The 57,443-nt window shown below is 63.3% G+C and carries 48 protein-coding genes and 1 tRNA gene (1 of these 49 only partly in view); 24 read left to right on the forward strand and 25 right to left on the reverse strand.

The window, feature by feature from the left end; all coding sequences use genetic code 11:
• Window positions 1-234 precede the first annotated feature (234 nt).
• Window positions 235-3,591, reverse strand: coding sequence for an adenylate/guanylate cyclase domain-containing protein (locus tag CQ12_RS26420; RefSeq protein WP_057838216.1), 3,357 nt, complete (start codon window positions 3,589-3,591; stop codon window positions 235-237).
• Between the two features lie 628 nt (window positions 3,592-4,219).
• Between CQ12_RS26420 and CQ12_RS42795 the strand changes: the two genes are divergently transcribed.
• Window positions 4,220-4,459 (forward strand): hypothetical protein, encoded by a 240-nt coding sequence (locus tag CQ12_RS42795; RefSeq protein WP_083519496.1) that lies wholly within the window; start codon window positions 4,220-4,222, stop codon window positions 4,457-4,459.
• A gap of 1,203 nt (window positions 4,460-5,662) precedes the next feature.
• Window positions 5,663-6,391, forward strand: coding sequence for a choice-of-anchor K domain-containing protein (locus CQ12_RS46740; protein ID WP_057838218.1), 729 nt, complete (start codon window positions 5,663-5,665; stop codon window positions 6,389-6,391).
• Window positions 6,392-6,456: 65 nt separating this feature from the next.
• On the opposite strand, the gene CQ12_RS26435 is transcribed toward CQ12_RS46740, so the two are convergent.
• Window positions 6,457-6,942, reverse strand: coding sequence for an anthrone oxygenase family protein (locus CQ12_RS26435; RefSeq protein ID WP_057838219.1), 486 nt, complete (start codon window positions 6,940-6,942; stop codon window positions 6,457-6,459).
• 2 nt (window positions 6,943-6,944) lie between these two features.
• A complete protein-coding gene (locus tag CQ12_RS26440; protein ID WP_057838220.1) occupies window positions 6,945-7,766 on the reverse strand; it encodes an NmrA family NAD(P)-binding protein in 822 nt (273 codons plus the stop codon).
• Between the two features lie 102 nt (window positions 7,767-7,868).
• Here CQ12_RS26440 and CQ12_RS26445 point away from each other — a divergent pair, with 102 nt between their 5' ends.
• On the forward strand, window positions 7,869-8,519 hold the full coding sequence (locus CQ12_RS26445) for a TetR/AcrR family transcriptional regulator (protein WP_057838221.1): 651 nt from the start codon (window positions 7,869-7,871) through the stop codon (window positions 8,517-8,519).
• A 21-nt stretch (window positions 8,520-8,540) separates the two neighbouring features.
• On the opposite strand, the gene CQ12_RS26450 is transcribed toward CQ12_RS26445, so the two are convergent.
• Window positions 8,541-8,798 carry a hypothetical protein gene (locus CQ12_RS26450; RefSeq protein WP_057838222.1) on the reverse strand — a complete coding sequence of 86 codons (258 nt, stop codon included), beginning with the start codon at window positions 8,796-8,798 and terminating at the stop codon, window positions 8,541-8,543.
• A gap of 255 nt (window positions 8,799-9,053) precedes the next feature.
• Here CQ12_RS26450 and CQ12_RS26455 point away from each other — a divergent pair, with 255 nt between their 5' ends.
• A complete protein-coding gene (locus CQ12_RS26455) occupies window positions 9,054-9,233 on the forward strand; it encodes a hypothetical protein (protein WP_057838223.1) in 180 nt (59 codons plus the stop codon).
• An 803-nt stretch (window positions 9,234-10,036) separates the two neighbouring features.
• Here CQ12_RS26455 and CQ12_RS26460 read toward each other — a convergent pair.
• Window positions 10,037-10,240, reverse strand: coding sequence for a cold-shock protein (locus tag CQ12_RS26460; RefSeq protein WP_057838296.1), 204 nt, complete (start codon window positions 10,238-10,240; stop codon window positions 10,037-10,039).
• A 250-nt stretch (window positions 10,241-10,490) separates the two neighbouring features.
• Here CQ12_RS26460 and CQ12_RS26465 point away from each other — a divergent pair, with 250 nt between their 5' ends.
• Window positions 10,491-10,838 (forward strand): hypothetical protein, encoded by a 348-nt coding sequence (locus tag CQ12_RS26465; RefSeq protein ID WP_057838224.1) that lies wholly within the window; start codon window positions 10,491-10,493, stop codon window positions 10,836-10,838.
• Between the two features lie 17 nt (window positions 10,839-10,855).
• Entirely contained in the window at window positions 10,856-11,164 is a 309-nt protein-coding gene (locus CQ12_RS26470; protein WP_157088522.1) for a hypothetical protein, read from the forward strand.
• Between the two features lie 565 nt (window positions 11,165-11,729).
• Here the strand turns inward: CQ12_RS26470 and CQ12_RS26475 are convergent.
• Window positions 11,730-11,803, reverse strand: a tRNA-Cys gene (locus CQ12_RS26475).
• A gap of 347 nt (window positions 11,804-12,150) precedes the next feature.
• On the opposite strand from CQ12_RS26475, the gene CQ12_RS26480 reads away from it, so the two are divergent.
• A complete protein-coding gene (locus CQ12_RS26480; RefSeq protein WP_057838226.1) occupies window positions 12,151-12,402 on the forward strand; it encodes a DUF6894 family protein in 252 nt (83 codons plus the stop codon).
• 115 nt (window positions 12,403-12,517) lie between these two features.
• On the opposite strand, the gene CQ12_RS26485 is transcribed toward CQ12_RS26480, so the two are convergent.
• A complete protein-coding gene (locus tag CQ12_RS26485; protein ID WP_057838227.1) occupies window positions 12,518-13,198 on the reverse strand; it encodes a hypothetical protein in 681 nt (226 codons plus the stop codon).
• 140 nt (window positions 13,199-13,338) lie between these two features.
• Between CQ12_RS26485 and CQ12_RS44255 the strand changes: the two genes are divergently transcribed.
• The 5 genes from CQ12_RS44255 to CQ12_RS26505 all read left to right on the forward strand — a co-directional run bounded on the left by CQ12_RS44255 (window position 13,339) and on the right by CQ12_RS26505 (window position 19,605).
• Window positions 13,339-13,677, forward strand: coding sequence for a hypothetical protein (locus CQ12_RS44255; protein WP_157088523.1), 339 nt, complete (start codon window positions 13,339-13,341; stop codon window positions 13,675-13,677).
• Between the two features lie 93 nt (window positions 13,678-13,770).
• On the forward strand, window positions 13,771-15,039 hold the full coding sequence (ihpA, locus tag CQ12_RS26490; RefSeq protein ID WP_057838228.1) for a divalent metal ion exporter subunit IhpA: 1,269 nt from the start codon (window positions 13,771-13,773) through the stop codon (window positions 15,037-15,039).
• Entirely contained in the window at window positions 15,036-16,013 is a 978-nt protein-coding gene (gene ihpB, locus CQ12_RS26495; protein WP_057838229.1) for a divalent metal ion exporter adaptor subunit IhpB, read from the forward strand. Before ihpA ends, ihpB begins: the two co-directional genes overlap by 4 nt.
• Window positions 16,014-16,022: 9 nt before the next feature.
• A complete protein-coding gene (locus tag CQ12_RS26500) occupies window positions 16,023-19,232 on the forward strand; it encodes an efflux RND transporter permease subunit (protein ID WP_057838230.1) in 3,210 nt (1,069 codons plus the stop codon).
• Window positions 19,225-19,605, forward strand: a complete 381-nt coding sequence (locus CQ12_RS26505; protein ID WP_057838231.1) for a hypothetical protein — start codon at window positions 19,225-19,227, stop codon at window positions 19,603-19,605. The genes CQ12_RS26500 and CQ12_RS26505 overlap by 8 nt, the downstream gene beginning before the upstream one ends.
• 52 nt (window positions 19,606-19,657) lie before the next feature.
• On the opposite strand, the gene CQ12_RS26510 is transcribed toward CQ12_RS26505, so the two are convergent.
• From CQ12_RS26510 to CQ12_RS26540, 7 genes are all read right to left on the reverse strand, one after another.
• Complete coding sequence (locus CQ12_RS26510; RefSeq protein ID WP_057838232.1) at window positions 19,658-20,518, reverse strand: hypothetical protein; 861 nt, start codon at window positions 20,516-20,518, stop codon at window positions 19,658-19,660.
• A gap of 394 nt (window positions 20,519-20,912) precedes the next feature.
• Window positions 20,913-21,290, reverse strand: a complete 378-nt coding sequence (locus CQ12_RS26515) for a hypothetical protein (protein ID WP_057838233.1) — start codon at window positions 21,288-21,290, stop codon at window positions 20,913-20,915.
• Between the two features lie 332 nt (window positions 21,291-21,622).
• Window positions 21,623-22,354, reverse strand: a complete 732-nt coding sequence (locus CQ12_RS26520; RefSeq protein ID WP_057838234.1) for a tRNA-uridine aminocarboxypropyltransferase — start codon at window positions 22,352-22,354, stop codon at window positions 21,623-21,625.
• A 36-nt stretch (window positions 22,355-22,390) separates the two neighbouring features.
• The gene (locus tag CQ12_RS26525; RefSeq protein ID WP_057838235.1) at window positions 22,391-25,495 is read right to left on the reverse strand and encodes an efflux RND transporter permease subunit; all 3,105 of its coding nucleotides are present in this window, start codon (window positions 25,493-25,495) and stop codon (window positions 22,391-22,393) included.
• Entirely contained in the window at window positions 25,496-28,645 is a 3,150-nt protein-coding gene (locus CQ12_RS26530; RefSeq protein ID WP_057838236.1) for an efflux RND transporter permease subunit, read from the reverse strand. It lies immediately after the preceding gene.
• A 39-nt stretch (window positions 28,646-28,684) separates the two neighbouring features.
• Window positions 28,685-30,085, reverse strand: a complete 1,401-nt coding sequence (locus CQ12_RS26535) for an efflux RND transporter periplasmic adaptor subunit (protein ID WP_057838237.1) — start codon at window positions 30,083-30,085, stop codon at window positions 28,685-28,687.
• Window positions 30,075-31,529 carry an efflux transporter outer membrane subunit gene (locus tag CQ12_RS26540; protein WP_245310179.1) on the reverse strand — a complete coding sequence of 485 codons (1,455 nt, stop codon included), beginning with the start codon at window positions 31,527-31,529 and terminating at the stop codon, window positions 30,075-30,077. Before CQ12_RS26540 ends, CQ12_RS26535 begins: the two co-directional genes overlap by 11 nt.
• 372 nt (window positions 31,530-31,901) lie before the next feature.
• Between CQ12_RS26540 and CQ12_RS26545 the strand changes: the two genes are divergently transcribed.
• The 4 genes from CQ12_RS26545 (at window position 31,902) to CQ12_RS26560 (ending at window position 36,479) form a co-directional block, all read left to right on the forward strand.
• Window positions 31,902-33,215 (forward strand): NAD(P)/FAD-dependent oxidoreductase, encoded by a 1,314-nt coding sequence (locus tag CQ12_RS26545; RefSeq protein ID WP_057838238.1) that lies wholly within the window; start codon window positions 31,902-31,904, stop codon window positions 33,213-33,215.
• Between the two features lie 4 nt (window positions 33,216-33,219).
• A complete protein-coding gene (locus tag CQ12_RS26550) occupies window positions 33,220-34,095 on the forward strand; it encodes a DUF1365 domain-containing protein (RefSeq protein WP_083519498.1) in 876 nt (291 codons plus the stop codon).
• 22 nt (window positions 34,096-34,117) lie between these two features.
• Entirely contained in the window at window positions 34,118-35,347 is a 1,230-nt protein-coding gene (locus tag CQ12_RS26555; RefSeq protein WP_057838239.1) for an SAM-dependent methyltransferase, read from the forward strand.
• A 91-nt stretch (window positions 35,348-35,438) separates the two neighbouring features.
• Complete coding sequence (locus tag CQ12_RS26560; protein WP_057838240.1) at window positions 35,439-36,479, forward strand: cysteine synthase A; 1,041 nt, start codon at window positions 35,439-35,441, stop codon at window positions 36,477-36,479.
• 103 nt (window positions 36,480-36,582) lie between these two features.
• Here the strand turns inward: CQ12_RS26560 and CQ12_RS26565 are convergent, their stop codons facing one another.
• Genes CQ12_RS26565 through CQ12_RS26580 form a run of 4 tightly spaced genes read right to left on the reverse strand, consistent with a single transcriptional unit; the run spans window position 36,583 to window position 41,091 of the window.
• Window positions 36,583-37,326: an amino acid ABC transporter ATP-binding protein gene (locus CQ12_RS26565; RefSeq protein WP_057838241.1), complete on the reverse strand. Its 744-nt coding sequence runs from the start codon at window positions 37,324-37,326 to the stop codon at window positions 36,583-36,585.
• Between the two features lie 10 nt (window positions 37,327-37,336).
• Window positions 37,337-38,848 (reverse strand): amino acid ABC transporter permease, encoded by a 1,512-nt coding sequence (locus CQ12_RS26570; protein ID WP_057838298.1) that lies wholly within the window; start codon window positions 38,846-38,848, stop codon window positions 37,337-37,339.
• Entirely contained in the window at window positions 38,845-40,050 is a 1,206-nt protein-coding gene (locus CQ12_RS26575) for an amino acid ABC transporter permease (RefSeq protein ID WP_057838242.1), read from the reverse strand. The genes CQ12_RS26570 and CQ12_RS26575 overlap by 4 nt, the downstream gene beginning before the upstream one ends.
• A gap of 24 nt (window positions 40,051-40,074) precedes the next feature.
• A complete protein-coding gene (locus CQ12_RS26580) occupies window positions 40,075-41,091 on the reverse strand; it encodes an amino acid ABC transporter substrate-binding protein (protein ID WP_057838243.1) in 1,017 nt (338 codons plus the stop codon).
• Between the two features lie 336 nt (window positions 41,092-41,427).
• On the opposite strand from CQ12_RS26580, the gene metC reads away from it, so the two are divergent.
• On the forward strand, window positions 41,428-42,621 hold the full coding sequence (metC, locus tag CQ12_RS26585; RefSeq protein WP_057838244.1) for a cystathionine beta-lyase: 1,194 nt from the start codon (window positions 41,428-41,430) through the stop codon (window positions 42,619-42,621).
• Between the two features lie 10 nt (window positions 42,622-42,631).
• Here the strand turns inward: metC and CQ12_RS26590 are convergent, their stop codons facing one another.
• The 6 genes from CQ12_RS26590 to CQ12_RS26615 are packed head-to-tail and all read right to left on the reverse strand — an operon-like array spanning window position 42,632 to window position 48,799.
• A complete protein-coding gene (locus CQ12_RS26590; protein WP_198164268.1) occupies window positions 42,632-43,663 on the reverse strand; it encodes a 4-hydroxythreonine-4-phosphate dehydrogenase PdxA in 1,032 nt (343 codons plus the stop codon).
• A complete protein-coding gene (locus CQ12_RS26595; protein ID WP_057838246.1) occupies window positions 43,660-45,186 on the reverse strand; it encodes a tripartite tricarboxylate transporter permease in 1,527 nt (508 codons plus the stop codon). Before CQ12_RS26595 ends, CQ12_RS26590 begins: the two co-directional genes overlap by 4 nt.
• 11 nt (window positions 45,187-45,197) lie before the next feature.
• On the reverse strand, window positions 45,198-45,680 hold the full coding sequence (locus CQ12_RS26600; RefSeq protein WP_057838247.1) for a tripartite tricarboxylate transporter TctB family protein: 483 nt from the start codon (window positions 45,678-45,680) through the stop codon (window positions 45,198-45,200).
• 11 nt (window positions 45,681-45,691) lie between these two features.
• Window positions 45,692-46,684 (reverse strand): Bug family tripartite tricarboxylate transporter substrate binding protein, encoded by a 993-nt coding sequence (locus CQ12_RS26605; RefSeq protein ID WP_057838248.1) that lies wholly within the window; start codon window positions 46,682-46,684, stop codon window positions 45,692-45,694.
• 52 nt (window positions 46,685-46,736) lie between these two features.
• The gene (locus tag CQ12_RS26610; RefSeq protein WP_057838249.1) at window positions 46,737-47,990 is read right to left on the reverse strand and encodes a CaiB/BaiF CoA transferase family protein; all 1,254 of its coding nucleotides are present in this window, start codon (window positions 47,988-47,990) and stop codon (window positions 46,737-46,739) included.
• Window positions 47,991-47,998: 8 nt separating this feature from the next.
• Window positions 47,999-48,799, reverse strand: coding sequence for an enoyl-CoA hydratase/isomerase family protein (locus tag CQ12_RS26615; RefSeq protein WP_057838250.1), 801 nt, complete (start codon window positions 48,797-48,799; stop codon window positions 47,999-48,001).
• A gap of 122 nt (window positions 48,800-48,921) precedes the next feature.
• Between CQ12_RS26615 and CQ12_RS26620 the strand changes: the two genes are divergently transcribed.
• From CQ12_RS26620 to CQ12_RS26640, 5 genes are all read left to right on the forward strand, one after another.
• The gene (locus tag CQ12_RS26620; RefSeq protein WP_057838251.1) at window positions 48,922-49,584 is read left to right on the forward strand and encodes a GntR family transcriptional regulator; all 663 of its coding nucleotides are present in this window, start codon (window positions 48,922-48,924) and stop codon (window positions 49,582-49,584) included.
• 281 nt (window positions 49,585-49,865) lie between these two features.
• On the forward strand, window positions 49,866-50,666 hold the full coding sequence (gene cpaB / locus CQ12_RS26625) for a Flp pilus assembly protein CpaB (protein WP_057838252.1): 801 nt from the start codon (window positions 49,866-49,868) through the stop codon (window positions 50,664-50,666).
• A 17-nt stretch (window positions 50,667-50,683) separates the two neighbouring features.
• Window positions 50,684-52,153: a type II and III secretion system protein family protein gene (locus CQ12_RS26630; protein ID WP_057838299.1), complete on the forward strand. Its 1,470-nt coding sequence runs from the start codon at window positions 50,684-50,686 to the stop codon at window positions 52,151-52,153.
• A gap of 40 nt (window positions 52,154-52,193) precedes the next feature.
• Window positions 52,194-52,934, forward strand: a complete 741-nt coding sequence (locus CQ12_RS26635) for a CpaD family pilus assembly protein (protein WP_057838253.1) — start codon at window positions 52,194-52,196, stop codon at window positions 52,932-52,934.
• Entirely contained in the window at window positions 52,931-54,208 is a 1,278-nt protein-coding gene (locus tag CQ12_RS26640; RefSeq protein WP_057838254.1) for a CpaE/TadZ family protein, read from the forward strand. The genes CQ12_RS26635 and CQ12_RS26640 overlap by 4 nt, the downstream gene beginning before the upstream one ends.
• 114 nt (window positions 54,209-54,322) lie before the next feature.
• On the opposite strand, the gene CQ12_RS26645 is transcribed toward CQ12_RS26640, so the two are convergent.
• A complete protein-coding gene (locus CQ12_RS26645) occupies window positions 54,323-55,204 on the reverse strand; it encodes a LysR family transcriptional regulator (protein WP_057838255.1) in 882 nt (293 codons plus the stop codon).
• A gap of 389 nt (window positions 55,205-55,593) precedes the next feature.
• Here CQ12_RS26645 and CQ12_RS26655 point away from each other — a divergent pair, with 389 nt between their 5' ends.
• Window positions 55,594-56,784, forward strand: a complete 1,191-nt coding sequence (locus tag CQ12_RS26655; protein WP_057838257.1) for an L-talarate/galactarate dehydratase — start codon at window positions 55,594-55,596, stop codon at window positions 56,782-56,784.
• A 63-nt stretch (window positions 56,785-56,847) separates the two neighbouring features.
• Window positions 56,848-57,443 carry the 5' portion of a ribonuclease activity regulator RraA gene (locus CQ12_RS26660; protein WP_057838258.1) on the forward strand. The gene runs 181 nt beyond the window's last position, so the window shows 596 of its 777 coding nt (coding positions 1-596); the start codon lies at window positions 56,848-56,850; its stop codon lies beyond the right edge, outside the window.

Raw genomic sequence — 57,443 nt, forward strand, 5'->3', positions numbered from 1 at the left:
CGCGGGCGGCTGCCCTGTCGCCTACCCAGCTGTTCACGCGAGGCCACCGCGTCCGTAGGTTCAGCAGAGCGGAAGATCCAAGGCTGTCAGTCTAGCGCAGTGGCGCGCCTGAGGGCGCGTACTCATAAACGCCTCGCGTCTGCTTTGAAGCGCAAACCGGAAAACGTTCGATCGCTCTGAGCCTTACCGCTTTTGACCCGAAGCAGAAGTCGCAGACCTCGCTATGAATGCTTTCTAGGCCAACTCGGCGAGTAGCGCTGTGGCCTCTTTGAGGTCGGGGGTATCGAATCCCTCCGTGAAGCAGTGGTAGATCGGCGCGAGCAGGTCGTGGGCATCGGTGCGCTTGCCTTGATCGTACCAAAGCCGAGTCAGGCTGGTGGCGACACGCAATTCCCAGAGCCTTGCGCCTTGGTTCTGCGCTGTTCGAAGCGCGCGGCATAGCCAGCGTTCGGCATCGTGTCGATCCGACTTGGTGATCAGCGCCTCGGCCATGAGCCGATACAACTCCGCCTCGTACCACCGCTCGTCGGTTCGCTCGACCACCTTCAGGGCTTCATCTAACAGGCTGATCGCTTCAGCGGATCGGTTCGCTCGCCTGTGCGCTGCCGCCAGAAGACCGAGATAGTAAGGCACCTTGATCTCGGCACCCGTCGCCCGTTTCGCCGCCAGACCCCACTGCATCCTGCTGATGGCCTCCTCGATGGATCCTCCCAGCGCGAGCATGGCCCATCCTCGGAAACAGGTCCCTGTTCCCACGAAGTGAGGAAAACCATGATCGGTGGCGAGGGTTACCAGCTCCTCGGCTCGTTCAGCGAGGATCGCGCCGTCGCCGCGAAGCTGGTGAAAGATACAATTGACGTGCAGAGCAAACGCCAATGTATAAGGCTGCGACAGCTCGCGCGCCCAGGCCAGCGCGTGTCGGCTTTGTGCCAGCGCCTGATCCGCTTGTCCCAGCAGCAGAAGTGTCCAGGCGACGAAGCTCTCGCAGATAACGCGGATGTCGTGCGGCGCCAGCCTCGGAGGTCGGTGCTCCGCCGGATCATAGAGGTTGAGCGCCTGCTTCAGATGGTCGAGCGCACGGCTGAGGTCGGAGCGAAACAGATGGCTGATGCCCAAGTTCCGATGTGCCATCAGCTTGGTGTCGCTGTCATTTCGGTTTTCGGAAAGTACCGCTAACTCGTCCGCTAGCTGACGAGCGGCGCGGAACTCCGCGCGATTGTGCAAGAACGACCAGGCGCCGCCCAGGGCTATCGCGAGCTGGGATCCCTCCGGGGCCTCACGGCACAGCTCACGAGCACGGGCATACGCTTCACCGGCTTGAGACGATGCCCATCCCTTGGCCGCCACGAGGGCCCCAGCAAGGGCGAGCTGAAGAGAAAGTTCGCTCGATTGGCGCTGCGGATTTTTCGGCAGGCTGGCAAGCAACTCGAGCGCCTTGCCAAAGTGCGCAGCGGCCTCGGCCATCGTCGAACGTTGGACGGCCAAGCGCCCAGCCTTGTCCCAATACTCAATTGCCTTTTCAACGAGGCCAGCTCCGGCACAATGCTGAGCCATAAGCTCGGGCTGAGCCGCGGCAATCTCCGGAAACTGGCGTTCCAGCGTGGTGGCAATACGGCCATGCAGTTGCTGCCGTCGGGGGCGCAGCAAGGTGCTGTAGGCCGCGTCCTGCACTAGGGCATGCTTGAAGGTGTAGGTGGCATCAGGCGGCATCCCGCGTCGGAACACCAGCTCGGCGCGCATGAGCTGCTCCAAAGCGCCCTCCAGCCGCGGTTGCGGCATTTCGGCGACGGCACTGATCAGCTCGTGGGAAAACTGACGCCCGAGCGCCGCTGCGATCTGCGCCACTTCCCGAGTGGGCGCCAATCGATCGAGTCGAGCCAGGAGCGAGGCCTGGAGCGTCGTCGGGATTGCCAAAGGAAGCACCGGTCCGGCGACGCAGTAATGGTCTCCGGCATCGGTCATCAATCCGCTCTCGACGACTGACTTGGTCAGCTCCTCGATGAATAGCGGCACGCCATCGGTGCGATCAATGATCTGATCGGCAATCTCCGTGGGTAATGTCTTGCCCCCGGTTACATGCGCGATCATCTCGGCGCGGTGGCGAGGGGGCAAGCGGCTGAGACTGAGCAACGTCACCTGCGGACGGCCGATCCAGGGCGGCGTGAACTCCGGTCGGAACGTGATGATGATCAGGGCCTGCAGCGTCGCGGCTCCGTCTATGAGCAAATCCAGCGATTCCAGCGTGGTGGGGTCGCTCCAATGGACATCTTCCCATAGCATCAGCAGAGGCTGCCGCGCTGCGAGCCCTTCGACCTGCGCCAACTGCACCTGAAGCGTTTTCTCTTTGCGCTTCTGCGGCGTGAAATTGAGCGGCGGGTAGCGATCGCCAGTCGGTATCGACAGCAAGTCGGCCAATAGCGGGACGGCTTCGCTCAGTTCCTGGTTGGCCAGAGCCAGCACCGCAATAAGCTTATCCAAGCGGGTCTCGGCCGTATCCTCGCGCCGAAAGCCGGCCGCCTGCTCAAGCTGGGTGATGCTGGGATAGAACGCACTGTGCTGATGGTGCGGCGAGCAGAAATAACGCAACCGCGTGTGCGGCTCGTTGCCCAACTGCTCCAGCAGGGTTTGTGCGATGCGCGACTTGCCGATGCCCGGCTCACCAACAATCAGGACGACGGAACCGTCGCCGGCCTTGGCCTGCTCCCAGCGCCGCGTCAACAATGCGATCTCTTCCTCGCGACCAATCAACGGCGTGCTGGCCGCGCGTAGGGCCTCGAACCGACTGCCGACCAGGCTCGCGCCCACGACCCGCCAGACATGCACTGGATAATGGATTCCCGCGATCGGCAATGTGCCCAGATCGCAATAATCAAACAGGCCGCCAAGCAGGCGGCGCGTGTTGTCTGCGATGACAACCGAGTTCGGTTCGGCAAGTCCCTGTAGCCGTGCCGCGAGATTAGGGGTTTCACCAATGACGGCCTGTTCCTGGGCGGCGCCCTCACCGAGCAGATCACCGACGACTACGAGGCCCGTGGCGATACCGACACGCACCCGCAACGAGCTTCCCTGGCCTGCATCGAGCTTGGCCACCGCTTCGATCAACGCGAGGCCCGAGCGTACCGCTCGTTCGGCGTCCTCCTCATGAGCCTGCGGGTAACCGAAATAAGCTAGCACGCCGTCACCAAGATACTTGGCAACAAAGCCGCCGGATCCGGTGATTACCTCGGCGCAACGACGATGATAGGAGCCGATGATGTCGCGCAGTTCTTCCGGATCGAGCCGCGCAGACAGTGCCGTGGAACCGATGAGGTCGACGAACATGACCGTTAGCTGGCGGCGTTCGGCTTCGGGAGCCTTGCCGGCGGAGCGATCGGGCTCGACCGAATGTTTGGTCGTGTCGCGAAAAGTTTCGGTTCGCAACGCGGCGATCGCATCGAGGAGAATACGGCGATGGCCGACCGCAGTCACACCGAGGTCTCTGAGGTCCTCGGCAGTGAGCTTGGGCAGGATTGCCTCATCGATCGCGTTTTCCCGGAATGCCTGGTCGTAGCGTTCCAGGCCGAGGCCGCGCAGCCAGGCAGAGATATCCATGCCATTCACCGCACACTTGGCCGCACTCATCCACAGGCCATAGCCGCCGCCACGTCGGCCGCTTCGTTAGCCGTGCGCCGTCGGTCGAGCCGCTCGCGGATCACACCGTCGCACCAGAATGAGAAAGCCAGTTTACCCCACCCCATGGGGCGAGACACGCTTTTTTGGCCCGTGAAGCGCTGGAACCCGCGGATCAACCCCGGAGCGAGCCCGTGAGCACTCGCAGAAAACGACGCTCACCGTCACGACCCCACCGACGCATCTCGCGCTCGCCGACGGGGTGATCGAGTGAGAGGGCTACTTCCGTTGTTGGCCCGTATGCGACGACTCCGACCTGTGACGTAGCGTCTGTTGCTAGGGGTGGACCGGCCATGGTTCAGACGCGGGCCAACCGGCGCAACTGACCCAAAACCGGCTGTTTCGGTGACGTCGCCTTTAGGCAGCGTAGGTGATTGCGCGAGCAGAGAGGATCGGGGGCTCTCGAAGCCGGCCCAAGTTCGCGAAGGCCGACGGCTTCACCCCGAATTTGACGTGACCACCAGCACAGTTGGCTAGGTCAGATCGGCCTACCCTTAAAGGCATAGTCTGAGGACTGGTTCTCATCAGAAGATACCATCTGGAGACGAATATGGGCGAGGTTGTCCGGTTCATCCCGAAATCTGATCGCGGAAGGCAGCATCTGGAGACGAATATCGGCGAGGTTATCCGGTTCATCTCGAAATCTGATCGCGAGCGACTCCGCTTCACTCGAGAAGCTCGCGCGATATACGACAGCGTTTTCCGACCGGCTGATCCCGTCGACGAACAGCGGGACGTCGCGCCGATAAGTCGCGCGAATCCCTATGGCAGCGACGAGGTTCTGTCGTGACCATCGGACCATAGGTTTCGCAAAGTCCAGAAAATCGGGTCATAGAACCGCACATCCATCTGGCGGTAATCGCCCGGCACTACGGCTTCACTTTCGCAGAACTGATCAAGGGTGGGCTGCATGTTCTGCCCCTACTGGGTGAGGACGCAGTGCTGTGTGCCGTCAATCCGCGATCCGGACGCGTCGAGCTTCCAAACTGGAGGCTCGGATCATGCGCTACGAACTCACCGACCGGGATGATCGATTTACGTCTGGCGCTCTTGGCGGCGCTATGCTCGATGATCAGATTTAAAGCTGAAGCTTCGTCGGCACAGGCAGCGATGCTCTTCCCATCGACGCACACCATCCACTGCTGGCCGATCACTTTGACCGTATATTCTGTCATTGCGGGCCCATCCACGATAAGACCCCCAGCCAAGCAACTCTATTAGGCCAGACTCGCCTTAATGGTTTCTTAATAGTTCAGGCTGGACGGATCTCCAATCTGGTTCGCGAAAAAGTGGGGCAATAGCCGGTACCGGTACCTGCTCGATTGCGATCCCGGGAAACCGGGGGTGGGGGTTCGAGCCCCCTACCCCCTCACCGATGCGCCCCAAACAGCATGTTCACCGCCATCGCCATGTGAGCACGCGCCAATGATTTTCAAGTGCCTGCGCCATTTAGCGTCTCCCATACCGCTCGATTGGGCCATGATGTCCGTCGTGGTTCGGAGGTCTGTGATGAGCGAGTATCAACGCCTTCCGCCCCGATCGCAGCGCCCCCGATGAGCGTAGCAAGAGGGAGTATCAGCTGGTTGGCCACTGCAAGCCATTGTTTTTGCAGACCCGTGGCACTTCAGCCCCGGGGAGCCAATATGGTCGCACGTTTCCGTGGCGTCCGTTTCCACCCCCCTCGCCCTGCATGATCTCCAATGTGCGCCTGCAGTAAATGCGTGCGGTGGGCAGATTTATCGCGACCGAAACGCGATCGAGGCCGGCTATTTAATTAAATTCCATATGATCCCGACCCGGAACGGTCGCTGCCTCAATGCCGTCTCCGCGCAAAAGCCGCTGAATCTGGCCCGTGGCGCACCGGTTAACCGGACAACCATAAGGCGCAATGGCTTGGGAATTTAACAGTGGTACTGCATTATTCCTCTTGACCTCCATTATAAATTCTGAAAAAGTTCCATCGAATTTAAATATTTAATATAAGGATGTCACCATGGGGAAGGCATTTAATATTCTGGCCGTGAGCTTGCTCGCCGGTCTAATTCATTCGCCGGCAAACGCAGCCGTCGTGAGTTTCACCGGTGACGGCAATTTTTCCAGTATCTCGAATTGCAGTGGCGGCAGCCCCGGTTGCTCCATCACCAATAACAACAACGTCCTCAAAATGTCGGGATCAGCAGGGTGGCCGTCAAACAACCCGAGCACGCTGACCATCACTGATATCACCGGCAACATCACGTCGAACAAGGACGACTATGTCATCGGCAAGATCACCTGGGTGAATCTTGCGACCTACAACACCGACCAGAATTTCAACGTCAAATACACTTTCTCGCTGAACTTCACCTCGCCGAACAATGCGTTTGATAAGCAGGAGTTCAGCCTGAACATCCAGCAGACGACCAACCCGTCGCCTGACAACGTGTTCAACATCAGCCAGACGCTGCTCAACAACCTTGGTCCGTTCACCCTCAACGGCGTTACAGTGTCCGACATCCACTTCGCTGAATATGGCGATGGATGGTACGACAAAAACACCGGCAAATGGACGAACCCCGAGGGCAAGACGTCGACGCTCAAGATCCTGGCGGACTTCACCTTCGAAACCGCGCCGCCGGTCCCGGAACCGTCGACCTGGGCCATGATGATCCTTGGCTTCGGTGGCGTCGGCTTCATGGCCTATCGCCGCAAGCGCAGCGGCAGCGCACTCACCGCGGCTTGATCGCCCACGCTGAAGGAATTCGAAAGCCGCCCTGCCCGGGCGGCTTTTTCTTTGTTGGCCTCTTCTTACTTGGCCGCGATGGCGGCAATGAACAGCGCGCAGGCCAGCGTGGACGCGACCGTGCGCACGTGGTTCCAGAACGTCCAATCCGTCAGGTAGCGCGCCCACAGCGAGGCGGCCTCCTGGCTTGCGGGATCGGCCGCGGCAAGTGCGTTGTTCAGCGGCACGTTGAAGATCATCGTGACGACGAACATGCCGAGCACATAGAGCACGCCGCCGGCCAGCATCGCCATCGCACCCGGCTCGCCCCAGCGAAACAGCGCCATTACCGCCAGCGCCGCGCTCGTCGCCGTCGTTGCCAGGAAGACCGGCAGGAACAGCGACTGCACGATAACGGCATTGATCGCATTCATCGCGGCGATGCCGGAGGCCTGCCCGATGCGGCCGAACGCCGTCATGATGAAGGTCGAGAACGCGAAATAGAGCCCGGCGAGCAGGCCGCAGCCGATGGCGGAGAACCACAGCAAGCCGGTGATCAACATCTGCAGCATGATCAAGCCCCCCACACACCGGTCGCGGCGGTCCGGCGGGCGTAGTCGGAAAAGTCGCGTGCGGGGCGGCCGAGCGCCTGCTCGACGCCGTGCGCGACATCAGAATTGCGCCCGTCGAGCACGACGGTAAACAGCTCCAGCATCAGCTCGATGACATCGTCAGGCACATGGGGGCGCATGGCGGCCGCAAAATCCTGCGGCGCGACCTGGCGGTACTGAACCGGCCGTCCCGCGGCCTGGGCGATTTCGGCAACCGCTTGCGCAAACGTCAGCGCGCGCGGCCCCGTGACCTCATAGAGCTTGCCGACATGACGCGCCTCCGTCAGCGCCGCGACCACGATTTCGGCGATGTCGTTGACGTCGATGAACGGCTCTCGCACGGCGCCCGCCGGCAGTGCGATCTCGCCGGCCAGCACGCCGTCGAGCAGATAGCCTTCGGAAAAATTCTGGTTGAACCAACTCGCGCGCACGATGGTCCAAGGCACGCCGGACTGCTGCAGCGCCGCCTCCGCCTGCTGCGCCCTCGGCTCGCCGCGGCCAGACAACAGGACGACGCGCTCAAGCCCGTTCTCGCGCGCCAGCCGGCTGACTTCCGCAATCGCCTCGGGGGCGCCCTCGACCGCAAGATCCGGCTGGTAGGTGACGTAGGCCATCGAAACGCCGGCAAGCGCGGCCGGCCACGTCTCGGGCCGGGTCCAGTCGAACGGTACAGGCGTCGAACGCGACACCGGCCGGGTCGGGATGCCGCGCGACGGCAGCAGCGCGTTGACGCGCGCACCGGTCTTGCCCGCGCCGCCGATGATCAGAATCGGGAGTTCCGACATGAAGAAATCCTTTCGGGAGCAATACGAGAACATCTCGTATTTGCCAAATGCGATAAACTCTCGTATTAGTAACGTCAAGTCGTTTTTATGTGAGAGGACCCGATGCCGCGGGCGAAAGCCGGACCGAAAACAACCGAGACTGCGCCCGCACTGGCGCGCCTGGTACCGACCCAGCAGCGCAGCCGCGAGCGGTTCGAAAAGATCCTGGCCTGCGCGGCGGAATTGATGGCGGAGAAAGGCAGCGAAGCCTTCCGCATGAGCGACGTTGTCGAACGCAGCGGCGTGCCGTTCGGCTCGCTCTATCAGTACTTTCCGGACAAGACGGCGATCATCGGCACGCTGGCGGAACGCTACAACGCGGTCGGCCGCGATTGCGTCCGGCGCGACCTCGCGGTGGTCAAGGCTACCCGCGATCTGCATCCGGCCTTGTGCCGCATTACCGACAGCTACTATCGGATGTTCATGGACGTGCCTGTCATGCGCGACATCTGGCAGGCGACGCAGGCCGACCGTGCCCTGCAGAAGCTCGACGAGGAAGACGGCGCCTATCTCGCCGGGCTGCTCGGCGACGCGCTGCGGCGGATCGCGCCCGACGCGCCCGCATCGGCGCTGGCCTCGTTTTCCCAATTGATGATGACGCTGATCGCCGCGACCGTCCGCCACGCCATCACGCAGGACGCGAAGGAAGCCGCCCGCATCCTCACTTTATTCAAGCGGATGCTGCCGAAGAATCTCGCGGCGCTGGAGGCGTGAGGATGTCGCGCGTCGCCGTGGTCACCGCTCGAACACCGCAGCGCAAGCCGAACTCAGGCTTCCCTTTTGCCGGCGCAGGCAGGCGGTGATCGCCCGCGCGTTCGGGATTTCGCCGGCGCAGAGCCGGTAGACGTCGGGCGTACAGGCCCTGCGCTGTTCCGGCGTGCCCTGCTGGGCATGGGCTGAAGCGCACGCCATCAGCGCCAGTAGGAAACCGAGCGTCGACGCCCGGCGGGAACGACGGAACAGTGCCGCACTTCGCGCAAACCTTGCCTTCATGACCGCGCCTCCTGGAGTGCGCCCACCCTGACAAGGCAGGCGTCATCCAGCCGGATACGCGAACTAAATTTTGCAAAATGTGATTTTTCTCACACGCGCCCTGCGTGTGCAGGGCCTAGTCTTTGCGCGGGGAACTCAATACTTCGGTAACCAGTTTTGCCGCGGCTGCCGGGTCGTTAAAATTCGAGCGATCCGTTCAATCTGTAAACAAACTAGTTTTGCGAGCGTCGCCCTCTGGAACCGCCGGAGAGCGCGATGAGCGAAGTTGAATACGATTTGCTGTTGGAAGCCGTTCAGACGGCCATTGCGCCAGCACCGGAGGACAATTTCATGGTCCAGACCCAGCGCTCTTATCCATCGCCGCGCGCCGCCAACGACAACCGGACCCTTTGGCCGCTGGTTCCGTTCCCCGAGGGCTGGCAGGCCGCTTACTGAAAACGGCCGGCCCCGCGGTGGCCCCTCATACAGTCAGCCTAAGTCATTGATTATATGGATGGAGGCCACGACCAGAATTGAACTGGGTGTGCACGGTTTTGCAGGCGGAATAATAAAATAGCCACTCCTCTATTTTTCCGCTGAAGGAAGCAGCACGGAAAAAATTTCCGAGGGAGTGGCGCCCGCGCGTTATTGGCGGCATCGCCGAACGCCGGCCTCTCAATCAGTGAACTGACTTCACTGCCTCGGTTCCGAAGAAACGATCCCGCAGCCATTTTCCTTTTTGAGTGAAGGCGGCCGGAAACAATCTCCTGCCATTCTTGCCGTGTCGGGCTCAAGAGGCGCTTTGCTTCTCAGCGCGTTCCTCCCAAGACTTGGGCCGCCGAACGCTGGCGGCCCTTTTTTGCGAGCGGAGCTTGCCATCACCAGGCGGCGCCGGGCCGCTGCCGGATTGCGCTTCCAATAAATGGCCGTGTTGAGCCATGGGCGCCTGGTGAAACGGCTCTGGCGCGGGGCTGGGGGCTAATAGCGCCAGAGCCGTCCCAAGCTGCGCCTTTCGAGCGCCGAATCATCATGCCGGGATAAAGCGGCAAAACCGTGTGCGCGCCCGAACGTCAACGAGCGGCATCTTTTCCTTTCGGACTGGGGCCGCGGCTTGCGATGCGTGGCAGAATTGCCTGCATGCCCTTAGGAACGGGGTTCAGCTTCGTGGCATTGCCCTACGCGCCATGGCCGCCACATGGCGCATGGAATGACGGCCCCAGCACTCCCCCAGGCTGGGGCCGTTTTGGATAACTAGACGATCAACCTACCCTGAGGTTCTCGGCGGATTCTTTCCCGCGGTTGGCCACGACTTCGTAGCTCACTTTCGCGCCCTCATTCAGATTGCTTAGACCTGCTCTCTCGACGGCCGAGATATGGACGAACACGTCCTTGCCGCCAGTGTCGGGCTGAATAAATCCATAGCCCTTTGTCGCGTTGAACCACTTCACTGTACCTATCGCCACGTGATTCTCCCCATAGATTCGAGAACACGATAGGATGGTGACTGAAATCCGGCGAAAGAAAGGGCCCGCCAGCGTGAACCGGCGGGCCTTTGAAATTTCCTGAGCAATCAAACGTTTTCAGACACGCGCACGCTATTGCTTGGTCTTCGGCCGCGCCGCTTCCTTTGCACGCTCTGCTTGCCAAGCATCATATGCCGCTGTGCCCGGTCTAGGAGGTGCGCCGGCCGGCAATCCGCCCATCCACGACGGCATGTCCGCGACCGGATTGCTGCCGCTGGTCGCGCATCCTGCGATCAGGTTGGCAATGGCAAACAGAAAGATGAGGCTGGGCTTCATCGTTGCTCCCGGTGGCTGGCCCGGCGCACGACGCTTTCCGGACGACATGCACCGGGCCATGCCACTGCCGGTCACCCCCGGAATGGCAATTCAGGCTTACGAATGGGCACGTGATTTCCGTTTGATCCAGATCAACGCAGGGCCTCGAACGAGATCAACGATCAACCCATGGCGCGGACCGACTGAACGGTTTGCATTGTCCCTTGCCGCGACGCCGGCCTGGACGGTCGGCGCGATCAGCATCCTGTTGTTCGCGATGTAGGCAATACCGGCGTGACGATGCGAAAATTTGTTCTCGCTATCCTTGCTTCTGCGGTGTTCGGCCCGTTTGCCGTGACCGGCGCCAACGCCATGCCAATCGCGCCATCCGTGGCGCCGACGTCAAGCATGGAACAGGTCGGCTGGGTCTGCAATCTGTGGGACGTTGCTGGTGGCAGCCGAACTACGATCGTCGCTATGGGTATTATCGTCGATATCGATCTGACGACGATGACTGACCGCGCCGCCACGGCTACGGTCAACGTTATTGGGGGCCCGGTTACAGTCGGGGCGACGGTCACGGCGGTTAGCGATGACAACGAGCAATGAGCCCGCCAGCGTGAACCGGCGGGCTTTCCCGGATTAGGTCGTTCAGCAGATAAGCGTGCCGAGGTAGTCGATCAGTGCGCTTGCCGCGGCCATTGTGTCCGGCTTTGTCTTCAACAGATCGGCTGCCGCGCCTCGCTCCACTTCACCAGCTTCGCACGCCTCGTCGGCAACCGCCGACTATTCCATTCCCTCAAGTTCAGGAACATCCCAAAGCAAAACTGCCAGGATGATAAGCCCTGGCGTCCATGCGAGCATGGCGCCAAATGCTATAGCTTGCAAAGTGGTCATGGATCGGTCCCCAAATCCTATCAACCGACGAAGAACGACTCAGCGTTTCGACTTCGTCCGGCGCATGACAAGACCAAGGCTTTTATGCGATGTGAACAGCTCCTAGCAGCCACGTCATCCCGGCCATGCAGGAGGACGCCGCAAAGATGGTGGACCAAGCCCTCCGAGCTGCGATTACCAGTCGCAATAAACCGGTTGGGGAGCAAAGCGGTAGCGGGCCTCCACCGATCGAACAAATCGCGACCAAAAAAAACATCAAGTTTTCAGTGAGTTAGAATGGAGGCCACGACCAGAATTGAACTGGTGTACACGGTTTTGCAGACCGTTGCGTAACCACTCCGCCACGTGGCCCCATAGGGGCGGATCAATACAGGCGATCAATCACTTAGGCAACCTGCCTCTACAGCCTCTCCTAAACTTCTGAAACTCCGATTCCGTCGCTATTTTAAGACTCGCGGGCACGGTCTGACGTGGCACCGCCCACCAGATCAGGTTCAGTGCGCATCCTAAATGTGCCGGCCCGCTACCGGCAGCTTGCGAAGGAGCGCCTGTGGCTCGGCACCGGCGCAATTGAAGGTGAGCGGCCGGTTAGGCCTCAGCGTTCTCAATTAGTCAGCCGAATAAACCTATGTCTGATTGAGAGCAGGCGAAGTCTGGTTTCTGTAGCTCTCACGACCGACTCAGCTGGATGAGGGCCGATGCCACGCTACTACTTCGACTTTCGGGACGGAGATAACCTATCATTTGATGATGAAGGAATGGAGCTATCGAGCATCGCATCCGTGCAGGAAGAGGCCGCGAGAACCTTGGCAGAAATGGCCCGAGATGCAGTGCGCTCCTCAAAATGCGATGGCAGCAACAACCGTCAAATGTCGGTCGACGTCAGAAACCACGCTGGCCTTGTCCTGCAAGTGAAATTCACATTCGAGGTCGCCAGGTACCACGGCTGATTGCCTGAACGAGAAAGCGGCCTCAAGCGGCGCCGCCGAGATCCCCCTTGGGCTGAGGTGTCGCCCGACAAACCGCCGCCTTCGCTTGCAGGAGCTTGCGCAAGCGCAACGCGCCTCAGTCGGCGGAGGTATCGCCGATCCGATTGTTCCGAAGCCCCAGCTTGGCCGTCCTCGCACGAATGCCTCCGACGGTCCGCTTCATTTCCAGTGCGATCGCCCGCGGTGGCTTGCCGCTGCCGATCAACGATCGCAGCAGCGCATCGTCTTCCTCGCTCCATTCGGCGCCGCTCAGTTGAAAGCGATCCTCGCGGCTCGCTTCCCTCGCCGGCGGCGCAAACCGCTGCCAGCCCAGCGTCTCCCGGAAAATGACGACGAAGGCAATCCAGAGAACGATGGCGCGTCCCTCCGATAGGGCGGCGGCTTTGAGATGCTCTGCGCCGAAGGTTGCCGGCCGCAAGGCGTCCAGCGCCGGCCAGATATCGCCGGCGATCGAATTGACGACATAGACGTACAGCGACACGAAGGGGCCGGAGATGATGGCGCCGATAGCCGCGATCAGCCAGAGCGGCAGTCTTTCCCGAACGCACTTGCTCACCAATTGGGTGGCGAGGCTCGCCAGCCACCAGGGGATAAGGGCGAGGGAGAGGACATAGGCGATCGCGCCCTCGGTTCCGAAAATTGACACATATGGTCCGAGCATGGCGGAAAGCATCGCCAGCAGAATCGGAACGGCGCAGAAGAAAACGAGATCGATCCAGACCTGTTTCGACAGGCGCAAATGCCCAACCAATTCCATCTCATTGCCCCGCTCGCATCCGATCCGTCCGTCATAGTGCGCGCACGAGAATGCAGCAACTTCGTGATAGTATAACACTACCGTCCGCCCTTGACCCCGCCACAACGCCCGACTAACAGTTGAGGCGAAGGAGAGCCTGCTTGAAGCGCGTTGGATCACGCATTGCGAATTACGATTGGCGACGACTTGTCACAGTCGTGTGCCTCTCCGCGTTCGTTCTGCTGACCATCTGCCACGCAAGTCATTGCTTCGCACAGCCCACCGCCAAGACGACTTGGAGCATGGCGGCCGCGCATGGAACGGATGATGGCGCCGCTGCCGTCGCCGAGTCCGTCTGTCAATTCTGCGTACAAATTGCGGAAGAACTGACATTCGTTGCCCTGGCTGGCCATAACCCACACAGCGTGCGGATTGAAACCGTCGTGTCCAAACTTTCGACACGGCCGATTCCGGCAGAATTTCCACCACCCATAGCCTGACATCGCAAAGACCGCGCTCGCCGCGGCGGACGCAATGCGTCCGCGCGCCGGCAGCAATGCTGCATCTTTCGATGATTCGGGAATCCAAACTTCATGCGCACGCGCCTTACGTTCGCCGTCGCTGCCATCGCAAGCCTTCTCGTCGCCCAGGCGCACGCCCAAGCGAGCGAGCGCGTGCTGACGCTTGCGGGTGCGCTATCGCGCGCGCTGGCTACCAATCCGCGCCTGACGGCCGCCGAGCGCGATATCGGAATCGCCACTGGCCGGCGCATTCAGGCGGGCGCAATTCCCAATCCCGAGCTTTCAGCCGAGCTGGATGACTCGCTCGGCACCGGCAAGTATCGCGGCACCAGATCGGCGGAAACGACGCTGCAGATCAGCCAGGTTGTCGAACTCTGGGGCAAGCGCGACGCCCGCATCGCCGCTGGCATAGCCGAGGTCGATGCGGTGACGTGGCAACGCCGCGCCACGCGGCTTGAGATTCTCTCCGAGACGGCGATTGCGTTCTTTTCCGTGCTCGGCCTGCAGCGCCGCGTCGAGATCCTTTCCGAGCAGGTCGCCTCGCTCAACCGCCTGACCCCGCTACTGCAGCGGCGGATCGACGCCGGCGCGGCCTCCCCCGCCGAAACCGGCCGCTCGACCATCGCGGCCGACCTCGTGCGGGTCGATCTCGAACGCACGCGCGGCATGCTCGCCAGCGCACGGCGCGAACTGGCGATCCTGATGGGTGACAACGCGCCGTCATTTGCTTCGGTGACGGGGCGCTCGGTCGCCATCGGTAGCGCACCGCCGTTTGCGAAGATTCTCGCCGCGATCGAATCAAATCCGGCGCTGATGCGCTGGACGTCGGTCCGGGCGCAGCGCAATGCCGAACTGTTGATCGCGCGCCTGAAGCCCTACCCTGATCTCCGCCTCTCCGCGGGCTGGCGACACTACAACGAATCCGGTGACGATGCGGTCAGGCTCGGCGTCTCCGTCGCCCTCCCGATCTGGGATCAGAACAAGGGCGACATTCTCGCAGCCCAGCAAAACCTGGAGAAGACGCGCGCCGAGCGGGCGATCAACCGCGCAGCGCTGCTGCTGGTGGCCGGACGCGCCTATGACACGCTGACGGCCTCGCTCCGCGAACTCCAGATCCTGCGCGACTCCACGATCCCGACCGCCCGGACCTCCGCCGCGGCGATCGAGGCCGGTTTCGAACAGGGCCGGTTCACGCTGCTCGAAGTGCTCGATGTGCTCGGCTCCGTGGGGCAGGCCAATCTGCGCGAACAGGAGGCGACCCAGAATCTTCATACCGCAATCGCGACGCTCGAAGGTCTCGTCGGCGATCCCTTTGTGCTGGCCCGAGGAGCGAACCGATGAGGCGTATTGTCACCGCTGCTGTGGTGCTTCTGCTGCTGGCCGGCGCGGTTTTCGCTGGCATGAAGATCCTCGACGCGCCAACGCCGGGCAAGAACAGCACGACCACCGGGCATGCGCACGGTCATGGCGACGGCGAGAAGGAACACGCCCATGACGACGATGGCGTCACGATGAGCGACGCCAAGGTGCTGGCTGCGGGTATCGAGCTGGAAAAGGTGCAGCCGGGAACGCTCCGTGACGTCCTGCGCCTCAACGGCATTCTCCAGGCCAATCAGGAACAGACCGTGCAGATCACGCCGCGCTTTCCGGGCATTGTCCGCGAGGTGAAGAAGCGCGTTGGCGACGCCGTGCAGAAGAACGAGGTCGTCGCCACGATCGAGAGCAACCAGAGCCTTACGCTGTACGAGTTGCGCGCCCCGATTTCCGGCACCGTGATCGACCGGCAGGTTTCGCTCGGCGAATATGCCTCCGAACAGAAGCCCGCATTCACGGTATCCGATCTCTCGACGGTGTGGGTGGATCTCGCGGTCCCGCGTCGCGACTTCCGCCGCGTCAAGGTGGGCGATGCCGTCATGATCGATGTCGAGGATGGCGGTCCGCCCGTCAATGCGAACATCTCCTACGTCTCCCCGATCGGCGCCGCCGAAACACAAAGCGCGCTCGCCCGCGCCACCGCCGCCAATGCCGGCGGCCGCCTGCGCCCCGGCCTTTTCGTCACGGCGCGCCTGATCCTTTCCGAAAAGAAAGCCCCGCTGGTGATCAAGCTCAGCGCGCTGCAGATGCTGGAGAAGCGCAATGTCGTCTTCGCGCGCGCGGGCGACAGGTTCGAGGCCCGCGAGGTCGAGCTTGGCGACAAGGACGGCGAGCACGCCGAAGTGCTGTTCGGGCTCAGCGAAGGCGACGTCTATGCCACCCGCAACAGCTTCGTCATCAAGGCCGAAATAGGCAAGGGCAGTGCCGCGCACGAGCATTGAGGTCCGGTCATGATTGAAGCCATCCTTGCATTCTCGGTCCGCCAGCGCTGGCTGGTCATGATTATCGTGCTGGGCATTGCCGCGTTCGGCGCATGGTCGTTCACGCGGCTGCCGATCGACGCGGTGCCTGACATCACCAATGTGCAGGTGCAGATCAACAGCACGGCCGCCGGCTATTCGCCGCTCGAGGTCGAGCAGCGGATCACCTTCCCGATCGAGACGGCGATGGGCGGTCTGCCAAAGCTCGAATACACCCGCTCGCTGTCGCGCTACGGCCTGAGCCAGGTCACCGTCGTCTTTAATGATGGAACCGACATCTATTTCGCCCGCCAGCTCGTCAACGAACGCATCCAGCAGGTGAAGGACCAGCTTCCGCCAGGTGTAGAGACGGCCATGGGCCCAATCTCTACCGGCCTCGGCGAGATCTTCCAGTTCGCCGTTGAAGCCAAGCCGGGCGCCAAGAACGCCGACGGCAACCCCTACTCCGAAACCGAGCTGCGCACGATCCAGGACTGGATCATCAAGCCTCAGTTACGCACCGTGCCCGGCGTCGTCGAGGTCAACACGATCGGCGGCTACGAGCGGCAGTTTCATGTCCTGCCCGACCCGGCGCGCCTGATGGCCTACAAGCTGTCGTTCCGCGACATCATGACGGCGCTTGCCGCCAACAACGCCAATGTCGGCGCCGGGTACATCGAGCGCAACGGCGAGCAATATCTCGTGCGTACGCCCGGCCAGGTCGCGACCATCGCAGAGATCAAGGATATCGTGATCGGCTCGCGGCAGGGCGTACCCATCCGGATCTCCGACGTCGCGGCGGTGGAGGAAGGAAAGGAGCTTCGCACCGGCGCCGCCAACGTCAACGGCAAGGAAGCGGTGATCGGCACCGCGATGCTGCTGATCGGCGAGAACAGCCGCGCCGTGGCGCAGCGCGTCGACCGGAAGCTGAAGGCGGTCGCGCCGTCGTTGCCGGAAGGCGTCGTCGCCCGCACGCTGTACGACCGCACTGCGCTGGTTGAAGCAACGATTGCGACCGTCGAAAGGAACCTGCTCGAAGGCGCGCTGCTCGTCGTCGCCGTGCTGTTTCTCGTTCTCGGCAATTTCCGGGCCGCGATTGCAACTGCGTGCGTCATTCCGCTCGCCATGCTGATCACCGTGATCGGGATGGTGCAGAGCAAGACCAGCGCCAATTTGCTGAGTCTTGGCGCCATCGATTTCGGCATCATCATCGACGGCGCTGTCATCATCGTCGAGAACTGCCTGCGCCTGCTCGCGCGGGAGCAGACCAGCCGCGGCCGGATGCTTGCGACGCAGGAGCGGTTCGGCGTCATCATCAAAGGCGCCAAGGAGGTGATCAGCCCGAGCCTGTTCGGCACGCTAATCATTGCCGTGGTCTATCTCCCGATCCTGACGCTGACCGGCATCGAAGGAAAGATGTTCCAGCCGATGGCGATCACCGTGCTGATGGCGCTCGGGGCGGCGGCGGTCCTTTCCCTGACATTCGTGCCGGCGGCGGTCGCCTTGCTGGTCCGCGGCAGGGTTTCCGAGCATGAGAACTGGTTCATGCGGATGAGCAGCCGGCTGTACGCCCCGATGCTCCACGCCAGCATCCGAAATCGGGGTGTCGTTGCGCTTTCCGCCGTGATCATCGTGGTGCTGACGGGCCTGGTCGCGAGCCGGATGGGAGGCGAATTCATCCCGAGCCTCGACGAGGGCGACATCGCGCTGCACGCCATGCGCATTCCCGGAACCAGCCTCAGCCAGGCGATGGAGATGCAGAAGACGCTTGAAACAGCGATCCGCGAGTTTCCGGAAGTGAAGGAAGTATTCTCCAAGGTCGGTACGGCAGAAGTCGCCACCGACCCGATGCCGCCGAACGTCGCCGACAATTTCGTCATGTTGAAGCCGCGCGACCAATGGCCCGATCCCAAACGGTCGAAGTCGGATCTTGTCGAGGCGCTGGAGAAGCGCGTCGCGGAAGTGCCGGGCAACAATTACGAATTCACCCAGCCGATCCAGATGCGTTTCAACGAACTGATCTCGGGCGTCCGCAGCGACGTCGGCGTCAAGGTGTTCGGCGACAATCTCGATACGCTGCTGCAGGTGGCGGGTCGCGTGCAGGCGGTCATCCAGAAAGTCCCGGGGGCGTCTGACGTCAAGACCGAGCAGGTCACCGGCCTGCCCGTGCTGACGGTCAAGCTGAACCGCGCCGCGCTGGCGCGCTACGGCCTGTCCGCCGCCGACGTCCAGGGCATCGTGGAGATCGCGATTGGCGGCAAGCATGCCGGCCTGGTGTTCGAGGGCGACCGGCGCTTCGAGCTCGTCGTCCGGTTGCCTGAGCATTTGCGCGTGGATATCGACGCCATCGGCGCCCTTCCCATCCCGCTTCCGGCGCTCGAAGAAAAGGGTACGGGCGTACGCGCGGCGCCGGTGAACCTTTCGCCGGCCTTGCAGCGCTACGTTCCGCTGTCGGCGGTTGCGACGGTGGAATCTGCGCCCGGTCCGAACCAGATCAGCCGCGAGAACGGCAAGCGGCGCATCGTCGTCACCGCCAATGTGCGCGGCCGCGACCTCGGCTCCTTCGTTTCGGAGGCGCAGGCCGCAATCGCCCGCGATGTTCAATTGCCGGCCGGGTACTGGATCGGCTGGGGCGGCCAGTTCGAGCAACTGGTCTCGGCTGCCAAGCGCCTCACCATCGTGGTCCCGGTCGCGCTGCTGCTGATCTTCCTGCTGCTGTTCTTGAGTCTTGGTTCTGCCGCCGACGCCGCGCTGGTGTTCAGCGGCGTGCCGCTGGCGCTCACCGGCGGCGTGGCGGCGCTCCTGCTTCGCGGCATCCCGCTTTCGATCAGCGCCGGCATCGGCTTTATCGCGCTGTCAGGCGTCGCCGTGCTGAACGGCCTCGTCATCATTGCCTTCATCGAGAAACTGCGGAGGGATGGCCGGTCGGTGATCGACGCCGTGACCGAAGGCGCCCTCACCCGGCTGCGCCCGGTGCTGATGACGGCGCTCGTCGCATCTCTCGGCTTCGTTCCGATGGCGATCGCCACCGGCCCGGGCGCGGAGGTGCAGCGCCCGCTCGCCACTGTGGTCATCGGCGGCATCATCTCCTCGACCATCCTCACTTTGCTCGTGCTACCGGCGCTGTATGTGCTGTTCCGGCGCGATAGAGCTCCCGTCGCCGCTCAACCCCAACCAACCACCGGAGTACAACATGCGTAAACTCGCGATGATCGTCGCCGCTTCTGTCTTGCTCGGATCGCCTGCCCTCGCCCAGCAACATGATCACGGCAACGTCAAGGGCCCTAACGGCGGTCCGGTCAAGGACGTCGCCGGCGTTCACGCCGAGTTCGTTGCGTCCGGCACCACGGTCACATTCCATATTCTCAATGAGGACAACAAGCCGGTCGCAGCCAAGGGCTACACGGGATCCGCCCTGATCGTGAGCGGCTCGGAGCGCGAAACCGTTCAGCTCACCGCCGGCGACAATTGGCTCAAGGGCGAGGCCAAGAAGGCCCTTCCGTCCGGCGCGGCCGTCACGCTTCAGGTCAAGACCGATGCTGGAAAGTCAGGCCAGGCCCGCTTCAACAAGTAGGCGGGCGGAACCGGACGGCGCCCCGCGGCGCCGTCCCGCTATCGTGCATCGCTCAGGCCCGCTCCATCGCCTGAAGCCGTGGCCGTCCACCGGTGGTCTCGAGCGAGCGCTGCAATTGCTCCTCCAGTTCGTCCAACAGGAAGAAACTGACGTCGTCGACGGAGCCGCGCCCCTTGGCGAAGGGCTGTTCGAGCAGCCGGATCAGGTACAGCACGTAGACGAACATATAGGTGATGAACCCGAACAACAGGGCGGCGGCCGGATCGCCTTCCGTTTTTAAGAGAAGCAGCAGGATGATGATCGACAACACCAGCGTCTGCACCAGAACGTGCACCGACGGCACGAACTCGACGCGCTGGATGGTGTAGATCCGCAATAGCGCCCGGCGGATCGCGTCCTGGTTGGCGCGGAGGCGCACGACGAAATTCGCGGCCATGCCCATGCCCTCGAGGCGACCGAGGATGGGCGTCAGCTTGCCAAGCTCGGCGAGCACGGGGGAAATGTTCTTGTGGTCGTTGTCGCGGCCGAGACCTTCGCGCAGCTTTCCGATCACACCGAGAAGGATCAGCCGTGCTTCCCTGAGGTTGAAACGCTCGTTGGTCGGCGCGAAGCACTCCAGATCGCCTTCAATCGCCTCGATCGCGGTGCGCAGCACCGTCGGAATTTGCTCGGCTTCCTTGTAATCCTTGAGAATGCTCGACAGCAGGAAGCCGATGATGAAGATGGCGCCGCCGATGCCGCTGGTCACCAGGCCGTTGAGATCGAGAAATTCGAACTCGAAATAGTGAACGATCGCCTTGACGCTACCCAGCACCAGCACGACGACGCCGACGGTGAAGAACAGGCGAAATTTCTTCCGGAGGCTGAGCTCGGTGCCACCGAAAGGAAGATGCGAGGAGATCCTGGACGGCAAAACGTGAATATCCTTTCCCTGGAGAACGACAGCGGAGACAGTTCCGTCCGTTCCTATCCAGCATCTGCCAATCCATCATTTGCGGCGCGAATCCGTCGACGTCGAAGACGGTTGTCCACCGTGCTTCGTCAGCTCAGGCCCGCAGACAGGTGAAGACGGCCGTGCCCAGCCGCTGGATTACAGATGCATATGGCCGCAGATAATCACTAAGCCCGCGAATGGCTCCTGGTTTTCGGTCGCGGCGTTGGTGACATATCGCCACAATGGCGCGTTGGCGCAGCCCGTGGACGGCCATCTCGAAGGCCTGAACAGCCGGTGCGCCGTTAGAATATCCAGCTAATGGCCGCGACGATGAACGGTGCGGCCATTAGCAGAACCGGCCACAGCCGGAAAATCACGCGGCCAGACTACTACCCGCGGCAATTTTCTTCTTCAGCGCTTCGCAGACGGTACGGACTTCTGACGTCATCAAGGAACAATCCTCGATCTGCAGAAAGTAGCGCTTGCCTTCCTCGCGATAGTTCGCCGCCAATTCCCTGATCTCGGTCACCATGGCGTGAACACCCGCGACCATCGCCTCACATTTCTTGGCGGCCTCGGACAATTCAGCGCCGAGCGCCTCAATCTCCTTCACGGCGGCGTCGTATTCGCGGACCACGGCTTCGGCCGAGAGTTTGCCGACCTGATTGACCCCTTCCTTGTGCTCGACGTAGTCGGGCATCGGGCCCTTCGGCAACGGCTGATCGTAGCCGTCAGACGCTCCCCCGTTCATCGGCCCTCGCCGAGTTCTCTGGATGATGTTGCCGATTTCCCCTTCAAGTTCATCAGCGTCGAGTAATGGGGAACGCGTGAGAATTTCTGTGCTTAAAGTCATCGACTATTGCTCCAAAATTGTTACGCGGAGAGCGATGAATTTATCATCGTCAAGGGCGGTGTCACCCTTGTCCACAGCCGTTTCTGGGCAAACAGGGGGTAGCTATGTCTTGCTGCGGACATTGGAACCGGCTGTGTCGGAGCCCCCGCACCGCGAGTGTAATGGCGAAATAGCACGTGATGAGCGAGCGATACGATGCTGTGTCAAAACGTTCCCTTTGAGCGCTGCCGTTACCCCCGCTTCCGTCGCCGCCAGTCCCGCTTTTTCGGCTTCGGTGCGAGTTCCGGCATATCCGCCTGTACTTCCCGATACCGCGCCAGCATCCGATCGAAAGTGGCGTTGAGCGCTTCCGCGATCTCGGGACGCTTTTCGAGCCCGGCCAGCAACAGGCCCGCGGCCTCGATGGTGGATAGTCCATCGCCGCGCGGCTCCTTGCGCAGCTTGCCGTAACGCGAGGCGCGTTTCGGCCCGAGAATGATCCGCTGGCACTTCAGCATCCACGCATTGCGCCACCACAGCGCCTTGGCCTGGCTCCAGGTTCCGTCGAGCAGCACCACGCCCTCGATATCGGACAGGATCGCGCGCTGGTGCGGCTCGATTTCGCCCTTGCGGTTGATCGCCACGATCTCGGCATCGGTGTCGAGGTCGGCGACCTTGGCTGAACCAAGATAAAGTACCGCCCAGCGCGAGGGATCATGAACCGTCCGACCCAGCGCCTTGGACAGACTCGGCCAGGACAGGCCGATCTTGACCACGGCGTCCTCGAAATGCTGCGCCGTCAGCCGCGCAGTGCCGAGTGCCCTGTCCTGCTCCTGCGGATGTTGCAGGATCAGCAGCGAGATCCTGCTATCGACCGGGGTCACGCTGTCGCAGATGCAGAGCGGGAGCGGCTTGCCGCAACGTGGACACTCCGGAACGGCCTCGATGGCGGCGCCGGCCTGGGAATTGGATGGGTCTGACATCCGCCCGCTATACGCTGTCCGTGCCCGGATGTTCAACTATTCGGCTGGGGCTGCCACCGCGGCCGGCCGTATCCGCCCTCGCAGCCGGTCGATCAGCAGATAGATGACCGGTGTGGTGTAGAGCGTCAGGATCTGGGACACGAACAAGCCGCCGATGATGGTGATGCCGAGCGGCCGGCGCAGCTCGGTGCCGGGGCCGGTGGCGATGACCAGCGGAATGCCGGCGAACAGCGCCGCCATCGTCGTCATCAGAATGGGGCGGAAGCGGGCGCGGCAGGCCTCGAAGATCGCCTCCGCCGACGACAGGCCGCGGTTGCGCTCGGCATCGAGCGCGAAATCGACCATCATGATACCGTTCTTCTTGACGATGCCGATCAGCAGAATAATGCCGACGAAGGCGATCACGGTGAGCGGTGTATTCGTCACCTGCAGCGCCAGCAGCGCCCCTAAGCCCGCCGACGGCAAGGTCGAGATGATCGTGATCGGATGCGCCAGGCTCTCATAGAGCACGCCGAGCACGATATACATCGCCACCAGCGCGCCGAGGATCAATAGCGGCTGCCGGCCGCTGGTCTTGTTGAAGTCGCCGGCATTGCCGTCAAAACTGCCGCGGATGCCTTCCGGCATGTGCAATTCGTCCACCGCGCGCTGGATGTTTGTGGTCGCGACCTCCAGCGGCACGTCGGGCAACAGATTGAACGAGACCGTCGTCGAGGGGAACGATTGCGAGTGATATACCGCGAGCGCCGACAGGCCGCGCTGGTAGCGCACCACGGCCGATAGCGGCACCTGGGCGTCGTTGGCGCCGGCCACGAAGATGCGCTCCAGGTTGGACGGGTCCGCCTGGAATTTCGGATCGATCTCCAGCACCACCATGTACTGGTTACGCTGGGTGTAGATGATCGAAATCTGCCGCTGCGCGAATGCATTGTTCAGGGCATTGTCGATGTCCTGGACGCGAACGCCGAGGCTCGCGGCGGTCTTGCGGGCGATCACCAGCGACAATTGCAAGCCGCCGGGATCGCGGTCGCTGGAGATGTCGGTAATCCCCTCCACCGTCTCCATGCGCTTGGCGACGATCGGAGCCCATCTCTGCAGCAGGTCAAGGTTGGTGCTCGACAGTGTGTATTGATAGTCGGAATCGCTCTGCCGGCCGCCGGTGCGGATGTCTTGCGCCGCGAACATGAAAAGGCGGATGCCGGCCACCCGGTAGAGATTGCGCCGCAGGCGGTCGATCACCTGCGCCGTCGACAGGCCTTCCCGCTCCTCCGGCGGCTTCAGGCTGATGAACATGGTGCCGCGGTTGGAACCGCCGCCGCCCGGCCCGGCGCTGCCGCCGAGTGACGAGCCGACGCCCGCGACCGCCGGATCGGCCATCACGATGTCAGCCAGTTGCTGCTGCAACCCCAGCATCGCCTGGAACGAGGTGTCGGCCGACGCACGCGTGGAGCCGATCACGAACCCGCTGTCGTCGGTCGGAAAATAGCCCTTCGGCGTCTTGATGTAGAGCACCACCGTCAGTGCGATGGTGGCAAAGAACACGAGCAGCGTCAGGAACGGGAAGTTCAATACCGCGCGCAGCGTCCGGGCATAAAAGGCCACGATGCGCGACAGCGTGCCCTCGACGAGGCGGTCGAACCAGGTGGCGCGGTCGGAGGTCGCCTCCTTGATGTAATGCGCGCAGATCATCGGCGTGATCGTGAGCGAGACCACGGTCGAGACCACGATGGCAAAGGTCAGCGTCAGCGAGAACTCACGCAGCAGCCGGCCGACGATGCCGTCCATGAAGATCAGCGGCGTGAACGCCGCGATCAGGGACAGGCTGATCGACAGCACGGTAAAGCCGATCTGCTTGGCGCCTTCGAGCGCCGCCGGATACGGCGCCATGCCCTGTTCGAGGTTGCGATACATGTTCTCGATCATGACGATGGCGTCGTCGACCACGAAGCCGACCGAGATCGCCAGCGCCATCAGCGACAGATTGTCGATCGAGAAACCGGCGAGCCACATCCCGGCGCAGGTGCCGGCCAACGCCAGCGGCACCGAGACGCCGGCCGCGATCGTCGGCGTCAGTCGCCGCAGGAACGCGAACACGACGACCATGACCAGGAACGCGGTCGCCAGCAGCGTGAACTGCATGTCGAGCACGCTGGCGCGGATGGTGCCGGTGCGGTCGACCAGGGTCGAAATTTCCACCCCGCCGGGCAGCCACTGTTTCAGTTCGGGAATGAGCGCCCTCACCCGATCGACGGTGTCGATCACATTGGCGTCGCCCTGCTTGGTGATCTGGATCAGCACCGCCGGCTGCTTGTTGAACCAGGCGATCGAGCGGGCATTGCGGACGGAATCTTCCACATCCGCGACATCGGAAAGGCGGACGAAATTGCCGGCCGAACTCTTGATGATGATGTCGCGGAATTCGGCCGCCGTTCGCATCTGCTTGTTGGTCGAAATCGTCTCGCTTTGGCGGCCGCCGTTGAATATCCCGACAGGACCAAGCGGGTTGGCGTTGATGATCGCTTGACGAACATCGTCGGTGGCGATCCCCGCATTCGACAGTGCCACGGGGTTCAGCGCGATCCGCACCGCCGGCTGATCGGCGCCGGAGACCGTGACCTCGCCGACACCCGGCACCTGCGAGATGCGCTGCGCGATCACGGTATCGGCGACGTCGTACATGGCGCTCGTCGTCAGCGTCTTCGACGTCAACGCCAGCACGAACACCGGCGCGGCCGCCGGATTGGCTTTACGGAAGCGCGGCAGCGACGGCAGGTCGCTCGGCAAGTCCGCCAGCGAGGCATTGATCGCGGCCTGCACGTCGCGCGCGGCGCGGTCGATGTCGCGGCCGATCGAGAATTGCAACTGGATGCTGGTGGAGCCGAGCGAACTGGTCGAGGTGATCTGGTCGAGGCCCGCGATCTGGCCGAGCCGGCGCTCCAGGGGCGCTGCGACGGTCGACGCCATCACCGAAGGGTCGGCGCCCGGCCGCGTCGCGGACACCCGGATCATCGGGAAATCGACGTTCGGAACTGACGACACCGGCAGGAACACGTAGGCGACGATGCCGACCAGAAAGAGCCCGATCGCCAGCAGCGTGGTGCCCACCGGCCGCCGGATGAAGGGCTCCGAGATCGATGCCATCTACTGCATCCCCTCGGTGGCGCCGGCGACCGTGGGTCCGGGCGGCCCTGGGTCCGGCACGGCCTTCTCGATTTTGCGATTGATCCGGTCGAGCGCGAGATAGATCACCGGCGTCGTATAGAGCGTCAGCAATTGGCTGAGCAGCAGGCCGCCGATGATGGAGATGCCGAGCGGAAACCGCAGTTCGGCGCCGGTGCCGCTTTCGATCGCCAACGGCAACGCGCCGAACAGCGCCGCCAGCGTCGTCATCATAATGGGGCGGAATCGCAACAGGCAGGCCTGCACGATGGCTTCATGAGGCGACATGCCCTGATGCCGCTCCGCCTCCAGCGCGAAGTCGATCATCATGATCGCGTTCTTCTTGACGATGCCCATCAACAGAATGATGCCGATCAGGCCGATCACCGACAGGTCCTGCCCGAACAGCATCAGCGCCAGAATGGCGCCGACGCCTGCGGAGGGCAGCGTCGAGAGAATGGTGATGGGGTGGATGTAGCTCTCGTACAGCACGCCGAGCACGATGTAGATGGTGACGATCGCCGCCAGAATGAGCCAGGGCTGGCCGGCCAGCGATTTGGAGAACTCGGCCGCATCGCCCGCGTAGACGCCGACGATGCTGCCAGGCATGCCGATCCTGGTCTCGATCTTCTTGAGTTCCGCGACGGCATCGCCGAGCGCCTCGCCGGGCCCGAGGTTGAAGCTGAGCGAGACCGCCGGAAACTGCGCCAGATGCGAAATCGCCAACGGCGCCGTGGTGCGGGTCAGCGTCGCCACCGCCGACAGCGGCACCTGGGCGTTGGGCGCACCGACGGTGGCACTCGCCGCCCCCGGCAGATAGAGTTTTGACAGGATCGACGGATCGCGCTGGTACATCGGCATCGCCTCCAGCACCACGCGGTACTGGTTGGCCTGGCCGTAGATCGTCGAAATCTGACGCTGCGCGAAGGCGTCGTTGAGGGTGTCGTTGACCGCCTGGATGCTGACGCCGAGCTGGCCGGCGCGCTGGCGATCGATGTTGAGCGCCGCGCGCAGGCCGCCTTCCTGGGCTTCCGACGAGACGTCGCGGAACAGCGGATCCTTGCGCATTTCGGCAATCAGCTTCCGCGACCACAGCGACACTTCCGCCGCGTCGGTGCCGGTCAGTGTATACTGGTACTGCGAGCGGCTCGACTGGGTCGAGATCTGTACGTCCTGCACCGGCTGGAAGTAGATCGTCATGCCGGGGATCGAGGCGGTGCGCTGCTTCAGCCGGTCGACCACGATTGAAATGTCGTCCTCCCGCTCGCCGCGCGGCCGCAGCGTCATCACCAGACGCCCGACATTGGTGGTCGGATTGACGGAACCGGCTCCAATCACGGAGACCACGCCGACCACATCCGGATCGGCCTGGATCGCGGCCGCGGCAGCCGCCTGGCGGCTCTGCATTTCGGCAAAGGAAACGTCGGGGCCGGCCTCGGTCACCGCGGTGATCGAGGCGGTGTCCTGCAGCGGCAGGAAGCCCTTCGGCGCGACCACGTACATCAGAAGCGTCGCGACAATGGTGGCAAAGGTCACCATCAGCGTCGCGCGCTGGCGCTGCAGCACCCACAGCAGCGTGCGATGGTACAAGTCGACCGTGCGGTCGATGAAGCGGCTGACGGCCGCAAGGCCGGGAACCGTCATCTCCTCGCCGACATGCTTGAGCAGCCGCGAGCACATCATCGGCGTCAGCGTGAGCGATACGATCGCCGAGGTCACGACTGCGATTGTCAGCGTCAGCGCAAACTCGCGGAACATGCGTCCGACCAGCCCGGACATGAACAGAAGCGGGATGAACACCGCGATCAGCGACACCGTCAGCGAGATCACGGTGAAGCCGATTTCGCTGGCGCCCTTCAGCGACGCCTCCATCACGGACTCGCCGTTTTCCATATGGCGGACGATGTTCTCGATCATCACGATGGCGTCGTCGACCACGAAGCCGGTGCCGATCGTGAGCGCCATCAGCGAAAGATTGTCGAGGCTGAAGCCTGCGAAATACATGATGCCGAAGCTCGTGATCAGCGACAGCGGCAGCGCCACGCCCGCGATCAGGGTGGCGCGCAGCGAGCGGAGGAACAACAGCACCACCAAAGTCACCAGCACCACGGCAAGGATCAGCGTGAACTGGACGTCCCGCACCGAGGCCCGAATGGTGACGGTGCGGTCGGAGACCACGTGCAAATTGACGCCGGCCGGGATCGAGCGTTGCAGCTTGGGAATTTCCTCCCGGATCTGCCTGACGACCTCGATGACGTTGGCGCCGGGCTGCCGCTGGATGTCGATGATCACGGCCGGCGTGCCCTGGTACCAGCCGCCGGTGCGATCGTTCTCCAACCCGTCGATGATGATGGCGACGTCGCCGATCGTGACCGGGGAGCCGTTGCGATAGGCGATGATGATCGGCCTGTAGGCGTCCGCCGCCGCGATCTGGTCGTTGGCGGCGATGGTGTAGGCCTGCTGCGCGCCGTCGAGCGATCCCTTCGGCCCCGACACGTTGGCGCCCGCGATGGCGTTGCGCAGATCCTCCATCGAGATGCCATAGGCGGCGAGCCGCGCCAGATCAGCCTGCACCCGCACCGCAGGCTTCAGCCCGCCAAGAATGGCGACGCGCCCGACGCCGGAAATCTGGCTGAGCCGCTGACCGAGAAGGGTGTCGGCGATATCGCTCATCGCGCGCAGCGAAATCGTCTCCGACGTCAGCGCCAGCGTCAGCACCGGCGCGTCGGCCGGGTTCACCTTGGCGTAGGTCGGCGGATACGGCAGGTTCTTCGGCAGGATTCCGGCGGCGGCGTTGATCGCGGCCTGCACGTCCTGGGTGGCGCCGTCGATGTCGCGGTTGAGGTCGAACTGCAGCGAGATCTGGCTGACGCCATACGAAGAGGTCGACTGCATCGACGACAGCGACGGGATCTGCCCGAGCTGACGCTCGAGCGGCGCGGTGATCAGGGATGCCACCACGTCGGGACTCGCGCCCGGCAGTTGCGTCGTCACCTGCACGGTCGGGAAATCGACCTGCGGCAGCGCCGATACCGGCAGCGCCCAATAGCCGAGCGCGCCGCCGATCATCAGCGCGATCCCCAACAGCGAGGTCGCGATCGGCCGGCGGATGAACGGTTCGGATACGCTCATGGTTGCGTACTCATGGCTTTGCGAAGGTGGTTCAAACGATCAGGGCTGCGAATTCGCCGCGCCGCCCGATGATGGCTCGCCTCTCGCCGGTCCGGTTTGTCCCTTCTGGTCGCCCTCGCCGCTTTCGCGCTTGCCGCGGGGCTCGCCGTCCTTGCCCTGATGGACCTGGCCGTCCTTGCCCTGACCCGCCTTGGCATCGGGGCTGCGGCTGCGCTTGCGCGGCGCGAGGTCAGCGGTCGGCGCCCGATCGTCGGTACCGATCAGGACCCTGGCGCCGTCGGACAGATTGGCAAAGCCTGTCGTCACCACACGGTCGGACGTCGAGAGGCCGCTCGCGATCACCGCGTCGTTCTCGTTCTGCTGCGTCACCACGATTGCCTTGGCGGTCGCGACATTGTCGGGACCGATCACATAGCTGAAGGTGCCGGCGGGACCGCGCTGTACCGCCGAGGTCGGCACCACGATCGCCTTCTCCAGCGTTTCGACCTTCAGCCGAACATTGACGAACTGTCCGGGCCAGAGCTGGAATTTGGCGTTCGGAAATTCGGCCTTCAGCTTCAGTGTGCCCGTGGTCGGGTCGACCTGGTTGTCGATGCCCTTCAGCGTGCCGGTATCGGCCACCGTCACGCCGTCATTGCCGAACACGTCCACCGCGAGCGGCCCCTTGGCGGCGGCGGCGTTGACGCGCACGATCTGCTGCTGCGGCAGGCTGAACTGCACCGCGATCGGCTGCAACTGCGTCAGGATGACGAGCCCGGTCGCGTCGGCGGCGCGGATGATGTTGCCCTGGTCGACCTGGCGCAGGCCGGCGCGCCCGGTCAGCGGCGCGATAATCTTGGTGTAGCCGAGCATCGCCTGCGCATTGTCGATCGCAGCCTGGTCGGCCTTCACCAGCGCCTCCTGCTGGGCGACCACCGCGCGCTGCGTATCGGCCTGCTGCTTGGAGCCGGCGTTCGAGGCGGCCAGTTGCTGATAGCGCGCCAGATCGAGCTTCTGGTTGGCAAGCAGCGCCTCGTCCTGCGCCTTCTTGGCCACTGCCTGATCGTACTGGGCCTGGTAGATCACGGGATCGATCTCGGCCAGCACGTCGCCCTGCTTGACGTCCTGGCCCTCGACGAAGTTGACCTTGATCAGCTTGCCGTCGACCTGCGAGCGCACCGTCACCGTGTTCAGCGCACGGACCGCGCCGACCGCGTCCAGATAGACCGGGACATCCTGCGTGCGCGGCGTTGCCGCCAGTACCGGTACCGGCAGGTCGGGACGCGCGCCGGGCCCGTTGCGGCCCCCCGGCTTCTGCTGAAAGGCGTTCCAGCCGAGATAGCCGAGCCCGCCGAGGATCAACAAGGTGATCGTCAACGACACCATCCGCCGGCCAATCCCACGCGCGACGCGCTTGCGCGTCGTCTTCGCGTCTTCCTTTATTTCCGGCTTAAAGAGCATCGACCGGCCTTTCCATCCTAGGCTCCCAGCCGCCCCCCAGCGCCTGATAGAGGCTGACGATCGCCTGCAGCCGGGCCAGTTGGGCCTGCCACAGCAAATCCTCCGCCTGGAATAACGTCGTCTGCGTATTTAGCACAGTTACGATATCGGCGGTTCCAGCCCGCAACTGCTGCTCGGCAAGCTGGAAGGCCCGCCGCGATGCCGCCACCACTTCGCGCTGCAGCCGCAGCCTCTCCGTGGTCTGGCGGATCGAGTACAGGGCGTTATCGACATCGGCAAAGGACTGCACCACCGTCTTGCGGTAGATCTGCAGCAATTCATCCTGCCGCGCCTTGGTGAACTCGAAATTGCCGAGGATCCGTCCGCCGTCGAAGATCGGCTGGGTCAGGCTGCCGACCATGCTGAAGAAGGCGGCGTGCGGCTGGAACAGCGAGGTCAGCGCCGAACTCTGATAGCCGCCCTGCCCGGTCAGTTGGATGCTCGGAAAGAACTGCGCGCGGGCATTGCCGACATTGGCGGTTGCAGAAGCAAGTTGGGCTTCCTGACGCCGGATGTCGGGACGCTGCGTTAACAGCTCCGACGGTAACCCGGGTGTGACCCGAGGGATGGCGATCTGGTTGAGTGATCCACCGGCGACGCGCACGGCTTCCGGCGGCCGTGACACCAGGGTTGCCAGCGCGTTGATGTTCTGATCGAGCGTCTGCCGCAGTGGCGGCACCTGCGCGCGCTGGTTGGCGACCACACTCTCCTGCTGCGCGACGTCGAGGTCGGTTCCGGTCCCGGCTTTGAAGCGGTCGCGGATGGCGTTGAGGATGCGCTCGGCGCTGGCGATGTTCTGCTGCGCGGTTCGAAGCCGGTCCTGCGCGGTTAGCACCTGGAAATAGGCGTTAGCCACCGTCGTCAGCGTGGTCAGCGCGACGACGTCGCGGTCGAAGCGGTTGGCGACCGCGGTCTCTTCCGCGGCCTGCGCGGCGTCGCGGTTCTTGCCCCAGAAATCCAGTTCATAGCTGGCGCTGAACGAGGCCGAATAATTCACCACCTCGCGACCGCCATTGGTGAGGCCGCTGGCGCTCGATCCGGAGGTGCGCGAATAGGCCTCCTGACCGGTACCGCTGAGGCTCGGCAGCAACGCCGCGCCCGCGATCCGCGCCTGCGCATCGGCCTGCTGGAACCGAGCGGTAGCCGCCGCAATGTCCAGATTGACGGTCTGCGCCTCCTCCATCAGGCTCGTCAGCTCCCGCGAACGGAAGCCCCGCCACCAGTCGAGCGTCGGCGGCGCATCCTTGGGCTTCGAAAGCCGGGCCGCCTTGTAGCCCTCGGGAATATCGAGTGCGGGATCGGGCAGGTCCTTGGTCAAGATGCAGCCAGCGGAACTGGCAACGAGGCCAAGCACCGCAAGTGATCGCGCCAGCCGCTTGGCGCCGGGGACCAACCAGCCTTCTATCGCCGCAGTTGCAATTCGCTGGGTCACACCCGTTCTCCACCGGGCAAATCCCGGCCCGACGAACGACGAGCGCTTCTCCTGGTAGCCTGCAACTTCACGGGGGTGATGCTTTCGTTGGAACTGCCTCATACTACCCTTGCGGCCGGGACGCGGACAGTCCCGCGCAGCGCTTCGCCAATGTGTTGCACGGACGCGAAAAACACCTGGCAATGTGCTCATCCCCCTTATTTTATAGGGTTTCGGACGATGCCGGGCTCCACGGGACACCGAAATCTTACGAAGATTTCATGGGGTTTTTCCCCTGCCTGTGGCCGATTTGAAACCCCTGGAATGGCCCCCGCGTATCTCGCTCCGTGCAATGGAGGGCCAAAAATGCGGGTCGCGGTGGTCGGTACGGGAATCAGCGGCAATGCCGCAGCCTGGACCTTGTCTAAACTTTATCCGGTCACCGTGTACGACTGCGAACTCAGGCCCGGCGGCCACAGCCACACCGTCGGCATCGACTATGACGGTACCAAACTTGCGGTCGACATCGGCTTCATCGTCTACAACGAACTGAACTATCCTGACCTCACGGCTCTGTTTGCCCATCTCGGCGTCGAAACCGTCGAAAGCTGCATGAGCTTTGCGGTGACGGCGGACACCGGCCGCTTCGAGTGGAAGGGCGGCGGCAGCAACTGGTTCGAGACCGCATGCGGACTGTTCGCGCAGCCCATCAACCTGTTGTCGCCCTCCTACCTCTGGATGCTGCGCGATATCCTCACCTTCAACCAGCAGAGCATCGAGGATTACGCCGCGGGCAGACTGGCCGGGCTGACGCTCGGCGAATATTTCCGCACGCGTCACTTTGCGCCGCGGCTGCTGACCGACTATCTGGCGCCGATGGGCGCTGCGATCTGGTCGGCGCCGTCGAGCGAGATCCTGGATTTCCCGGCCGAAAACTTCGTCGCCTTTTTCGCCAACCATCGCCTGCTGCAGTACGACCGCCCGGTCTGGCGCACCGTCAAGGGCGGCAGCCAGCGCTATGTCGACAAACTGACCGCCTCGTTCCGCGACCGGATCAAGCTCGGCTGCGCCGTCACCGCCATCGAGCGCACCGCGCATGGCGTCGTCGTGCACGACAGCCACGGCAAGGCCAATGCTTACGACCATGTCGTGATCGCGTCCCACAGCGATCAGGCGCTGGCGATGCTGTCGGACGCCGACGATCGCGAGCGTTCAATCCTGGGCGCGATAGGCTATTCGCCCAATACGATCTACCTGCATCGCGATATCAGCCTGATGCCGAAGCGCCGGCGCGCCTGGGCGTCGTGGAATTTCCTGCGCTGGCCGCGCCAGGCAACCGTCGATAACGACGTCTCCGTGACCTACTGGATGAACGAGCTGCAGGGCATCGATCCCGACAAGCCGCTGTTCGTCAGCCTCAACCCGCCGGTTGCGCCCGATCCCGCGCTGACCTTCGGCAAGTTTTTTTGCGAGCATCCGCAGTACAACGCCGCCGCCTTTGCCGCCCAGAAGCGCCTGCCCGAAATTCAAGGCAAGCGGCATACCTGGTTCTGCGGCGCGTGGACCGGATACGGCTTTCACGAGGACGGATTGCGCTCGGGCCTTGCGGTTGCCGAAGCGCTCGGCGCGACGGCGCCATGGCGCGAAGTGACGCGAGAACTGGCGGAAGCTGCGGAGTAGCCCCATGAGGGAAACACCGACAAGAGCGGACGCTGCGGCGCTTTACATCGGCGACGTCATGCATGCGCGGCTGAAGCCGATCGGCCATCGCTTCAGCTATCGCGTGATGAGCCTCTTGATCGATCTGGACCGGCTGGAAGACGCGAACCGGCAGTCGCCGCTGTTCGGCGTCAACCGCGCGGCGCTCTACAGTTTTCATGAGGTCGACCACGGCGCGCGCGACGGTTCACCCTTGCGCGCCTATGCGCAGCGTTGTGCGGCCGAACGCGGCATCGACCTCGCAGGCGGGCGGGTGCTGCTGCTCTGCTATCCTCGTCTGCTAGGCTACGCATTCAATCCGTTGTCGGTCTATTTCTGCTATCGCGAGAACGGTGATCTGGCGCTTCTGATCTACGAGGTGCGCAACACCTTTGGCGATATCCACGCTTACGTCGTTCCGGTGACATCACGCGATGTCAGTTGCGCCGGCGTGCGGCAGCGGCAGGACAAGCTGCTCTACGTCTCGCCCTTTATCGAGATGGCGATGCGCTACCATTTCCGCGTGCTGCCGCCCGGCGAGCGTGTGCAGTTGCGAATTCTGGAAACCAGCCGCGAAGGCCCCCTGCTCGCTGCAACCTTCAATGGTCGCCGCCGCATGCTCAACACCAAGGAGTTGTTGCGCGCGTTGTTCGCCCTGCCGCTGGTCACATTCAAGGTCATGGCGGCGATACATTGGGAGGCGCTGCGGCTCTGGCTCAAGGGCGCGCGGCTGGTCCCGCGGCAGCATGCCGCCTTCAATACCGGCTTGGCGAGCGGGAACGGCAACGATTATACTTCGCCAGCGTTGTCCGCCCATGCCAAAGACCGAGCAGGGCCGATTGGCCATGCGAAGTCGGGGTAAACCGACGTTCGATGGATCGCACATGTCCGAGTTGATTTCGGTCACATCGGAAACCGTAGACGCAACGTTTCCGGAATTGCCCCGCCTGGTCCGCCTGGCGCTGGGCTTCGGTTCAAAGCTGCAACATGGCACGCTCGACGTGACGCTCGCTGACGGCCGCATCGTGCGGCTGGGCGGCAACGGGCCGGGGCCGGCGGCGGCGATGAAGATCTACGATTACGGCTTTGCCTCGCGACTCCTACGCGGCGGCGACATCGGCATTGCGGAAGCCTATCTGCGCGGCGAATGGGACACGCCCGACCTCACGCAATTCCTCTATTTGTTCTGCGTCAACCAGGACTGGATGCAGACGATGCTGGTCGCCAACCCGCTGGCGCGCACGCTGCAGTTCGTCAGGCATTGGCTCAACCGCAACACGCGGCGGCAGGCCCGCCGCAACATCTATGCGCATTACGACATCGGCAACGCCTTCTATTCGGCGTGGCTCGATCCGAGCATGACCTATTCGTCGGCGCTGTTCGAGGACGACACGCCCGACCTGACGGCCGCACAACACAACAAGTACCGGCGGCTCGCCGAGGCCATCGATCTGCGGCCGGGCCAGAAGCTGCTGGAGATTGGCTGTGGATGGGGTGGCTTTGCCGAATACGCCGCCAAGACGTTCGGCGCCAGGGTGGTAGGCCTCACCATCAGCAAGGAGCAGCGCGATTTCGCAACTGCGCGGATTCACAATGCCGGGCTCAGCGACAAGGTCGAGATCAAGCTCCGGGATTATCGCGACGAGCGCGACCGTTACGACCGCATCGCTTCGATCGAGATGATCGAGGCGGTCGGCGAGCAATTCTGGCCGAACTATTTTTCACAGTTGCGCGACCGCCTGCTGCCCGGAGGGCTCGCCGGCATCCAGGCCATCACCATCCAGGACAGCCTGTTCCAGACCTACCGCCGCGAAGTGGACTTCATCCAGCGCTACGTCTTCCCCGGCGGGATGCTGCCCTCGCCGGAGATTCTCAAAACGCTGGGCGAGCGCTTCGGCGTTCCCGTCATCCGCGAGCGCATCTTTGGGCAAGATTATGCCAAGACGCTTGCGATCTGGCGAAACAATTTCCGCGCGGCGTGGCCGAACCTGATGCCATCAGGCTTCGACGACCGCTTCCGCCGGCTCTGGGAATATTACCTCGCCTATTGCGAGGCCGGTTTCCTGTCGGGAAATATCGACGTGCGCCAGGTGGTGTTTGCGAAATCGGGCTGACCTGCCCTGCCGCAACGCTGGCTTGTGCGGCTAGCGGCGGTCCTTTAGGGTCGCTCAACGATTAGGCAAACAAACCGGCGATTTCAACGACATGGCCTTCAACAAAGACGTTATCGAAGCGATCGGCAACACGCCTCTCATCAAGCTGAAGCAAGCTTCCGAAGCCACCGGCTGCACCATTCTCGGCAAGGCCGAATTCATGAATCCGGGACAGTCGGTCAAGGACCGCGCCGGCAAGTGGATGATCCTGGAGGCCGAGAAGCGCGGCGAACTCAAGCCCGGCGGCCTGGTGGTGGAATCGACCGCCGGCAACACCGGCATCGGTCTCGCCGTGGTCGCCAGCGCGCGCGGTTACCGGACCTTGATCCTGATCCCGGAAACGCAGAGCCAGGAAAAGAAGGACATGTTGCGGCTGTGCGGCGCCGAACTCGTCGAGGTTCCGGCGCTGCCTTACGCCAATCCGAACAACTATCAGCATGTCGGTCGGCGGCTGGCCGCCCAGCTTCGCAAGACCGAGCCGAACGGCGTGTTGTTCGCCGACCAGTGGAACAATCTCGATAACGCCAAGGCGCACTACGAGTCCACTGGACCGGAGATCTGGGAACAGACCGGCGGCAAGATCGACGGCTTCATCTGCTCGGTCGGCACAGGCGGCACGTTGGCCGGCGTCAGCCGCTATCTGAAGGAGAAGCACCCGGGTATCGTCAACGCCTGCGCCGATCCGCATGGTTTTGCGATGTACGAACTGTTCAAGCACGGCAAGGCCAAATCGACACCGGGCGACTCGATCACCGAAGGCATCGGGCTCGGCCGCGTCACGCCCGTCGTCGAGACGGCGAAGGTTGACGACGCTTTCCTGATTTCGGACGAGGAAGCCGTGACGGTGATCTATGACCTGCTCGAGCACGAAGGGCTGTGCCTCGGTGGCTCCACCGGCGTCAACATCGCCGGCGCGATCCGGCTTGCGAAACAGCTCGGTCCCGGCAAGACCATTGTGACCATCCTTGCCGACTCCGGCAATCGCTATCAGTCAAAGCTGTTCAATCCGGAATTCATGCGCTCGAAGAATTTGCCGGTGCCGACCTGGCTGGAGAAGCGCAGCAAGATCGACGTGCCGTTCGAGAAGACGTGAGATTTGTAGGGTGGGCAAAGGCGCACTTGCGCCGTGCCCACCATCGCTCAACGGCGAGACTGTTGGTGGGCACGCTGCGCTTTGCCCACCCTACAAGCAGCGGTTAATGCCGCAAGATCTGGCTCAGGAACAGCTTCGTCCGCGCGTGCTGCGGGTTGGCGAAGAATTCATGCGGCGTGTTTGACTCGATCACCTGGCCCGCATCCATGAACACGACGCGATTGGCGACCTCGCGGGCAAATCCCATCTCGTGCGTGACGACCAGCATGGTCATGCCTTCCTTGGCGAGGTCGACCATGGTGTCGAGCACTTCCTTGACCATTTCCGGATCGAGCGCCGAGGTCGGCTCGTCGAACAGCATGACCTTCGGGTTCATGGTCAGCGCGCGGGCGATCGCGACGCGCTGCTGCTGGCCGCCCGACATCTGGCCCGGGTACTTGTTGGCCTGATGCGGGATCTTGACCCGCTCCAGGAATTTCATTGCGGTCGCCTCCGCATCCTTTTTCGGGATGTTGCGCACCCAGATCGGCGCCAGCGTGCAGTTCTCAAGCACGGTCAGGTGCGGAAACAGGTTAAAGCTCTGGAACACCATGCCGACCTCGCGCCGGACCTCGTCGACCCGCTTCAGGTTCGGCCCCAGTTCAATGCCCTCGACCACGATCTGGCCTTCCTGGAATTCCTCCAGCGCATTGATGCAACGGATCAGCGTCGATTTGCCCGAGCCTGACGGGCCGCAGATCACGATGCGCTCGCCCTTCGCGACATCGAGATTGATGTCGCGCAGCACGTGAAAGTCGCCGTACCACTTGTTGAGGGCGTTGATGCCGACGATCGAATTTGCGGTCATGGTGGTGTACTCAGTTGCGACGGTGGGCGTTCAGCCTGTTCTCGACGAATAGCGAGTAACGCGACATCCCGAAACAGAAGACGAAATAGATGATGCCGGTGAAGGCAAAGCCGGTGAACAGCGTCGTCGGCGTCGACCAGACCGGGTCGCTGAAGGAAGCCCTGAGCTGGCCGAGCAGATCGAACAACGCGACGATCGAGACCAGCGAGGTGTCCTTGAACAGCGCGATGAAGCTGTTGACGAGGCCGGGGATGACGTGGCGCAGCGCCTGCGGCATCACGATCAGCGCCGTGGTCTTGGTCCACGACAGGCCAAGCGCGCTCGCCGCTTCCGCCTGCCCGCGCGGGATCGCCGCCAGGCCGCCGCGGATGACTTCGGCCTGATAGGCGCCGGCAAACAGCGCGATGCCGATCAGGGCGCGCATCAGCCCGTCGATGGTGAAGCCGGTCGGTACGAACAGCGGCAGCATATAGGTGGCGAAGAACAGCACGGTGATCAGCGGGACGCCGCGCCAGAACTCGATAAAGGCAATCGAGAAAATCCGGATCAGCGGAATGGTCGAGCGGCGCCCGAGCGCCAGCGCGATACCGACCGGCATCGAGGCCACGATGCCGACGACCGACACCACCAGCGTTACCAGCAGTCCGCCCCAGAGCCTTGTATCCACCTCCGGCAATCCGCCGCGGTCGAGCCCCATCACAGCGATGACGACGGCAATGCCGACGAAGATCGCAAGGGTAGTGGCGACGGCGCGTAACCCACCGGTCAGCCAGAACAGCAGCGCCGACACGATCACAGCGGTCGCCGCGAGGTCGGCCCAGACCGGACGTCCGTAGGCCTGGATCTGGTCGCGCAGCCAGGTCAGCGGCAGAAGTATCCAGCTCACCACGGTACTCAGCAGCACCAATAGCTTGCCGATCACCCACAGCAGCGGTCCGATGACGGCCGTGGTCTCGCCTGATGTCACCAGCTTCCGGCCGCCCTCGCCGATACTGTCATTGAAGCCGGAGAGAAGCCCGGCCGTCCAGCTCACGCCGAAGCCGCTGAGCCCGCCGCCGCGCAGCAGGAAGAAGGCCACGATGGGAAGCGCCACGAAAAACAGGATCGCGTTCGGGCCCTTGGCCGGCAAACGCGGAATCAGTAACGGTATCAAGAGGATCGCGGCAAGCGCGAAAGTCAGATTGACGCGCCAGCGTTCCGGCTCCGGATAGAAGCCGTAGATGAATTGCGAGAACTTGGCCTGAATGAAGGGCCAGCACGCGCCCACCACATCGCCCGGATTTTTCGGCAGGCAGGCGGTGCGGTCCGTGCCGGTCCAGACCGCGTCGATGAACGCGAACCTTATGGCGGGAACGACGATGACCCACAACAGCAACGCGCTGACAATGGTGATCAGGATGTTGGTCGGGGAATTGAACAGCCGCGTACGCAGGAAGCCGATGAAGCCGGTCGTCTTCACCGGCGCCGGCCGCTCGGGCACCAGATCCTGGCGGACAAAATTGGATGCGGTGGTGTCGCTCATCCGCCCATGCTCCGGCTGATGCGCCATCCATAGAAACTCATGATCGCGCTGGTGACCAGGGAGATCAGGAGATAGACGCCCATGGTGATGCCGATGATTTCAATCGCCTGCCCGGTCTGGCTCAGCGTGGTGCCGGCGAACACGGAAACGAGGTCGGGATAGCCGATCGCGACCGCCAGCGAGGAGTTCTTGGTCAAATTGAGATACTGGTTGGTCAGCGGCGGCAGGATCACGCGCAGGGCTTGCGGGATCACGATCAGCCGCAGCACCGAGCCGCGCTGCAGCCCGAGCGAGGAGCCGGCTTCCATCTGGCCCTTGTGCACGGAGAGAATGCCTGCGCGCACGATCTCGGCGATGAATGCCGCCGTGTAGGTCGATAGCGCCAGCGTCAGCGCGACGAATTCCGGGATCAGGCGCGAGCCGCCGGCGAAATTGAAGCCCCTGAGCACCGGCACCTCCCACGTGACGGGGATACCGAAGATCAGCATGCTGATCAGCGGCAGACCGATGATCATGCCGAGCGCGTAGGGCCAGACCTTGATCACCTTGCCGCTCTGGAAGAGCTGCCGGCGCGCGTATCGCCACAGTGCGATCGTGGCCACGATCGCGACCAGCAGGGCGACGACAAAGGGCTCGAACCCCGCCTGCCCGACAGGCTTCGGAACGACCAGGCCGCGATTGCTGAGAAAGATGCTGTCGAAGATCGAAATGCTCTGCCGCGGATTGGGCAAGGCGGCGAGCACCGCAAGATACCAGAACAGGATCTGGAACAGCAGCGGCAGGTTGCGGATCAGTTCGACATAGCCGCCCGCGATCCGCGACAGCAGCCAGTTCGGCGACAGCCGGCCGAGTGCGACGAGGAATCCGATCACGGTGGCAAAGAAGATGCCGATCACCGAGACCAGCAGCGTGTTCAGCAAGCCGACCACAAAGACGCGCGTGTAGGAATCGGATCCCGAATACGGGATCAGGCTCTGGCTGACGTCAAAGCCGGCATTGTTGGCGAGGAAGCCGAAGCCCGCGGTGATCCGCTGCGCCTGCAGGTTGGCGCGGGCATTGGCGACGATCTCATACGAGATCCAGGCGAGCGCGGCGACGAACAGGAGCTGGAGCACGAAACCGCTCCAGCCCGCCCGCCCGCCGAGCGCTCGCTGCAGCCTGGGAAGTAGCTGCGACGGAGGTTTTCGGGGTTCGATGGCCATCGCCGCAGCCCCTCTCGCTGGCGACTAGCGGATCGGCGGGGCGTACTGGATACCGCCCTTGCTCCATAGGTTGTTGAGGCCGCGCGCGATGCCGAGCTTGGAGCCGGCGCCGACGTTGCGCTCGAAGGATTCGCCGTAGTTGCCGGTCGCCTTTACGATCCGCACCATCCAGTCCTTGGTCAGGCCGAGTTGCTCACCCAGATTGCCGTCGGTGCCGACCGCGCGCTTGACCTCGGGCTTGTCGGACTTGGCCATCTCGTCGATGTTCTTCTGGGTCATGCCGAGCTCTTCAGCGCCGACCATCGCGTACAGCGTCCATTTCACGACGTCGAACCACTGGTCGTCGCCATGGCGGACCATCGGTCCGAGCGGCTCCTTCGAGATCACTTCGGGCAGCACGACGTGATCGGCGGGATTGGCGACCTTCAAACGCTCGGCGTAGAGCTGGGAGACGTCTGACGTGAAGACGTCGCAACGGCCGGACTCATAGGCTTTCACGGTTTCGTCGGCGGTCGCGAATGCGATCACCTCATACTTCATGTTGTTGCCCTTGAAGTAGTCGGCGAGGTTCTGTTCGGTCGTGGTGCCGGTCTGCACGCAGACGGAGGCGCTGTTGAGCTCCAGCGCCGAGTTCACCTTCAGCGACTTCTTCACCAGAAAACCCTGGCCGTCATAATAGGTTACGCCGGTGAAGTTGGCGCCCAGCGAGGTGTCGCGCGACAGCGTCCAGGTGGTATTGCGGGACAGCACGTCGATCTCGCCGGACTGCAATGCGGTGAAGCGGTCCTTGGCCGACAGCGGGACGAACTTGATCTTGGTGGCGTCGTTGAAGATGGCGGCGGCGATCGCCCGGCAGATGTCGACGTCGAGGCCGGTCCAGTTACCCTTGTCGTCCGGCGACGAGAAGCCCGGCAGGCCCTGGCTGACCCCGCAGGACAGCATGCCGCGGTCTTTGACCGTCTTGAGGGTTTGCGCCGAGGCGGCCTGGGCCGACAGACCGGCGGCTAGGGCAAGGGTGACAACCAGAGATACGCGTTTCATGGGTTAGGCCTTTCAAGGGGACGTCCGGAGATTCTTTTTAGGCAACGCCTGACGTTGTGGGGCCAACCCGCTGATCCCTCGCTGAAAAGCGTCATCGTGACCGTGCATTTGACATGCCATTCCGGTCAGGCGGTGGATCAGGTATCGCGGCAGGCCCCTCAACTTGCAGCGACTGTTAGTTAGTTCGCATCTCAGAACGACTAGCGTGCCGGGTCAAGGGGTTGACTGCCGTCTTCTGTGTCTTGTTATTAAGTCGCCCGGCTCCGACCCCGCCGCCGGCGGCGTTTTCGCGATCAAGTTGCGCCTGCGGCATAACGTCTTGGATAATGCAAACGCATGAGCTTTTCGAACGACGGCCCGTCCAATCCGCAAAAAGCCGAAACCAGGCTGGTCACTGCCGGCCGTGATACCAAGGGGCAAAGGGGCTTCGTCAACCCGGCGGTCTTCCACGGCTCCACCGTGCTCTATCCGACCGCCGAGGACCTGCACGCCCATCGCGCCGAATTCACCTACGGGCGCCACGGCAGCCCGACCACGCGGGCGCTGCAGGACGTGCTGATGTCGCTGGAGGGCCCGCAATGCGCCGGCGTCGGCCTGGTGCCGTCGGGCCTTGCCGCCATCAGCACCACCCTGCTCTCGGTCCTGAAGGCCGGCGACCATCTGCTGGTGACCGATAACGTCTACCGGCCCACACGCAATTTCTGTAACGGCATGCTGGCCCGCTACGGCGTCGAGGTCACCTATTTCGATCCGCTGATCGGTGCCGGCATCGAGAAATTGTTCAAACCGAACACCAAGGCGGTGCTGGTCGAGGCGCCCGGCTCGCAGTCGTTCGAAATGAGCGACATTCCCGCCATCGCCGCCGTCGCACATGCGAGGGACGCGCTCGTCATCGACGACAACACCTGGGCGACCGCGCTGTTTCACCGCTCGCTCGATCAGGGTGTCGACATCAGCATGCAGGCCGCCACCAAATATATCGGCGGCCATTCCGACATCATGTTCGGCACGATTTCGGCGAACGCGAAGGCGTGGCCGCTGATCGCCGAGGGCATCCGCCTGCTCGGCGTCTGCGCCGGGCCCGACGACGTATTCCTGGCGCTGCGCGGCGCCCGCACGCTCTCGGTGCGGCTCGCGCAGCACTACCGCTCCGGCCTGGAAATGGCGCGCTGGCTCGCCAACCGGCCGGAAGTCCTGCAGGTCCTGCATCCCGCGCTCGAAAGCCATCCGGGCCATGCGATCTGGAAGCGCGACTTCACCGGCGCCTCCGGCCTGTTCAGCATTGTCCTGAAGCCGGTGCCGCAGCAGGCGGTCGACACCCTGCTCAATACAGTCAGGCTGTTCGGCATGGGCTTTTCGTGGGGCGGCTTCGAAAGCCTCATCATCCCGTTCGACTGCAATGAATATCGCACCGCAACCAAATGGTCGCCGGGCGGACCGACGCTGCGACTGCACATCGGCCTCGAGAATGTCGATGATCTCAAGGCCGATCTCGAACGCGGCTTTGCGGCGCTGAAGGCAGCTACCTAAACCGGGCCGCTCACGCCGCCCGATTTCCTACCCTGGCAGCGCCAGCCATCTCGGCGGCGAGCAACAGGGCCGCCCGGCTGGCGCCAACCGAAGCGACGCCCTGGCCGGCGATGTCATACGCCGTGCCATGCGCCGGCGTGCAGATCGGAAACGGAAAACCGCCCAGGATCGTCACCCCACGGTCGAAGCCCATCAGCTTCATCGCGATCTGGCCCTGGTCGTGATACATCGTCAGCACCGCATCGAAGGCGCCGTTTTTGGCGCGCAGGAAAACCGTATCGGCCGGAAACGGCCCTTCCGCCGCTATTCCTTCGGCCCGGCCGGCGCTGACAGCGGGTTCGATCACATCGATCTCCTCACGGCCGAAATTGCCGCCGTCGCCGGCATGCGGATTCAGCCCGGCCACCGCAATACGGGGCTCGGCAAAGCCGGCCCGCCGCATGCAGGCATCGGTCAGTTTCAGCGCGCGATGAATGCGTTCGACCGTTAGCCGGGAGGCGACATCCTTGAGCGGGATATGCGACGTGACACGGGCATTCCAGAGCCTGTCGAGCACGTTGAATTCGCTGGCCGGCGTCTTCAGGCCGGCGACCTCGGCCGAGAATGCAATCTCGTCGTCATATTCCGCGCGCGCGAGCCGCATCGCCTTCTTGTTGAACGGCGTGAAGCAGACCGCATCCGCCTGCCCGTCGCGCGCCAGCGTCAGCGCCCGGCGGTAATTCTCCAGCGCGAACGCGCCGCCCGCCTGGCTCGCGACACCGCGTTCGATGGTGGCGGGATCGAGATGGCCGAGATCCATGAAGGCGGCGTCACTGCCGATTGTTTTGGGGTCCGCCGATGGCGTTACATTTGGCAGGTCGCTCTCGACGCCGGCGACGCGCGCGCCCTCATCGAAAACGCGGCGGTCCCCGATCACGATCAGGCGCGCACACGAACGGACTTCGTTTGAACAGGCGAGTTTTGCGGTCAGCTCCGGGCTGATGCCGGCGGGGTCTCCCATCGCCAGCGCGATCAGCGGCTTGCCGGGACTTTGCATGTTCATATGATCCTCACCTTCTCCTGAGCTGATACGTCCGGCTTTCGCAACAGACGCACGATCTGCAGGGCGAGCGGAAGCAGCAGCAGCGCCATCCCGGCCAGGACGAGGGTCGTCACCAACCCGTTCGCAAAGAATATTCCGAGCGACCCCTTGGACATCAGCATGGCCTGCCGGAACGCGTCCTCGGCCTTGTCGCCGATTACGATCGCCAGCACCAGCGGGGCCAACGGATAGTGCAGCTTCTTGAAGAGATAGCCGACGACGCCGAAGCCGAGCATCAGCACGACGTCGAGATAGGAGTTGGAGACCGAATAGGCGCCGACGACACATATGATGACGATCAGGGGCGCGATGACGGCAAAGGGAATCCGCATCAGGGCGGCGAACACGGGAACGGTGAGCAGCACCAGCGCCACCGCGACGATGTTGCCGACATACATCGAGGCGATCAGCCCCCAGACGAAATCCTTCTGATCGACGAACAGCATCGGCCCGGGGTTCAATCCCCAGATCATCAGCCCGCCCATCATGACAGCCGCCGTGGCCGATCCGGGAATGCCGAGCGAGAGCATCGGCAACAGCGCGCTGGTGCCGGCGGCATGGTCGGCGGTCTCCGGCGCGACGATGCCTTCGGCCTCGCCGGTGCCGAAACGCGCGCCGTTGCTCGAGAAGCGCTTGGCGATGCCATAGCTCATGAAGGAAGCGGCGGTCGGGCCGCCCGGCGTGATGCCCATCCAGCAGCCGATGGCGGCGCTGCGCAGCAACGCAATGCCATGATGCGGCAGCCGGCCCAGCGCCCGAAACACTTCCTTCCAGTCGACCCGCGATGATACCGCGCGGGCAGAAAACTCCTCCTCGACCGCGATCAGCAACTCGCCGATGCCGAACAGCCCCATGACGGCAACGACGAAGCTGACGCCCTTCACCAGTTCGTCGATCCCCATGGTGAGCCGCACGCTGCCCGAGACCGTATCGATGCCGATCGCGGCGATGGCAAAACCAATTGCGAGCGCCACCACGGTCTTGATCGGCGCCGCGCCGCCCATGCCGACGAAGCTGGCGAAGGCGAGGAAATAAACCGCGAAATATTCCGGCGGTCCGAACGCGAGCGCCACCTGTGCCACCCAGGACGCCAGGAACGTGATCAGGATCACGCCGACCAGCGCGCCGAACGCCGCCGAGCCGAAGGCGGTGGCCAGTGCCGTCGTCGGCCGGCCGTCGCGCGCCATCGGATAGCCGTCGAAGGTGGTGGCGACCGACGACGGTTCACCGGGGATGTTGAACAGGATCGACGTCACCGAGCCGCCGAACAGCGCACCCCAATACATGCTCGACAGCAGGATGATTGCCGACACCGGCTGCATGCCGAAGGTCAGCGGCAGCAGCAGCGACACCCCGTTGGGCGCGCCGAGGCCCGGCAGAACGCCGACGAGAATGCCGAGCAGGACGCCGATGACCATCAGCGTCAAATGCGGAACGGTGACCGCGATGGTGAAACCGTGCAGCAGCGATTGAAGGTTTTCCATCGCCCTGCCCTTCAGAAACCGAACGCAGCGGCGAGCGCGCCGTGCGGCAGCGACACCTGGAACATGCGCTCGAACACGACGTAGAGCGCCAGCGGCGTAGCCGCGGCGATGACGAGGGCGCGCAAGACCGATTGCCGTTTCGGCAACGCCAGGACGGCAAAGACGTAAGCAGCCGAGGCGAGATACATCCCGATCATCGGAATGACGGCAACGAAAATCGCAGCTGGAACGAACAATCCCGCGAGACGGCGCAATTCGGACGGCGTGACGGCTACCCTGACGATGGCGAGGGTGCCGCGTCCGAGCGCGCCCTGCCCGAGATTGTAGAGGCTGCCGAGCACGATGATGATGCCGGTCAGGAACGGAAACGTACCGGCATCGACGCCGGCGCTAGACCAGCCGATGCCGTTGTCGAAGCTGGACACGACGACCACCACGCCGAAGATTCCGGTCAGCACCGCGGCGGCTATCTCGAGCGCGCGTCGGGAGATCATCGCGTCCTGCCCTACTTCACCAGCCAGCCCTGCTCGCCCGCGACCTGCTTGATATGTTCAAGGTCCTGCTTGATGAAATTGTCGAACGCTGCGCCGGTCAGGAAGGTGTCAACCTGCGAAGTCTTCTCGATGTATTCCTTCCATTCAGGCGTCGCCTGCACCTTCTTCATGAGATCGACGTAATAGGCCGCCTGATCCGGGCTGACCTTGCCGGGCAGCCACACCGTCCGCGGCTGCTCATATTGCGAGATCGCGAGCCCCTGCTCGACGCAGGTCGGCACGTCGCTCCAGCCTTCCGACGTCGTGACCTTCGGCCCCTGCGGCAGCCGCTTCGGGCTGAACGCGCAAAGCGGGCGCTGGGTGCTGCCGCGCCATTGCCCAAGGCTTTCGGAAGGGTTGTTGACGTGCGCATCGATATGGCCGCCGGCCAGTTGCACGGCAGCCTCCGCGCCGCTCTTGAAGGGAATGTAGGTGAATTTGACCTTCGCCGCCTTCTCGATCATCCGCGTCAGCACCTCGTCGGTGTCCTTGGACTGCGCGCCGCCCATCTTGAACTCGGTCGCGGCCGCCGCCTTGAGGAAATCGCCCGCGGTCTTGTAGGGCGCCTCCTGCTTCACCCAGAGCAGGAACTCGTCCTGCGCCATCGCCGCGATCGGCGTAAGATCGGTGTAGTTGAAGGCGACCTTGGAAACGAGCGGCTGCTGCCACGCGTTCGAGGTGCCAAAGATTACCTTATAAGGATCGCCGGCGGACGCCTTGCCGTAGACATAGCCTTCCGCCCCGCTGCCGCCGCCCTTGTTGACGACCACGACCGGCTGATCGGTCAGCTTGTATTTGGTGATGATGCTCTGCACGGCGCGGGCGAGATTGTCGGTACCGCCGCCCGGCCCGGCGGTGGCGACGAACTCGATCGGCTTCTGGGGCTGCCATGCGGCATTGGCCGGAAGCGCGCCCGCGAGCATGAACGCTGCCGTGGACAGCAGCAGTTTTGACGTGATCTTCATGGCTTCCTCCCGGTAGGCATTTTTTGTTGTCGTTCGTATTCTCGTTTTCTCGTCAGGCGACCTGCTCCTTGCGATCGACCGATGCGGCAACGATCGCCCCCTCCCGCTCGAACGCGTCGATCGCAGTCTGATCAAAACCGTGTTCGCGCAGCACCTCGCGCGTATGCTCGCCATAAACAGGCGCGCCTGAACGCACCTTGCCGGGCGTCGCCGAGAACTTGACCGGCAATCCGATCGTCTTCACCGGCCCGAGCGTGGAATGTTCGACCTCGACCACCATGTCGCGCGCGAGCGTCTGCGGATCGTTCAGCGCTTCCAGCATGTCATGCACGGGGCCGCACGGCACGCCCTTCTCGTCGAGCGCCGCCAGCCAATGCGCCCGCGTCTGCGTTCGGAAGCGCCGACTCAATTCGGCTTCGAGCTCCTTCAGGTTCGCCATGCGGTCGGAGCCGTTGACGAAGCGCGGGTCGGAAGCGAGCTCCAGCGCGCCGAGCGCTTCCAGCATCAACAGCCAATGCTTCTTGTTGGCGCCGCCGACCACGAGCCAACCATCCGATGCCTCGAACGCCTGATACGGCGCGTTGAGCGGATGGGCCGAGCCCATGGCGCGCGGAGCCACATTGCTGGCGAGCGCAATGGTCGACTGCCAATAGGTCTGGACGAGCGCCGCCTCATAGAGCGAGGTCTCCACCCATTGCCCCTCACCGGTTTTGAGCCGATGCGAATAGGCGGCAAGGATGCCCATGCTGGCCAGCAGTCCGGCGGTGATATCGGACAGCGGCGGACCGCATTTGACCGGCGGACCATCCGGCCGCTCGCCCGTGAAACTCATGATGCCGCTCATCGCTTGCGCAACCAGATCGAAGCCGCGGCGATGCTTGTACGGGCCGGTGCGGCCGAAGCCGGACAGCGAGCAATAGATCAGCGCCGGAAAATCCCGGTGCAGCTCCTGATAGCCAAAGCCGAGCCGCTCCATCGCGCCCGGCGCGAAATTCTCGACCAGCACGTCGGCGCCCGCGATCAGCTGCCGCAGCACTTCCTTGCCGCCTGCGGTTTTCAGGTCGAGCACGATGCCGCGCTTGTTGCGGTTCATCATCAGGAACGAGGCCGCCTCGTCGCCGATCTTCGGCGGCACCGAGTGCCGCGTGTCGTCGCCGTTCGGCCATTTCTCGATCTTGATGACGTCGGCGCCCATGTCGGCGAGCATCAGGGTGCAGGTCGGGCCCGCCATCACATGGGTGAGATCGATGACCTTGAGGCCGGCGAGCGGCCCCGAACGCGGCGTGGTTTCGTCATGAAGGGACATGCTGATACCTATTGGCCGCGCCATTGCGGCGCGCGCTTGGTGAGAAACGCATCTAACCCTTCACGGAAATCCTGGCTGGTGTAGCACATCAGGATGAGGTCCTCGCCCTCGTCGCGCTTCAGCCGTTTCTGCAAGCGCGCAACCGCCTGCTTGGTTGCGCTCAACGTCAGCGGCGCGTGTCCGGCAACGAGCCGTGCGATCTCGTCGGCGCGCTTGTCGAGCGCCGAGAGATCATCGACAACTTCATTGAGCAGGCCGAGCGAGGCCGCCTCCTCGGCTTCGACCAGCCGTGCCGTGAAGATCAGATCCTTGACGCGTGCCGGACCGATCAGCGCGGTGATGCGGCCGACATTCGACATCGACAGGCAATTGCCGAGCGTGCGCGCGATCGGAAATCCCATGCGCGTGGTTCGGGTGCCGATGCGCAGGTCGCAGCAGGCCGCAATTCCGGCGCCGCCGCCGGTGCAGGCGCCGTTGATGGCGGCAATGGTCGGCACGCGGCATGTTTCGAGAATGCCCAGCACCCGGTCGATGCGGTTCTCATAGTCGATCGCGTCCTGTGGCGCCTTGAAGGCGCGGAATTGGTTGATGTCGGTGCCGGCCGCAAATGCCTTGTCACCGGCGCCCCGCAGCAGCAGCACCTTGATCGCGTGGTCGCGGTTGGCGCGTTCGCAGATCTCGGTCAGCCGCTCGTACATCTCGAAGGTGAAGGCGTTGCGGGCCTGCGGCCGGTTGAAGGTTACCCGGCCGATGCCGTCGTCGAGGGCAAACAGGAGGTCATCCTCCCGTACCGTTACGTCCTGATCCATCCCGACGACCCTTCTTAATTGATTTTTACCATTCTGAATGCAAAATTAAGCTTTATCAAGCTGGAACTGACGATAATCGGGTGCTACTAGCCATTTTTGAATTCAAATTGGATCGTTGAGCGATGCTGCATGAGGAAGTCGTAGGCCGCGTCCGCGCCATGCTGCTCGATGGCGAGATCCCGCCGGGCGCGCGGATTCCTGAGCGCGACCTCTGTGAAAAGCTGCAGATCTCGCGCACGCCGCTGCGCGAAGCCCTCAAGGTGCTTGCCGCAGAAGGCCTGGTCCAATTGCTGCCGAACCGCGGCTCGCGTGCGGCGCGACTGACCGACAAGGACATGCGCGACCTGTTCGAGGTGTGCCAGGGGCTCGAAGCCCTGGCCGGCGAACTCGCCTGCGAGCGCATCACGGATGCCGAAATCAGCGACGTCGCCGATGCTCATGCCGCGATGGTGCGACACTACGGAGATCGCGACCTGCTGCAGTACTACCGCTGCAACCGCTTCATCCACGAGGCGATCATCGCTGCTGCCGGCAACCCGGTGCTGTCAGGCCTGTATGAATCCGTCACCGCGCGCATTCGCCGCGCGCGCTATGTCACGCCGATGACGCCGCGGCGCTGGGCGCTGGCGGTGCAGGAGCACGAAGCGATCCTCAACGCGCTGCAACGCCGCGACGGCGTGGGACTGTCGCATATCCTGCGCGCGCATCTGCGCCACAAGCGCGAGGAGGTCATGCAGGCCGGCTTCGCGGAAACCGCGCCTCTCGAACAGGCTCGCGCATCATAGCTGCGTCAGGCCTGAGGCCTGGTGGGCAACGCACGTCCATCCATATTGACGCGTTGGACCGGTAGCGCGCCCCCGCAGCGAACGGCCTTCCGGTTTTTTGCGGAGCAGTCTCTGCCGAACGATAACCAGTCGTTCACCATGCCTGTGAATCCCGCCCCTGCGATCGGCCAAATCGGTCACCCCTCAAGTTCCCTTATACCATTGATGCCTAGTCATGGCCTTCGGGGACCTTCACTGCCGTGCCGTTGGGGCGTCCCGGCGTAAGAGTAGATCGTAAGCGTATGAACATCGCACGTCTCGTCGTTCTGGCCATCGCATTGAGTGCAGGCGGTGTCGCCGCCTATCTCGCCCGCGGCACCGACGGCAAATCATCGCAACCGCCGGCCGAACCAGTCGCCAATTTGCCGACAGTGGAAATCCTGGTGGCGAAGTCCGACATCGGGCTCGGCCAGGCGGTCAAGCCCGAGGATCTGCAATGGCAGGCCTGGCCGGCTGCGACCGCCAACAGCAACCTGATCGACCGCGCGAGCAAGGCCGAGGCCATCAATGAACTCGCCGGCTCGATCGCGCGCAACCCGTTCTTTGCGGGCGAACCGATCCGGGAACAGAAACTGGTCAAGGCCAACGGCTCCGGCTTCATGGCAGCCATCCTGCCGACCGGCATGCGCGCGCTCTCGACCGAGATCTCGCCGGAAACTGGTGCCGGTGGCTTCATCCTGCCCAACGACCGCGTCGACGTCATCCTCTCCAGGCGCGAGAAGAATCCGGACGGCAAGGGAGCCGACGTCATCCAGTCGGACATCATTCTCTCCAACATCCGCGTGCTCGCGATCGATCAGGCGCCGAAGGAAAAAGAGGGCATGAACTCCCTCGTCGGCCGCACCGTCACGCTCGAACTGAAGCCCGAGCAGGCCGAGACGATGGCGCGCGCGCGCCAGAGCGGCACGCTGTCGCTCGCCCTGCGCAGCATCACCGATGCCAATGCGGCCGAAGGCCGTACCGAAGAACAGACTCAAAAACGAAAAGAGAGCGTCTCCGTGGTTCGCTACGGAGTCTCTAGTCAAGCGACGGCACAGAAGTGACCGAAAGGACGGCTGCGATGAAGTTTGGGGTAAGTCAGTCAGCGATGCGGACCGTGGCGGCGCGCGCACTGTTATTGTCGGCCGTCGCCACGCTGACGCTCGGGCCGCTGCTGCCCGTGGTCGCAGCCGAAACCGAGAAGGATCCGGTAACGACTTCCGCCATCGGCCCGGTCAAGATGCGCTTCCTGGCGCTCGGCATCGGCAAGTCTGTCGTCGTCGACCTGCCCCGCGACGTGAAGGATGTGCTGGTCGCCGATCCGAAGATCGCCAACGCCGTCATTCGCTCCCCGCAACGCGCCTATATCATCGGCGGCGCCGTCGGCCAGACCAACGTGGTGTTCTTCGATGGCGACGGCCAGCAGATCGCTTCCTACGACATCGCGGTCAAGCGTGATCTCAACGGCGTGCGCGCCGCGCTGAAGCAGTCGCTGCCAGGAATTCATATCGAGGGCGTCGGCGACAGCGTGCTGCTGACCGGCTCGGTGTCGAGCCCGGTCGAAGCCCAGCAGGCCGGCGAGATCGCCGCGCGGCTGGTCGGCGGCGCCGAGCGCGTCGTCAACTCAATCGTGGTTCGCGGCCGCGACCAGGTGATGTTGAAGGTCACCGTCGCGGAAGTCCGGCGGGATATCATCAAGCAGTTGGGCATCGATCTCAGTGCCAACATGAATTACGGCACCGCGGCGGTCGTTTTCAGAAATAGCAATCCGTTCACCGCCAACAGTGCACCGCTCGTCGCTGACAACGGCCTGGTCGGGGCGGCTTTGAACAAAGCTGGTCTGCCGACGGTCACCGCTACGCTGCGCGCGATGGAGAGCGCGGGCGTGGTGCGGACGCTGGCCGAACCAAATCTCACGGCGATCTCCGGCGAATCCGCAACGTTTATCTCGGGCGGCGAATTTCCCATTCCGACCGGCGTAACCTGCCAAACGACGACGGGGGGCGCGATCGGACAATGCGTCCAGACGGTCAGCTTCAAGAAATTCGGCATCTCGCTCAACTTCACGCCGGTCGTTCTGTCCGAGGGACGGATCAGCCTGAGGGTGATGACCGAAGTGTCGGAAGTATCGACCGAAAACGCCTTGATGGGCGGTAGCGGCGGAACAACGATTCCCTCGATCAAGACGCGTCGTGCGGAAACCACGTTGGAAATTCCGTCCGGCGGCTCGGTGGCGATGGCGGGACTGATCCAGGAACAAACCAAGCAAGCCATCAACGGAATGCCCGGCGTGGACCAGATACCGATTTTCGGACAGCTTTTCAGGAGCCAGGACTACGTCAACCACCAGACCGAGTTGATGGTCATCGTGACGCCCTACGTCGTCCGGGCTATCGCGCAGAAAGAACTGTCGCGGCCCGATGACGGCTTTGCATCGGCCTCCGATTCCCAGTCCGCGCTGCTCGGGCGCATCAACCGGATCTACGGTGTCGCCGCCTACGTCGATCCCGTCGCCGGGGTCCAGGGCAATTTCGGCTACATCATCGACTGAGACGCAGAACTGTTCACCTGACGGGGACGAGGGCAGAACGATGACAACGAAAATTCAACTCCGTCGGGTCAGGTCCGCAGGACTGCTTGGCGCCCTGCTCGGCCTTTCGGCGGCGCTCGGCGGCTGCATGCCGCAGACCGCTGATATCGTGACCGCCAGCGTGCCGGATGATTACCGCCAGCGTCATCCGATTGCCGTGACCGAAGCCAACCACTCGATCGTCGTGTTTGTCGGCCATGCTCGCGGTGGTCTCTCCGGCTCGCAACGCGCCGACGTCCTGGGTCTGGCGCAGAGCTGGGTGCGCGAAGGCACCGGCGCTGTTGTCGTCGACGTGCCGATCGACACGCCGAATGCCCGCGCGGCTGCGTCGTCGTTTCGCGAAATCCAGTCGGTGCTGATGGCGGGCGGCGTGCCCTCCCGCGCCATCACGCGGCATCACTACCGTCCCGAAGATGTCAGGACCTTGCCGACGATCAGGCTGAGCTATCCGAAGATCAAGGCGGTAGCCGGCCCTTGCGGTCTGTGGCCGCAAGACCTCGGCCCGAACATCGACAACGTCGCCTATAACGAAAACCGCCCCTATCACAATTTCGGCTGCGCCAGCCAGCGCAACCTCGCCGCGATGATCGACAATCCCGCCGATCTCGAACAGCCGCGCCCCGAGAGCCCCGCTTATACCGCGCGGCGCGCTATCGCCTACGACAAGTTCCGCAAGGGCCTTTCGACCGCGACCACCTATCCCGAAGCCGACAAGGCCAAACTGAGCGATACAGGCAAATGATCAGCCGCGTCTTTCAAAAATCCGACGATCAACTGGACGAAACGCCGGCGCAGCCCGAGGAATACATCTCGCCGGCGCCACGCGTATCGGTGCAAGCCTTTTGCGCCAGCGTCGCCATCGCAACCGCGGTGCGTGCGGCAAGCGAAGACCGCCGTCTCGGCAAGGCTCACCTTTCGGTTCACATGGGCGGCATTGCCGCCGCCATCGATGCCTACCACACGGCACCGACGCCGAACGTGATCCTGCTGGAGAGCGATCCCGACACCGACATTCTCGAAGGGCTCGATGAACTCGCCTCCGTGTGCGACGCAGGAACGCGCGTCGTCGTGATCGGCAGCGCCAACGACATGACGCCCTATCGCGAGCTGGTGCGGCGCGGCGTCAGCGACTACGTGACCGGACCGATCGGGCCGATCGACGTCGTGCGCGCGATATGCGGTCTGTACGCGGCCTCCGAAGCCGTGGCGGTCGGCCGTATCGTTGCGGTCGTCGGCGCCAAGGGCGGTGTCGGCGCATCCACCGTCGCGCACAACGTCGCCTGGGCGATCGCGCGCGATCTGGCGCTCGATTCCGTCGTGATCGATCTCGACCTCGCCTTCGGCACCGCCAGCCTCGACTACAACCAGGACCCGGTTCAGGGCATCGCCAACGCCGTATTCCAGCCGGAAAGGCCGGACTCCGCCTTCATGGAGCGCCTGCTGGCGAAATGCACCGACCGTCTCAACCTGCTGGCGGCGCCGGCGACGCTGGATCAGGTCTACGATTTCGGCGCCGATGCGTTCGACGCGATCTTCGATACGATGCGCATGACGACCCCCTGCATCGTGCTCGACGTGCCGCATCAATGGTCGGCGTGGACCAAGCGCACGCTGGTCGGCGCGGATGACATTCTGATCGTTGCCGAACCCGATCTCGCCAACATGCGCAACGCCAAGAACATGCTGAACGTGCTGAAGGCGGCACGGCCGAACGATCGGCCGCCGCTCTATTGTCTCAACCAGGTCGGCATGCACAAGCGTCCGGAGATCACCACGCGCGAATTCGCCAAGGCGATCGAGAGCCAGCCGATCGCCGCGATTCCGTTCGATTCGAAGCTGTTCGGCACCGCCGCCAATAACGGCCAGATGATCGCGCAGATCTCGGCCAAGCATCGCACCACCCAGATGTTCCTGCAGATTGCGCAGCGCATGACGGGTCATGCCGTGACCAAGCGGACGTCGTTCCTGACGCCGATCATCAAGAAGCTGCAGGGCGCGACGGCCCGCAGGGCGTAAGAGCGGCACAGCAACCGGCCGACTTGATAGCCCATCACGCGCAGCATGCTCTCGGGCTTGACCCGGGAGCGAGTCCTTGGCGGGTCCATCGCGAACCGCTACCAGCCAGTCCGCCTATCCGATGGAAAGCATGAGATCCCGAAGCGGCGTCAACGCCGGATTTCTATTGTCCGGTCGCCAGATCGCGTGAAACTCGGTCCTGACGGCAGGGCCCAACCGGATCGGTCGAAACACGACGTTGTCAAAGCAGGCGTTGCGCGTCTCTTCGGGAACGATCCCGATACCGAGACCTGTGCTCACGAGCGACAGGATGCCCTGCGCCTGGCTCATGAACTGCACGTAGTTCGGTTGAACGCGGGCGACGCGGAATGCCGAGCTCAGCAGATCGTGCATGTAGCGGCCGGCGCTCGAATACATGATGAATGGCTCCCCGTGGATCTGGGCGAGTTGCGGCCGGCGCCGCACGGCCAGCGGATGCGCCAGCGGAAGCGCAAGCGCTAACCCGCTTTGCGTGACGCAGGCCGAGCGAAGATTGTCCTGCACCGGGAGCGGGCGCACGATGCCGATGTCGATCCGGCTGAACGCGAGCGCTTCCCGCTGTTCGATCGAATTGAGCTCTTCGTAGACGAGCTCGATATTGGGAAGCTCGTTGCGCGCCCGACTCGTCAGCCGCGGCAGATAATCGTAGGTCGTCGCCGCCACAAATCCCACGCGCACCGTGCCCGCCGTCGGCTCCGCCGCTTCGCGTGCGATCTTGACCGCGGCCTCGCTGCGCTGAAGCAGATCGCGCGCCTCGGCGAGGAACGCACGGCCAGCCTGCGTCAGCTCGACCGAGCGGCTGGTGCGCGTGAACAGCGGTACCTTGAGGTCGCGTTCGAGCATCTGGATCTGCCGGCTCAGCGGCGGCTGCGTCATGTGCAGGCGCCTTGCTGCCCGACCGAAGTGAAGCTCCGTCGCCACCGCGATGAAGGAACGAAGCTGACCGAGGTCGAACATCAATGCTGATCCGGTATCAATTCAATACAAAAACAAGCTTGGACGAGAATTGATCGGCCGTCTACCAAGATCTGGCTTTCCCGATCCCAACGCTATCGGGCGGGCACAGGGCGCCGATCGGCATGCAACAGCCTGAAAAAGGCCTGCCGATCCCGGGTGAAACGTCAAGCGATCCGAGGGAGGACGGTAGTGGCGGACGGCACACGACCAAAGCGTACCTGCTGCGGCTTCGCTGCCGTGACGTGCGCTGCCTTCACGGGATCGTCGCCGGCCAGCGCACGCCGCGATTGGTCCCGGTGCCTCACCCTTCCAGCCAAACCTGCCGCCTCCGCCGACCAGCGCCTGACGCTGGCCCACGTCTCGTTCTGGAGAATGCCGACATGAACCATATGACCACATCCGGCCGCGTCATTGCGGCCAACCCGCTCGCCGCAGGCCTCACCGTTGGCGAGGCAACGACCGACCGTATTGCGTGGATCAAAACCTCCCTGGTGTTCCTGCCGCTGGCAGCGCCGATCAGCGACGCCAAGGTGCTGACCGGACGGCAAAAGCCGCTGACCGAAATCGCGTTCCTGTTCGCCGAGATCGAGACTGAACAAGGCCACAGCGGCGTCGGCTTCAGCTATTCCAAGCGTGCGGGCGGACCGGGTCAATACGCGCACGCCAGGGAAATCGTCGGCGAACTGATCGGTGAGGATCCCAACGACATCGCCCGGCTCTGGGACAAGCTGGTGTGGGCCGGCGCCTCGGTCGGGCGCAGCGGTCTCTCGACGCAGGCGATCGCGGCCTTCGACATCGCGCTGTGGGACCTGAAGGCCAAGCGCGCCGGCCTGCCGCTCGCAAAGCTGCTCGGCGCGCACCGCGATTCCGTGCGCTGCTACAATACCTCCGGCGGCTATCTCTCGATGCCGATCGAGGAAGTCAAGGAACGCATTTCCATGGCGCTCAACACCGGCATCGGCGCCATCAAGCTGAAGGTCGGCCAGCCGGATCCCATGATCGACCTGCAACGCATCGAGGCCGTCCGCAAGCATATCGGCGACGTGCCGCTCGCAATCGATGCAAACCAGCAATGGGACCGTACGACCGCGCTGCGTTTCGGTCGCATCGCCGAGCAGTTCAACCTCACCTGGATCGAAGAACCGCTTGATGCCTACGACTATGAAGGCCACGCCGCCCTCGCCGCCGAACTCGCAACCCCGATCGCCACGGGTGAGATGTTGACCAGCGTCGACGAGCATTACGAGCTGATCCGGCACAACTCGGTCGACTTCATCCAGCCCGACGCACCGCGCGTCGGCGGCATCACGCCTTTTCTCAAGATCATGGCCCTTGCCGATCACAAGAAACTGCAGCTCGCGCCGCATTATTGCATGGAGATCCACCTCCATTTGACCGCCGCCTACGGCCGAGAGCCATGGGTTGAGCATTTCGAGTGGTCGGAAGCCATGTTCAACGAGACCCTCGAGGTGAAGAACGGCCGCATGATCGTGCCGAACCGCCCCGGCCTTGGCTTCAGCCTCAGCGAGCAGGCCCGCGCCTGGACGCGCGACCACATCGAGGTCGGCAAACGCAAGTAGCGAAGTCGGAAGACCAGTGTCGAAACCGGCCTCCCGGAATCCCGCACAGAAGGAACCAGCATCATGGATGCTCTTTCAGATACGAAAGACCAGATCACGCCGGAGTTGCTCGCGCGGCTCAAGAACGTCTCCTCCGGTTCGCTCACCACGGAGTTGTTCAAGAAAGGGTTGCGCCAGTGTTTTCTCGTCGGCCTGACGCCGATGAATCCGCGAGCCGTCCGCTTCGCCGGCGAAGCGTTCACGCTGCGCATGATCCCGGCGCGCGAGGATATCGACACGATCGAAACGCTGACCCCGCATCCCAATCCGATGAACCTGCAATGGGAGGCCGTCGAACAGATTCCGCCGGGTCACGTGCTCGTCATCGACAGCCGCAATGACCCGCGCGCTGCTTCGGCGGGCGCCATGCTGCCGACCCGCCTGAGGGTGCGCGGCGCAGCGGCGATCGTGACGGACGGGTCGTTCCGCGATGGCCAGGAGCTTGCCGAACTCGATTTTCCCGCCTACGCGCGTCAGGTCACGGCTTCCACGAGGCTGTCGTTCCATCACGTCGCCGACCTCAACGTCCCCGTGAGCTGCGCCGACGTCGCTGTCTATCCCGGAGACGTCATCGTCGGCGATGGCGACGGTGTGACAGTCATTCCCCGCCATCTTGCCGC

Origin of the sequence: Bradyrhizobium jicamae (assembly GCF_001440395.1) — a bacterium.
Taxonomy (GTDB): domain Bacteria; phylum Pseudomonadota; class Alphaproteobacteria; order Rhizobiales; family Xanthobacteraceae; genus Bradyrhizobium; species Bradyrhizobium jicamae.

What these genes read in the sequence shown, in the direction of transcription:
- CQ12_RS26465 (WP_057838224.1), top strand. Translation starts at nt 10,491, where the DNA reads ATGTCCGCGACCGGATTGCTGCCGCTGGTCGCGCATCCTGCGATCAGG.
- CQ12_RS26560 (WP_057838240.1), top strand. Translation starts at nt 35,439, where the DNA reads ATGGCCTTCAACAAAGACGTTATCGAAGCGATCGGCAACACGCCTCTC.
- CQ12_RS26530 (WP_057838236.1), bottom strand. Translation starts at nt 28,645, where the DNA reads ATGAGCGTATCCGAACCGTTCATCCGCCGGCCGATCGCGACCTCGCTG.
- CQ12_RS26570 (WP_057838298.1), bottom strand. Translation starts at nt 38,848, where the DNA reads ATGAGCGACACCACCGCATCCAATTTTGTCCGCCAGGATCTGGTGCCC.
- CQ12_RS26550 (WP_083519498.1), top strand. Translation starts at nt 33,220, where the DNA reads ATGAGGGAAACACCGACAAGAGCGGACGCTGCGGCGCTTTACATCGGC.
- CQ12_RS26610 (WP_057838249.1), bottom strand. Translation starts at nt 47,990, where the DNA reads ATGTCCCTTCATGACGAAACCACGCCGCGTTCGGGGCCGCTCGCCGGC.
- CQ12_RS26470 (WP_157088522.1), top strand. Translation starts at nt 10,856, where the DNA reads ATGCGAAAATTTGTTCTCGCTATCCTTGCTTCTGCGGTGTTCGGCCCG.
- CQ12_RS26655 (WP_057838257.1), top strand. Translation starts at nt 55,594, where the DNA reads ATGACCACATCCGGCCGCGTCATTGCGGCCAACCCGCTCGCCGCAGGC.
- CQ12_RS26485 (WP_057838227.1), bottom strand. Translation starts at nt 13,198, where the DNA reads ATGGAATTGGTTGGGCATTTGCGCCTGTCGAAACAGGTCTGGATCGAT.
- CQ12_RS26575 (WP_057838242.1), bottom strand. Translation starts at nt 40,050, where the DNA reads ATGGCCATCGAACCCCGAAAACCTCCGTCGCAGCTACTTCCCAGGCTG.
- CQ12_RS26545 (WP_057838238.1), top strand. Translation starts at nt 31,902, where the DNA reads ATGCGGGTCGCGGTGGTCGGTACGGGAATCAGCGGCAATGCCGCAGCC.
- CQ12_RS26590 (WP_198164268.1), bottom strand. Translation starts at nt 43,663, where the DNA reads ATGAACATGCAAAGTCCCGGCAAGCCGCTGATCGCGCTGGCGATGGGA.
- CQ12_RS26435 (WP_057838219.1), bottom strand. Translation starts at nt 6,942, where the DNA reads ATGCTGCAGATGTTGATCACCGGCTTGCTGTGGTTCTCCGCCATCGGC.
- CQ12_RS26640 (WP_057838254.1), top strand. Translation starts at nt 52,931, where the DNA reads ATGATCAGCCGCGTCTTTCAAAAATCCGACGATCAACTGGACGAAACG.
- CQ12_RS26480 (WP_057838226.1), top strand. Translation starts at nt 12,151, where the DNA reads ATGCCACGCTACTACTTCGACTTTCGGGACGGAGATAACCTATCATTT.
- CQ12_RS26555 (WP_057838239.1), top strand. Translation starts at nt 34,118, where the DNA reads ATGTCCGAGTTGATTTCGGTCACATCGGAAACCGTAGACGCAACGTTT.
- CQ12_RS26515 (WP_057838233.1), bottom strand. Translation starts at nt 21,290, where the DNA reads ATGAACGGGGGAGCGTCTGACGGCTACGATCAGCCGTTGCCGAAGGGC.
- CQ12_RS26595 (WP_057838246.1), bottom strand. Translation starts at nt 45,186, where the DNA reads ATGGAAAACCTTCAATCGCTGCTGCACGGTTTCACCATCGCGGTCACC.
- CQ12_RS26635 (WP_057838253.1), top strand. Translation starts at nt 52,194, where the DNA reads ATGACAACGAAAATTCAACTCCGTCGGGTCAGGTCCGCAGGACTGCTT.
- CQ12_RS42795 (WP_083519496.1), top strand. Translation starts at nt 4,220, where the DNA reads ATGGGCGAGGTTGTCCGGTTCATCCCGAAATCTGATCGCGGAAGGCAG.
- CQ12_RS26445 (WP_057838221.1), top strand. Translation starts at nt 7,869, where the DNA reads ATGCCGCGGGCGAAAGCCGGACCGAAAACAACCGAGACTGCGCCCGCA.
- CQ12_RS26440 (WP_057838220.1), bottom strand. Translation starts at nt 7,766, where the DNA reads ATGTCGGAACTCCCGATTCTGATCATCGGCGGCGCGGGCAAGACCGGT.
- CQ12_RS26500 (WP_057838230.1), top strand. Translation starts at nt 16,023, where the DNA reads ATGATTGAAGCCATCCTTGCATTCTCGGTCCGCCAGCGCTGGCTGGTC.
- CQ12_RS46740 (WP_057838218.1), top strand. Translation starts at nt 5,663, where the DNA reads ATGGGGAAGGCATTTAATATTCTGGCCGTGAGCTTGCTCGCCGGTCTA.
- cpaB (WP_057838252.1), top strand. Translation starts at nt 49,866, where the DNA reads ATGAACATCGCACGTCTCGTCGTTCTGGCCATCGCATTGAGTGCAGGC.
- CQ12_RS26605 (WP_057838248.1), bottom strand. Translation starts at nt 46,684, where the DNA reads ATGAAGATCACGTCAAAACTGCTGCTGTCCACGGCAGCGTTCATGCTC.
- ihpA (WP_057838228.1), top strand. Translation starts at nt 13,771, where the DNA reads ATGCGCACGCGCCTTACGTTCGCCGTCGCTGCCATCGCAAGCCTTCTC.
- ihpB (WP_057838229.1), top strand. Translation starts at nt 15,036, where the DNA reads ATGAGGCGTATTGTCACCGCTGCTGTGGTGCTTCTGCTGCTGGCCGGC.
- CQ12_RS26455 (WP_057838223.1), top strand. Translation starts at nt 9,054, where the DNA reads ATGAGCGAAGTTGAATACGATTTGCTGTTGGAAGCCGTTCAGACGGCC.
- CQ12_RS26535 (WP_057838237.1), bottom strand. Translation starts at nt 30,085, where the DNA reads ATGCTCTTTAAGCCGGAAATAAAGGAAGACGCGAAGACGACGCGCAAG.
- CQ12_RS26580 (WP_057838243.1), bottom strand. Translation starts at nt 41,091, where the DNA reads ATGAAACGCGTATCTCTGGTTGTCACCCTTGCCCTAGCCGCCGGTCTG.
- CQ12_RS26615 (WP_057838250.1), bottom strand. Translation starts at nt 48,799, where the DNA reads ATGGATCAGGACGTAACGGTACGGGAGGATGACCTCCTGTTTGCCCTC.
- CQ12_RS26450 (WP_057838222.1), bottom strand. Translation starts at nt 8,798, where the DNA reads ATGAAGGCAAGGTTTGCGCGAAGTGCGGCACTGTTCCGTCGTTCCCGC.
- CQ12_RS26645 (WP_057838255.1), bottom strand. Translation starts at nt 55,204, where the DNA reads ATGTTCGACCTCGGTCAGCTTCGTTCCTTCATCGCGGTGGCGACGGAG.
- CQ12_RS26565 (WP_057838241.1), bottom strand. Translation starts at nt 37,326, where the DNA reads ATGACCGCAAATTCGATCGTCGGCATCAACGCCCTCAACAAGTGGTAC.
- CQ12_RS26420 (WP_057838216.1), bottom strand. Translation starts at nt 3,591, where the DNA reads ATGGATATCTCTGCCTGGCTGCGCGGCCTCGGCCTGGAACGCTACGAC.
- metC (WP_057838244.1), top strand. Translation starts at nt 41,428, where the DNA reads ATGAGCTTTTCGAACGACGGCCCGTCCAATCCGCAAAAAGCCGAAACC.
- CQ12_RS26505 (WP_057838231.1), top strand. Translation starts at nt 19,225, where the DNA reads ATGCGTAAACTCGCGATGATCGTCGCCGCTTCTGTCTTGCTCGGATCG.
- CQ12_RS26600 (WP_057838247.1), bottom strand. Translation starts at nt 45,680, where the DNA reads ATGATCTCCCGACGCGCGCTCGAGATAGCCGCCGCGGTGCTGACCGGA.
- CQ12_RS26630 (WP_057838299.1), top strand. Translation starts at nt 50,684, where the DNA reads ATGAAGTTTGGGGTAAGTCAGTCAGCGATGCGGACCGTGGCGGCGCGC.
- CQ12_RS26520 (WP_057838234.1), bottom strand. Translation starts at nt 22,354, where the DNA reads ATGTCAGACCCATCCAATTCCCAGGCCGGCGCCGCCATCGAGGCCGTT.
- CQ12_RS26620 (WP_057838251.1), top strand. Translation starts at nt 48,922, where the DNA reads ATGCTGCATGAGGAAGTCGTAGGCCGCGTCCGCGCCATGCTGCTCGAT.
- CQ12_RS26525 (WP_057838235.1), bottom strand. Translation starts at nt 25,495, where the DNA reads ATGGCATCGATCTCGGAGCCCTTCATCCGGCGGCCGGTGGGCACCACG.